Origin of the sequence: Saprospira grandis DSM 2844, assembly GCF_000275825.1 — a bacterium.
GTDB lineage: Bacteria > Bacteroidota > Bacteroidia > Chitinophagales > Saprospiraceae > Saprospira > Saprospira grandis_A.
The window spans coordinates 3790714-3838657 of record NZ_JH719942.1; the positions used below are offsets into that span (position 1 = coordinate 3790714).

16 protein-coding genes and 1 CRISPR repeat array are annotated in these 47944 nt (G+C 44.2%); of the genes, 14 read left to right on the forward strand and 2 right to left on the reverse strand.

The genetic code is table 11. From position 1 onward, the window contains the following. The first annotated feature begins 269 nt into the window (after positions 1-269). Together SAPGRDRAFT_RS16945 and SAPGRDRAFT_RS16950 are read left to right on the forward strand one after the other, a co-directional pair. Positions 270-710, forward strand: coding sequence for a hypothetical protein (locus tag SAPGRDRAFT_RS16945; protein WP_002660534.1), 441 nt, complete (start codon positions 270-272; stop codon positions 708-710). A gap of 57 nt (positions 711-767) precedes the next feature. Further along, positions 768-1703, forward strand: coding sequence for a hypothetical protein (locus SAPGRDRAFT_RS16950; RefSeq protein ID WP_002660536.1), 936 nt, complete (start codon positions 768-770; stop codon positions 1701-1703). 283 nt (positions 1704-1986) lie between these two features. Here SAPGRDRAFT_RS16950 and SAPGRDRAFT_RS16955 read toward each other — a convergent pair whose 3' ends face one another. Then, complete coding sequence (locus SAPGRDRAFT_RS16955) at positions 1987-7599, reverse strand: PKD domain-containing protein (protein WP_002660537.1); 5613 nt, start codon at positions 7597-7599, stop codon at positions 1987-1989. A gap of 361 nt (positions 7600-7960) precedes the next feature. On the opposite strand from SAPGRDRAFT_RS16955, the gene SAPGRDRAFT_RS16960 reads away from it, so the two are divergent. The 10 genes from SAPGRDRAFT_RS16960 (at position 7961) to SAPGRDRAFT_RS17015 (ending at position 20366) form a co-directional block, all read left to right on the forward strand. Then, positions 7961-9244 (forward strand): ATP-dependent DNA helicase, encoded by a 1284-nt coding sequence (locus SAPGRDRAFT_RS16960; RefSeq protein ID WP_002660539.1) that lies wholly within the window; start codon positions 7961-7963, stop codon positions 9242-9244. Positions 9245-9567: 323 nt separating this feature from the next. After that, positions 9568-10068, forward strand: a complete 501-nt coding sequence (locus tag SAPGRDRAFT_RS16970) for a hypothetical protein (protein WP_002660541.1) — start codon at positions 9568-9570, stop codon at positions 10066-10068. Between the two features lie 143 nt (positions 10069-10211). Next, positions 10212-11270, forward strand: coding sequence for a sensor histidine kinase (locus SAPGRDRAFT_RS16975; protein ID WP_002660543.1), 1059 nt, complete (start codon positions 10212-10214; stop codon positions 11268-11270). A 7-nt stretch (positions 11271-11277) separates the two neighbouring features. Further along, the gene (locus SAPGRDRAFT_RS16980) at positions 11278-11982 is read left to right on the forward strand and encodes a LytR/AlgR family response regulator transcription factor (RefSeq protein WP_002660544.1); all 705 of its coding nucleotides are present in this window, start codon (positions 11278-11280) and stop codon (positions 11980-11982) included. Positions 11983-12045: 63 nt separating this feature from the next. Beyond that, positions 12046-14910, forward strand: a complete 2865-nt coding sequence (locus SAPGRDRAFT_RS16985) for a TonB-dependent receptor (protein ID WP_002660546.1) — start codon at positions 12046-12048, stop codon at positions 14908-14910. A 328-nt stretch (positions 14911-15238) separates the two neighbouring features. Then, positions 15239-16039, forward strand: a complete 801-nt coding sequence (locus tag SAPGRDRAFT_RS16995) for a hypothetical protein (protein ID WP_002660548.1) — start codon at positions 15239-15241, stop codon at positions 16037-16039. Positions 16040-16051: 12 nt separating this feature from the next. Next, the gene (locus SAPGRDRAFT_RS17000; protein ID WP_002660550.1) at positions 16052-16687 is read left to right on the forward strand and encodes a hypothetical protein; all 636 of its coding nucleotides are present in this window, start codon (positions 16052-16054) and stop codon (positions 16685-16687) included. Next, positions 16687-16962: a hypothetical protein gene (locus tag SAPGRDRAFT_RS17005; RefSeq protein WP_002660551.1), complete on the forward strand. Its 276-nt coding sequence runs from the start codon at positions 16687-16689 to the stop codon at positions 16960-16962. The genes SAPGRDRAFT_RS17000 and SAPGRDRAFT_RS17005 overlap by 1 nt, the downstream gene beginning before the upstream one ends. Positions 16963-17165: 203 nt before the next feature. Continuing rightward, entirely contained in the window at positions 17166-19697 is a 2532-nt protein-coding gene (locus tag SAPGRDRAFT_RS17010; RefSeq protein ID WP_002660552.1) for a DUF4268 domain-containing protein, read from the forward strand. Between the two features lie 120 nt (positions 19698-19817). After that, complete coding sequence (locus tag SAPGRDRAFT_RS17015; RefSeq protein WP_002660554.1) at positions 19818-20366, forward strand: DUF1573 domain-containing protein; 549 nt, start codon at positions 19818-19820, stop codon at positions 20364-20366. Positions 20367-20443: 77 nt separating this feature from the next. On the opposite strand, the gene SAPGRDRAFT_RS17020 is transcribed toward SAPGRDRAFT_RS17015, so the two are convergent. Next, positions 20444-22057 carry a CTP synthase gene (locus tag SAPGRDRAFT_RS17020; RefSeq protein WP_002660556.1) on the reverse strand — a complete coding sequence of 538 codons (1614 nt, stop codon included), beginning with the start codon at positions 22055-22057 and terminating at the stop codon, positions 20444-20446. A 644-nt stretch (positions 22058-22701) separates the two neighbouring features. Further along, positions 22702-43921: a CRISPR direct-repeat array (repeat unit 36 nt; unit sequence ATACTAAACCCATTGCAGGCGAAGCAGCATTGAAAC). A gap of 1599 nt (positions 43922-45520) precedes the next feature. Between SAPGRDRAFT_RS17020 and SAPGRDRAFT_RS23630 the strand changes: the two genes are divergently transcribed. Further along, the gene (locus SAPGRDRAFT_RS23630; protein WP_253271359.1) at positions 45521-47422 is read left to right on the forward strand and encodes a hypothetical protein; all 1902 of its coding nucleotides are present in this window, start codon (positions 45521-45523) and stop codon (positions 47420-47422) included. A 72-nt stretch (positions 47423-47494) separates the two neighbouring features. After that, entirely contained in the window at positions 47495-47818 is a 324-nt protein-coding gene (locus tag SAPGRDRAFT_RS17030) for a hypothetical protein (protein WP_156001984.1), read from the forward strand. Positions 47819-47944: the final 126 nt, after the last annotated feature.

A 47944-nucleotide genomic window follows, 5' to 3' on the forward strand; every position in this document is an offset into this window, starting at 1 on the left:
GCTGGTTTCAACCTGCAGCCACGGCTAGCAGGCGGCGAAGCCGCCGCAAAGGAGCGAAGCGACTTGGCCTAGGGGCCTGAAAGGGTGCCGCGCAGCGGCAGACCAAGGGCGAAGCCCGCAGGGCCGAGCAAACCTGCGAGCCCTGTAAGGGCCCGGCCGCCAAAGGCGGCAGGCCCCAAAAAAAAGAATAAAGATATTTACTAATACTGCACAGCTATTTTGAGCAAGTAGAAGTTGGAATTATCATTTTAGATATGAAATGAATGTTTATGTATAATGCTATAATAATTATATTTATCTTGGCAGCGAGTAATTTATATGCTCAAGAAGATAGCTGTTGTATCGAAAATTACAAGAAAAATCCTGAACATGCAGAGATGTTTGGGTTTGAGAATAGAGCTGTTTTTATCCTTGAATTAGGCCATCTGCTTAAGTGCGATAAAAAAGTTAAAAAGGAGTTGAGTGAAGATTTGAAGGGGAGGATTAGGTTAAAAGTTTTTTTAAATAAGTCCTTAACAGAAGTAGATTCTGTGCAAGTTCATGGGCTAAGACTTAGTCCGAAAAAGCAAAAACGGCTATTGAGGCAGACAAGGAAAAAAGCAAAAGTTATAAGACACTGTCTAGCTGTTAATTATTATGCAACAGAACCAACCCCTCCATCTATGAATATCACAACAACCAAAAGTATTGTTCTCGTTTTTGCAAAATAACTATTAGGTACTGCAGCGGCTGAAGGCAGCTGATATTTAGGGGCTAAAAAATATGTTATGAAGCTTGTTTACTTGTTGGCAGGAGTTTTTATTTTTAATTCATGTCAATTGTTGAGGTTAGAGAAAAGAGAGGCGACAGCAGAGCCAGTGGAGCAGTTCTATTTTCCGTCTGGTGACAGAAAATGGGGGTTGTATGGATTCCTAGATATAGAGAATTGTTATTCTTTTGAGATAAATGAAGAAGATAGCTTTAGGTTCGTAGTAGATAGTCTTCTATTCAAAGGGCAAAGGTCTGGATCTAAAATCCACTTTGAATTGGGTGACTCTTTAGCTAGTTATTATATCAAGGGGCAGTTTCAGATTCCTACTGAATATGTACTAAAACCTCAAAAAAATAAGACTGGAGAGCGAAGCAATAGCTGGATTATCGAAAGAATTCCATTGCGTATAGGGCATTGGTACTATAGTCGTGATGGAGAAAGATCTTTGTGTTACTATCATAGCACTGAGGTATCGGCAGATTCACTTGCAAAGGATGAGCATTATATTAACTTAGTCGGAAAGTTAGAAAAAACAGCAATATTAGGACTACCGGTAAAATTTAAATGGCCTAAATATCATCTACAAATTGTGGAGGGAGATAGCTTTAATTTAAAAGTGGATACATTTGCTTTTCAAGGTTTCTTGCAAGCTGATACTTTATACTTCGAATTTGGGGAAGAAAACCAAGATGGATACATAAAAGGACAGTTTTGTATATCGTCAAAAAGCTATCCTGCACCAAACTATAGGATACTAGATTTAGCTGAAGACATAAAATTTGATTTAGGAATTCCAGAGCCTAAAAATAAATTTTATTGGAATCCTAAAGAATCAATAAACTATCATACTACTTATGCTTGTCAAAAAGAAAAATGGGCGTTAAGAGTTGGTAAATGGGAGTATTTGGAAAAGGGAGAACGGATTTTTATTGACTATCCAGCTCTGCAGTGATTTAAAGTTATGGGCCGATGGTTTTAACCATCGGCTCATTTTTATTGCGTTTGGTATGGCCGCTTTTGTTGCTGTGGGTTTTAACCCACTGGGATATACATCCATCCTACAGGCGGCGAAGCCGCCGCAAAGGAGCGAAGCGACTTGGCCTAGGGGCCTGAAAGGGTGGCCGCAGGCCAGACCGAGCGGGCGCAGCCTGCGAAGGGCCGAGCAGACTTGCGAGCCCTGCAAGGGCCCGGCCGCCAAAGGCGGCAGGCCCCAAAAAAAGAACATCCCCAAAAAACTAACGAATCAAAGACAGATTGCCTTTGAGGACCTGCCAGGGATCTTCCTCGCTTTGGCCCAAACAACGATAGCGCAAATAATAACCATAGACATCTGGCGGCAACTCTTGGTTCCGAAAACGGCCATCCCAGGCCTCATCCTGTGATTGCGTGTGGAAAACCTGCTCTCCCCAACGATCAAAAACCAGAAGCTCAAACTCCTGAACGACATTGGAGCGCAAGCGAAATACATCATTATGCCCATCGCCATTCGGACTAAAACTATTGGGCAAAAAGACATAGGGCGGTCCACAAATATAGCTTTTGGTATAGACCCAAATGCTGTCCCTTGTCTGGCAACCCATGGCATCTTGGGCCGAAACAATATACAACTGCGCACTATCGGGTTGTGCCAAAGGATCGGCAATATCATCAGCGGATAAACTGGGCTGGGGCTGCCATTGGTAGCTATAATCGCCTTGGCCCAAGACCGTCAACTGGCTTTCTTGGCCCAAAAATACAGTATCTGGACTAGCTTGTAGCTGAATGCTCGGCAATTGTCCAGACACCCGCACCCAAGCCGATAAGCTATCTGTACAAGCATAGGCATTTGTGAGAAAAACCTGATATTCTTGGTCTTGGCTAGGCGACATTTGGACACTAGCCGTTCCCTGTCCAGCCAACAATAAACTATCTGGCGACCAATAATAGCTCAGACTTTGCTGCTGCAAATTGAGGACATCTAACTGAGCCGGGGCATTGGGGCAAGCCAAGGCGGTATCTACTAGCTGCGCCCTAATTCCTCTTTGGTAGAGCCAAAAACTATCCATTTGTGGGCAGCCAAATTCCGTTAGCGTTTGTGCATAAAGCAAGAGACTATCGGCAAAAAGGCTATCTTGATAAAGAGAATCTTGGCCCAAGATAAGGGAGAAATCAGGCTGGGCGCTCCAGCTAAACTGCTGGCCCAAATCAGAGCGGGCGATTAAGCTAAAGGCAGGCGCACATAAATCCTCTTCTCCCAAAAGTTGTAAATTGGGAAGCGGGCGATGGCCCAAAACAACTTCGCCACTATCTATGCAAGTTCCTATCGTTTGCCCCGCCAATAAAATAGGCGATTGGGCCAAAAACTGATAGTTTCCGGCCAAACTGCTCGTTGGATTGGGCAAACTAGGATCACTTAAAGCGGCTGCAGGCGACCAACTATAGCTCCAAGCCGTATCGGCCAGAGGATAAAGCTCCGCAACTTCTCCAGAACAGACCCAAATGCTATCTAAGGCTGACTGCCCCGCCAAAGAAAAATGAATAGGCGCCTGATCCTCTGCCGCACAATTGCCTGGCCCCTGCAAACGAACTTGCAAGAGATAGGTTCCGCTGCTGTCATAGCTGATCTGTCCCGAATCCAAGCTACTCAACTGCCCATTGCCAAAATCCCATTGCCAAACTAGGGGAGATAGCAAGCTGCTATCCGCAGATTGGGCCGAATAAGACAGGCTCAGGTTTTCGCCACAACTATCCAGCAATAACGCCCATTGCAAATCCAAAGGACGGTTTAATACCGCCAAATCAACACTATCTATTGCCTTGCAGCCTAGACTATTTTGCGCCCGAAGATAAAACCTACGTCCCTGATGTAAGTTGATATTCAAGGGATTAGCTTGGCCCAAAATCAATTGGAAATTTGGATCTAAGGCCCAATCATAACGGCTGCTACTGTCATTGCTATAGGCCCAAAGCGAAACATTATTCCCACAAATGACTTGATCCTCAATAAGATTTAATTGCAAACTATCGGCAAAAATATAGAGGCTGTCCGTATACTGGCAGCCCGTCAAGGGGTCGCTAATCAATACGGTATACAATTGATTGCCCGTAGGCGTATAATAAGGACTTGGGCTATTTGGATCGGATAAACCCAAAGCAGGGCTCCATTGATAATTTAGCTGTTGGTTGGCATTGGGCTGCAAAACAAAGCCAGAGGTATCTCCACAAAGTCCTAGGCTATCGGGCAGGGCCAAACCCAAGGCCCGAACGGCCAAACTATCTACAAATATTCCCCCACAGCCATTTTCTAAGGTAACTTCCAGCTGGAAGATATGCGTACTATCGGCTGGACCATAAACAAAGCTAGGATTTGGCCCGCTAGCCGTTTGCCCTGGCCCAAATCGCCAGTTCCAATTAACTATGCTTGCCTGACTGGTATCTGTCGTTAAGTCCTGAAACTGCACCCTTACGGAATCTGTGGGACAAGCTGGATAGCTAGCCTGCGCCTGTACCTGAATGGGGGCCGTTTGATAATGCAATTGGGCCGTATCATAAACGGCACAGCCAAATTGGTCTTGCCCCCGAACATAAAAGGTCAAATTGGAGGGATTGCTGCCGTAGTTGAGCGTAAAACTCGAACTATTGGCCACCAAAATAGAACTGAAGTCGGGCGTTAAGGACCAATCTATATCCGATACATTGTAACTGGCATTGGCCGAAAGCGTAAACTGACTAATGCAAAAGCTAGTATCCTCCACCACCGAAATGCTCAAAGGGGCGCCCTGCGATACCGTCACCGTTTCTGTTCGACTACAAGTATCCCAGCTGTTGTAGGCCGTAATTTGTACCTGATAACTATAAGGAAAACTTGGCGGTTGGGCGATGGGGTTGGCACTATTGGGGGTAGATAAGCCAATGGCGGGGCTCCAACTATAGCTTAGGCCCGTTGCATCGCCTCCGGGGTTTAGGGCCAGGGAATCTTCATTGAAACAAAGCGTCCGGCTATTGGCCCCAGCTAAAGCGGGAATATTAAGGTCTAAAATTTCTGAATAGCTGCCCGTGCAACCATTGGCTAACGTAATATCTAAACGGACCAAGACCGGCCCCGAGCGATTGAAGCTGAAAAGAGGATGCTGCTGATTAGATTGCTGTCCGTTGGAGGTGGTCCACTGCCAACTGACAATCTCCGCCAAAGAGCTATCACTCAAATCTGTAAACTGCAATTGTAAGGGGAAGTTACAGCCCAAACTAGACCAAGTAAATTCCGTATTGGGGCTGCTGTTGATCTGCTGAACAACGGCAAAATCCGTCGCCTGACAACCATAAACATCTGTCGCCTGCACATAATAGGCCCATGGGCTGCTAGGCGGACTGAAACTAATCGGATTGCCCTGCCCCAAAACCGTGAAAAAACTAGGATCCGAGGACCAAATGTAATCTACAGCCGTTGGACTCTCCGCATTTAGGCTAATACTATTCCCACAATATTGCTGGTCCTCCAAACTGACGGTAACCGCAGGCGGAAAGCCTAGAAAAACGCTATCTACTGCCGTACAGCCATTGGCTGCCGTGATAGTTACCCTATAAGTGGTCGGACCGCTCGGACTAGCGCTAGGAGAGGGGCTGCTGGCATCCGATAAACTGCCTGCAGGGCTCCAGCTATAGCTCAAACTGCTATCTCCTCCCGCATTTAAAAGGACCGAACTCTCTCCCTGACAAATCCCTACCGTATCTGGTCCAGACAAAATTGGCAACTGGATCTGTTGAAGCGTATCCTGAATGAGGCCCTGGCAACCCTGCTCAGAAGTGACCCTTAGTTGCACGACATAACTGCCCGATTGGGTATAATTGACCGCAGGATGTTGCTGATTAGACTGCTGCCCATTGCCAAAATCCCAATCCCAAGCCACTATAGGGCCCTGACTGCTGTCTACCGTCTCATCAGTAAATTGTATTTGCATAGGCGGCCCACAATTCGTCATATTATAACTAAAGGCAGCCTGTAAAGGAATATCTTGGCCCTGTAAAATGATGCTATCGACGAGGGTACAGCCCCAAACATCCTTGGCCCGAATATAAACGGGAAAGGCAGGCCCAGGCGGGGGCATGATAATCTGAGCGGGATTGCTGCTGGATTGTAAGGGGATAAATGTAGGTAAGTAGGACCAACTAATATCTGCGGGCACCGAAGTTTGTACCCCCAAGCTAAGGGTATCGGCACAACTGGCGGTATCACTGACCGCCAATAACTGAATGGGCGGCGGAACAATCACCCAAACCGTTTTTATTAACTGACAACTATCGCCGGTGCTGCTATTGGCCGTTACCGTGACCTGATAACTGCTGCTGCCTGTGGGCCGTACCCAAGGACTAGCCGCCTGAGGATCGGAAAAAGCAGCTGCTGGCCCCCATTGATATTGCAGGTTGGGGTCTCCGCCCTGGTTTAATTGTATGCTGTCTTGCCCCGGACAAAGCGGAATGCTGTCCGCCATATTGAGCTGGGCCAATTGGATGTCTATGGTATCGTATAGACTGCGCTCGCAACCATTGAGGGCCCTTAAAGTCAATTGAATGGGGTAGCTGCCCGATTGCGTATAAACGGTAGAGGCAAAAGGCGTTTGGGCGGTATCTCCATGGCCAAAATCCCAGAGCCATTGCCCAATCGCCGAAATACTATCGATGCTGAGGTCGCTCACTTGCAGCTCGATGCTATCACTACAAGGCCCCAACACAAAATCGGCATCCAAAGCAATAGATTCATACTGCAAATAAATTTCTTGCTGGGCCGTATCTGCACAACTGCTGCTCGGATCGCTAATTAAAGTGACGGTATAACGGCCCGTATCGGGGTAAATAAAGACCGGGTTATCTAAGCTGGAGCTACTCTGCAAACTGTCGCCAAAATACCACTGAAAACCAGAACCCAAACTCTGGCTATTGTTCTGAAATTGGACCAATAGATCATTATCGCATTGAATCTCTGGCGCAAAAAAGGCCGAACTCACCAACTCCCCACAAATGCCCACCGCATACTGAAAGTCCCGCCGCATAGTCGATATTAACTGCCCATTTCGATATTCTTCTACTGCTACACCCACCACAAATACCCCCAAAATGGTCGGCGTTCCCTGCAATAACCCCGTCTGCGGATCTATCCGAAGAGAATCTTGGCCCCCCATCATGTTGGTCTCAGAAAAAGCGCCCAGCCAATTGACGGGCGTATAGGGCGGATTATAAGGCGGCTGCGGCATTGGATTGAGCGGAGCCGCCCCATCCAAAGGCGTAGACAACCGATAAACTAAGGAGTCGCCATCCGCATCTGTGGCCGAATGATCAAAGCGCAAAGGCTTGTTGGCACAGACATAAACAGGGGGCCAAGCCCGAAACTCCGGACTGCTATTGCAGCCCTGCAAAGCCGCCTCAGTAATCAAACAATAGTAAGTGGCCCCCGTATTCAAAGGGCTGACAATGTTCACAATGTCTTGGTTCCGACAACAACGCTGATAGACCAATTGATAGCCCCCAGCACGAAAGGGAAGCTGCACCGTATCGCGATAATGGGTCGTATGAATGCAGACATTGGGCGGTACCACCAAACAAGGATCCTGCAGTTCTGGACTCAAAGTATCATTGCTAATTGGCCGCGTCCGTAGGTCAAAAAGAAGCTGGTCATTATCATCAAATACCCCAATAGATGCGGGGTCGTCAAACCAAGGAACGCCCGTATCACAATCTCGAAATACCCGAAGATTGATCTCATAAAGCTCATTGCCCAAACAACGATAAGATAATTCGCCCCCAACAATATGCGTGGCCTTCAGGCTGGCCAATGTCAAGAACAAAAGAAAGAGGATGCTGTAGAGTTTTTTCATTTCTTGCTGTTTTTTTTGGGGCTGCCCACTCGCTTCGCTCGGGTCGGGCTGTTTCGCAGCTCGCTATTCGCTCGGCCCTTCGCCGCTTTCAGCGGCTCGGTCTGGCCCTGCGGGCCACTGCTGTCCATCCCTCAGCCGACGGCCCTTTGGGCCTTTGCGGCGCTTCGCGCCTGCAAAACCGTAAATAAGGACCAATGGCCGCCCTCTAAAATATACTTTATTTAGGCTTTTCCCTAAGGATGAGGGGCCAAGCTCGCTTTGCCTGAGCTCAATAGAGATATTCCCGCTCTTAGCAGGGCCGCCCAAACTTGAATAGCTCCCTAAAGATGCCTATCTTATGGCCCTAAGATAACTAATCATTATGCAGACAGAAGAGATTGACCTAAATGCCGACTTTCAGGCTTGTTTGGAGGATATAGAGGCGGGTACGCCCGCCATGTTTATTACAGGAAAAGCGGGTACGGGAAAATCTACCCTGCTCCGAGAGTTTGTCCGAAGAACCCAGAAAAAAGTAGTGGTGCTGGCGCCTACCGGCATTGCCGCCCTTAATATTGGGGGACAAACGATTCATTCTTTTTTTGGCTTTCCGGCCCGTCCCTTACAAAGGAGTGAAATTAAGCCTAGGAAAAACCACCGCTTATACAAAGCCGTTGATACCATTATTATTGATGAGATTTCTATGGTCCGTGCCGATATGATGGACCAAATAGATTTCTTTATGCGCATCAATGGGAGAGACCGCTACCTTCCCTTTGGGGGCGCTCAGATTATTATGTTTGGCGACCTCTTTCAGCTGCCTCCCGTGATTAGCAGCCCAGAAGTAAGACAACAGCTGCAGGAGCGCTATGAAAGTCCCTACTTTTTTTCGGCTGAGGTCTTTTTTCAGATGGAGATCATCATGGCCGAACTCCGAGAGGTGTATCGGCAGGCCGACCGTCGATTTATTGGCCTTTTGGATGCTGTTCGTCAAAGTACGATGGATTATGATGAATTTATGGAGTTGAATGAGCGGCATATTCCCGACTTTCCGGAGCAATCGGATTTTTATATTACCCTAGCGGCCAGAAATGCCCGGGTAGATGAGGTCAATCGGGCGAGGTTGCGGGTTTTGCAAGGGGAGGAGTACAGCTATATTGCGGAGGTCTCTGGGCAGATGAATGTACAACCGGCCCCCTCGCCGCTACGGCTAAAGTTGGGTGCGCAGGTGGTCTTTTTAAAGAACGACCCCAAAAGGCGCTATGCCAACGGGACCATTGGCAAGGTAGTTTATTTAGATTTTGATGAAATACAGGTACAGGTTTATGGTCCTTTTGGAGATTTGCAAACCATCAAGGTAGAAAAGTTTGAGTGGGAAATGATGACGCATGCGCTCAATGATGCTGGCGAGATTGAGACCAAGGTCAGTGGAAGCTTTACCCAATATCCTTTGCGTTTGGCTTGGGCCATGACTATTCATAAGAGCCAGGGCAAAACCTTTGATCGGGTATTGTTGGATATGCCCAAGGGGGCTTTTGAGTTTGGGCAAACCTATGTGGCCTTGAGTCGCTGCCGTACTTTAGAGGGCTTAGTGCTCAAGCACCCTTTAAAGCCCCAAGATATACGGGTAGACCCTAGGGTGGTAGAATTTTACCAACAACATTTTTAGGTCCAAATTTGCGGATAGCAGGCGGCGAAGCCGCCGCAAAGGAGCGTAGCGACGCGGCTGAGGGATGGACAAGGGTGGCCGAAGGCCAGACCGAGCTTTTTGAGCGCAGCGAAAAAAGCGAAGGGCCGAGCAGAGCTGCGAGCCCTGAAACAGCCCGACCCGAGCGAAGCGAGTGGGCAGCCCCAAAAAAGCAGTCAGAATAGTCTGGGTTTTATTTTTATAAAAGGGAAAAACGGCTGAATTGGAATTTTTTTTGATGAACAAGCGCTGATATAAATAGTATGATTTACCCACTGCTCCTAAAAGGGCCAAAACTCTAGCCTATGCGACTGCTTCCCCTGCTTTTACTTTTTATGCTCCTGCAATTTCCGCTTTGGAGCCAAATGATGATTTCTACTTCTTTGCGAGAAGACCTGCGATATAGTGAAGAAACTGGCGAATGGAAACTGATGTCTTCGGATGAGGAAGAGCTAACTTTTTTTGAATTTAATGCGGAGATGAGCATGTTTAAGCATACTACTCCTAGTATTAGTTCGGCTTATTTGATCAAGGAGGCTCGGCAGGATGAGGAGAATGAAATCTTTGAATTTTCGGTGGTTTCAGATGTGGGCAACCACTATGAAATGGTTTTGGATCCCAATGCCGATGAGGTTCGTTTTTATAAGGATTATGAGGAGGTAAAGATTATGGTACGGCATAAAATCAAGCGAATTTGGTTTGAGAGCGAGGAGGCTGAAGAGGCCCCTGTGATAGAAGAAAATGTATCGCCCAAACGGAATAAAGCGCCTACTTATATAGAAGAAGAGGGGACCAAAAGAAGTTAAATTGACCGCTAATTGCGCCGGTAGTTTCTGAAGAGAAGCTGCCGGTTTTTTTGTTTAAAGTCATCTATAAGAAAGGCGGCTTGGTCTAGATTTGGCCCTAAAAGCGGTAAGATTGTAGATATTTGTGTATAAACATCAAAGTTATGCAAAAAGAAGACTGCTATTTTGACTTTTCTCCGACTTGGCGCAAATTTATTTTTCATTTTCTGCCTTGGCTTATCTTGTTGATCTCTCCTGTTTTATGGATAGATTGGACGCATACGCATATCCCTTGGCAAAAGTTTTTGTTCAAGCACACATTAAACCTAGGGTTTAATGTAGTCGTCTTTTACTTGAACTACTATGTTTGGGTGCCGCAGTTACTCATCAAGCGGAAGTATCGGGCCTTTTTGGGGCGTAACTTGGCGTTTTTGCTGCCGATGTTGTTCTTTTTATACTTTGTTTATAGTCAAATAATAAGTGGATATATGTTGGTCAATGAAGGGCATTTACATAAGCCGCCTATATTTTTGCTGCTATTTGGTGATAGTTTGGCTTTTTCTTTAAGTGTAGGCGTAGCTAGTGCCATTCGGGTAACGCAGCGTTTGCAAAGTGAGAAAGACCGATATCAGGAAATGGAGAACGAGCATTTAAAGTCGGAGTTGCTTTATTTGAAATATCAGTTGCAGCCTCATTTCTTTTTCAACACCTTAAATAACATCTATGCGCTCATTGATTTGGCGCCTAAAATGGCCCAAGAAAATGTGCTTCGTCTTAGCCGCTTGATGCGCTACGTCTTATATCATTCTGATGAAATGGCGGTTCCTTTAGCCGATGAAATACAGTTTTTGCAAAACTATGTCGAGCTAATGCGTCTGCGTTATGCGGAGCATGTACAAATAGAGATGGAGTTTCCGAAAGAAGAGGGTTGGCGAGTACCTCCACTCTTGCTCATTCCGCTTTTGGAAAACGCCTTTAAGCATGGGGTTGATGCCCGGCAGCCTTCTTTTATCCAGTTATCTTTGCAGCTAGATGAACAAGGGCTTTGCTTTGAGGTGAAAAACTCTTTATTTCCCAAAACGGAAACGGATAAAAGTGGTTCGGGTATAGGGTTAGAAAACCTCTGCAAGCGCCTAGATCTTTTTTATCCAGAACAAGACTATCAATTTGAGCAAGGGCCCCAATCCAATTATTTCTTGGCCCGGCTTTGCCTTCCAAAATAATCCACTTATGCAAACCTATTCTGTCCTTGTGGCCGATGATGAGCCATTGGCGCTTTCCTTAGTAGAAAAATACGTTAAGCAAATTCCCTTTTTACAGCTAATTGGCAGCCATAACAATGCTTTGTCGGTTTTAGAGCAACTAGAAGAGGAGTGGGTAGACCTACTCATTCTCGACATTCAGATGCCCAACCTTTCCGGCATGCAGCTGGCCCAACAACTGGCTGGGCAGGGCCATAAAATTATATTCACTACGGCTTTTGAGCAATATGCCATTCAGGGCTATAAGGTTAATGCTGTTGATTATCTGCTCAAGCCCTTTGCCTTTGAAGAGCTGCTCTCGGCGGCCCAAAAGGCCAAGCAGCAACTACAGGCGGTTACGGTAGTGCAAGAAGACTACCTCATTCTCAAGTCCGATTATAAACTTCAACAGATTGCCCTAGATGATATACTCTATATTGAGGGGCTAAAAGATTATGTGCGCATTCATCGAAAATCTACCGATAAAAGTTTGCTCAGTCTGCTGAGCATGAAGAGCTTGCAGGCCCGCTTGCCTCGGCATCGATTTATGCGGGTGCATCGCTCCTATATTGTCAATTTAGACAAGATATCCACCATCGAGAGGGGGCAATTGATTTTTGGCAAACAGCATATTCCCGTTTCAGACAAATACAAAGAGGCTTTTCAAAATTTTATTGATCGCCGATCGGTCTAATTTATAGCCTGGACCTTACTCCATGCTAGACCATCATTTTATCTAGTTCATTAATCCTGTACAATGAAATATTATTTATCGCTGGCTGTATTGATGCTCCTTAGTTGGAGTCTTTCAGCCCAAAGCCAACTCAATGGGCGCATTTTTGATGCGGAAAGTCAAGAACCATTGATTGGCGCCAATGTTATTTTGCAGTCGACCAAAGACAGTACAAAGCAATTTGGCACAAGTACCGACTTAGAGGGCGGCTTTCAATTGGCCCTGCCTCAGGGGCCTTACCAGCTCAAAATTTCTTTTTTGGGCTATGAAAAGTATGAGCAGCCCTTGCTTTTAGACAAAGAGGCAATTGATTTAGATCCGATCTTGCTCCAGGTTTCGGCCCTAGAGGAGGGGGTGGTAGATGTGGTGGGTAAAACGCCTCCCGCAGTGCTCAAAGGCGATACGGTAGAGTTTAACTCTAAGGCCTTTAAAACCAATCCTAATGCTACTGCCGAGGATTTGGTGGAAAAAATGCCGGGTATCGAAATCGAAAACGGAACCGTAAAGGCCCAAGGCGAAACTGTGCAGCAGGTGGTCATTGATGGCAAACCTTTTTTTGGCCAAGATGCCAAAACCACCCTGAAGAACTTACCCGCCGATATGGTGGATAAGGTCCAAGTGTATGACCAAAAGAGCCGTCAAGCCCAATTTTCTGGCTTTGAAGATGGTGAAGAAAGCAAAACGATTAACATTATTTCTAAGCCGGCCTATCGCTCTGGAACTTTTGGCCGCTTTTATGCCGGTATAGGCCATGACGATGGCCAAGAAGCCGATGACGATTGGCGCTATCGCCTAGGTGGGGTCTATAACCGCTTCAATGGCAATGAACGCATCTCGATTTTGGGCCAATTCAATAATATCAATGAGCAGAACTTTAGCTCTGAAGATTTGGCCGGAGTGGCCGCTTCGAGCGGAGGTGGCCGCCGCTGGCGGGGCGGTAGCCTCGGCAACTTCTTGGTCGATGATAATGGCGGAATCAATGAGACCTATGCTGGAGGGATTAACTACAGCAACGAATGGAACAAAAAATGGAAGCTAAACGGAAGCTACTTTTTTAACCAAACCAATAATGTCGGCTTCGATTCTACTTTCCGTAGCTTTATTTCGGAAGAAGAGGCCGGGCAGTATTATCTAGAGTCGCAAAACCAAAATAGTACGAATATCAACCATCGGGCGACCTTTCGGCTAGAGTATGAAATCAATGATCGCAACCAGATTGAAATTGAACCCAATCTGAGTGTGCAAATCAATCAGGGCGAGCAAATAAGCCAGTCCGAAACCTATAATATTGAGCAAACGCTCAACCAAAGCCAAAGCCTCTTTAATAGCGAGCTGACGGCCTACAATTTTCGCAACCGCTTGCTCTATCGCCACCGCTTCAAAAAGAGAGGCAGAACCTTTTCGGTCCGTATCCAACAAGAGCTTAGCGGGCAAAATGGCAACAATCAATTGCAGTCCGAAAATAACTATTATAGCCTCAATCAAGTTGATTCTATTGACCAATCTTCAGATTTGGACGAATACGAACGCAGCTACTCGGCCCGCCTAGAATATAGCGAACCGCTAAACAAGCAAATGCAACTGCAGTTCCGCTACGATCCCTCGATTAGCTACAATGAGGCCGAGCAGTTTACCTTTAATTTTGATGGCCAAGATTATAATTTGCTCGATACCTTTTTGTCTAATGAGGCCGATAGCCGCTATGACCGCCACCGTGCTTCTTTGGGCCTGCGCTACAACAAAAGAGGCTTCCGCTTTTATGTTCGCGCCTCGGCACAATGGGCCCAATTGTCAGCGACTCAGGTCTATCCGCAAAGCTTTGAAAATACCTACAATTTCTTCAATATCTTGCCTTTTGCCGTTATGCGCTACAAGATCTCGAAGACCAAAAATTTACGCATTTTTTATAGAGCTGGAACCGACGAGCCTTCTATTGGCCAATTGCAGGAGGTGGTCGATAATAGCAACCCCATCCAATTGTCTATCGGTAATGCGAAGCTTGGCCAAGAAACCAATCACCGCATTAACTTTCATTATGCCAGCCCCAACCCAAGCAAAAATACCATGTTTTTTGTCGGTTTCAGTGCACAGTATAATAAAGATTATTTGGGCGAAAGTACCTTTATCGCTTATCAAGATACTAGCTTTTTGGGCGTAGATTTGGCCCAAGGGACGCAGCTCACGCAAGATGTCAATTTGGACCGCCAGTATCAGATGGATCTCTTTGCCGATTATAGCTTTCCACTCAATTTTCTTAAGTCAAATTTTGGAATTAAATTTGGCGGCTCTTTCTCCGAAACCCCCAGCCTGATTAACAATCAGCTCAATTATTCTCGACAGCCTTCTGGCCGCTTAGGCTTCAAGCTAAGCTCGAATATTAGCGAGAAAATTGACTTTACTCTGAGTACGGAAGGAAGCGTCAATTACTCGATCAATAGCCTCAATACTAGCTCAAATAACCGCTACTATAACCAAAATACTCGCCTGCGGGCCTATTGGAACCCCTGGAAAACCTTGGTCCTACAAACGGACCTCAGCCACCAACATTATGCAGGCCTTTCCGATGGCTTCAATACTGACTTTTTGCTCTGGAATGCCAGTCTTTCGACGCAGCTTTTCAAGAGCCAAAGAGGAGAGCTTGGCCTTTATGTCTATGATATTTTGGGCCAAAATACTAGCCTGAGCCGAAACTTTACGGCCAGCTATATTGAGGACCAAATTGGGCAGGTGTTGGAGCGCTATTTTATGCTCCGCTTTAGCTACCGTTTTGTGCCCAAAAAAGGAAGCCTCATCGATGAGGAAAAATCTAAGGAAATGATAGAGCGCCATCAACGTCATCGCAACGGTGGTCCTGGTGGTCCCGGTGGTCCTCCTCCTCCCCCCCGTTAGGCTAAAGAAAAGGCGATTGATTAGAAGTCGCTTTTTTGAGGAGTTGGCTGTTTTGGGGCTGCCCACTCGCTTCGCTCGGGTCGGGCCATTTCGCAGCTCGCAGGTCTGCTCGGCCCTGCAGCGGCAAAGCCGCTTTGGTCTGCCGCCTTCGGCGGCCCTGCTACAGCCCCTCAGCCTGCGGGCCTATCGGCCCTGTCCGCCGCAAAAATGGACCAAAAAAAGGCCTTAGCTGCTTCTGCAGCTAGGGCCTTTTGCTTTTCTGGACAAAAAACTGTTATTTAAGAGATATCTTAGTATATTCGGATTCAAAATATCCCCAGTCTACCTTATGGAACCTATACTCAACTTAAATTTTATGCATCCACAATACGGCACGCTAATGAATGCCGAGGTGGATCTTAGTTTCTCTGCTGCCGAAATGATTGAGCAGTTGGAGCTTAGTGGCTTCCTTCCCCGAGGGGGCAGCTACCAACTGGCTTTTGGCGAGCAGCTTTTGCAGGCCGAGCAGCAGTTGCAGCAACTTGGCGATTTGTATGAGGGCAGCATTTTGCGCATTGAGCAAGAAGGGCCCGCCGCCAAGCATTTTATTTATATACAGGACCCCTTGGGCCAAACTTATGCGCCCTTAGCCTTTAATGAGGAGCAATTGCCCCAGCAGGCGCTGCAGCAACTGCTCGAGCAGGGCTTTTTGAGCGAGCTGTCTGGAGATTTAAACCTTTACTTTAAGGGCGAAGCCTTATTTTTGGACCAAAGTTTTGGGGCGCAGGGCTTGGCGGCTGGGGCCTACCTTCAGCTGCGCTCAGTTTCGCAAGCTTCTATAGAGGAAGAGCTCGAAAACTTACAAAAGCGCCTGCAAGAATTAGAAGCGCAGCAAAATCAAAAATTAGATTTGATTATTGAGCAATTGCCGCCGCCTTCGGCTATTCCGATCGATCCCAACTATGCGGTCCGGCCAACGGCAGATCCCTATCAAAGTATAGATAGTTTGTTGTATGCGCTGCGGATGGAAGAGGGCTTGTCCGTACTAGAAAAAGTGCGAATTTGGAGCCCTATTCCCCTTGCTATCTACAGTATTTTGGCTACTGCGGTTGTAGTGGGTCTTCTCTTTCTTATTCTATCATCTATTTAATCCCCTATAGTTATGAACTGGGACGAATTTGTCGAGCAGTTGCCTTTTTATGCCCTTAGTTTTGCGGGCTTATTGGCCTTGGTGGCTATTAGTTGGTTTTGGGCGCGTAGTCGCTTTATGGGCGAACTGGCCAAATACCAAACTGAAATTGCCAAATTGCAATTGGGCCGAAATGATCAACTTTTTGCTTTGGAGGATGCCTGCAAGGCCAAAAACGAGCGTATTCGATTGATATTGAAGGACCTCAAGCAGCAGTTGAGAGAAAAGAACGGAGAAATGGTTCGGGCGCGCCGCAATGAGTTGAGCAATGTCTTTGTGCTGGATTATTGTCCGGCCATGCAGGCCTACTGCCGTTTGGCCCAAGAAATCTTTGAGTTGGACCGAGAGAAGCGCCAACAATTTATCGAAAACCATTTGAATCCCTTTTTGCAATTGGCGGGAGATCTGTTGCAGGTCCTCAACCAAAAGAAATTGACGGATATAGCGGGGCCGGGGGCATTGCCTATTCGCTATCAGTATATGGATTTTGACTTTGCCTTTGATTTTTTGCGGGCGCAGATTCGCTTTCAGGATTTTGACCTCAAGCAGGCGCGGAAGGCCCATTTGGAGCGCTTGGGTTTTGAGCGGGCCGTAAAAATCCACAACTAATGAAGAATACTGCATTTTGGCTGGGCTTATTGTTAGGGATGTTATTGAGTTTATTGGGGGCAGGAGCTTTCTTTTACGTCTACATCTATAGTGAGATAGAAAGTTTGAAGACAGAGACGAGAACCGAGTTTAAGAGTTTTAGGTCCTTTTGGGAGAGTGAATTAAAGGAAGAGGTATTGGATATTAAATCGGCGGCATGGACGCTAGCCGAGGAGAAGTGGAAGGCTTATAAGGCCGAGCAATTGGCCAAGGATAGTTTGGCCGCAGAAAACTAGGATTAGAGGCGGCGGAGCCGCCTACAAAGGCCCGCAGGGCCGTCGGCTGAGGGATGGACAAGGGTGGCCGAAGGCCAGACCGAGCTTTTTGAGCGTAGCGAAAAAAGCGAAGGGCCGAGCAGACCTGCGAGCCCTGAAACAGCCCGACCCGACCGAAGGGAGGGGCAGCCCCAAATAAAAATAACTAAAAACAAGAACCAAGAATGAATGCTAAAGAATTGCAGGTAGTCAGCTTTTTGAAAAAGCGGGACATACAGTTTGTTATTCCTATTTATCAGCGGAATTACGATTGGGGGCAGAAGGAGTGTGCGGATTTATTTAAGGACATAATCGATGTGGTGAGTGATGATCGCAGCTCTCATTTTATAGGGAGTATTGTGTTTATTTACGATGGCTTGTTTAGCAGTAGTGAGATTAGTGAACTGGTGATTATTGATGGTCAGCAGCGTCTGACGACTTTAAATATTTTGTTGGTGGCCTTGTATCGTTTTGCTTTGGAGAGTGGTCAGCAGCGGGAGGCGGATAGAATTTACAATAGTTATTTGTGTAATGAGTATGCGGAAGAGGAGGGGTATAAATTGAAATTGAAGCAAACGGATAAGAATGCGTTTGCTTTTGAGGCGATACTTTTGGGGGAGGAGGATAAGGTAGAGGGGAGCTCTAAGGTCTTAGAAAACTATCGTTTTTTTAGGGGGCTGGTGAATAAAGACAACTTTCAGTGGATCGAGCGGGGTTTGAAGCGTTTAATTTTTGTAGAGATTGCTTTGGAGCGGGGGAAGGATGATCCGCAGCGGATCTTTGAGAGTTTGAACTCTACGGGTTTGGATCTTTCGCAGTCTGATTTGATTCGGAACTACATATTGATGGATTTGGATCCTAAAGAGCAGGGGCGGGTGTATAAGCGGATTTGGTACCCGATAGAGGAGAATGCTAGAAACTGGGGTGAGGATAAACCTATGGTATCGGCTTTTATTCGGGATTACTTGACCTTAAAGAACAAGACGATTCCCAAGAAATCTAAGGTATATCAGACCTTTAAGGAGCAGTATCAGGATAAGCAGGGGGAGGAATACTGGAATGATTTGGAGCAGATAAAGAGCTTATCTTATCATTATCATTTGTTTATCAATCCGAGAGCAGAGCGAGATAAGGATATTCGGCGGGAGTTGGAGTACATCAATCAGTTGGATGTTAATGTAGTATATCCTTTTTTATTGCAGCTTTTTGAGGACAAGGACAATGGGGTAATTTCTACCTTAGATTTGATTGCGATCCTTCAGTTTTTGCAGGCTTATGTCTGGCGTCGGTTTATTATGGGTTTGCCGACTAGTGCTTTGAATAAGATTTTCATGGTTTTGTATGCAGAGGTCGATAGTGAGGACTATCTAAATTCTATTTATCAGGCTATCTTGAAAAAGCGGGGGGCTGGGCGTTTTCCTTTGGATGCGGAATTGAGGCAAGCGTTGAAGGATCGAGATCTTTATCATATAACAGCGAGAAAGAGAAACTATCTTTTTGAGCAGTTAGAAAACTATAACAACAGAGAATATGTAGACACCAGAGATGAGCGCATTAGTGTAGAGCATATTTTTCCGCAGAAGGTTAGTGAAGACTGGCAAAAAGAACTATCTGAGGAGGAGGTCCAAGCCTTTGAGCAGCGTTATTTGCATACGATAGGGAACCTGACCTTATCGGGAAATAATGGGGCTTTGGGGAATAAAACCTTTCGGGCAAAAAAAGAGATGAATGTTCAGGGGAAAGAGCAGGGGTATCGGTATAGTCGTTTGTGGTTAAATAAATACTTGAGTAGTTTATCTTCTTGGGATCTGCATGCCTATCAAGAGCGGACAGTCATTATTACGGAGCGTTTTTTAAAGATATGGCCTTATCCGGAGGTGGAGATTCAGGAGGAGTTTATGGAGCCAGAGCTGAATATCTTGGAGGCGAGTTTGCCTAAGAACAAGAAATTGGCCTATTTCATTTTTGAGGGAGAGAAAATAGAGGAAGGGAAATTTACGCAGTTGTATCTCTATGTTTTGCGAGCGTTATATGAAAAGAATGCGGCCTTGCTTTTGAGTCAGCCAGATCGGCTTAAAGTTAGTGAACGGGCTGAGGATTTTCGGGCGCCACAATTGCTTGTTGCTTCCTATTATGTAGAGACAAATTCAGACAGCAATAGTAAGTTTACTACCCTCAAGAGCTTACTGCCTTTGTTTGGTCTAGAAGATTCTTTATTCCTTAAGTATCAGCAGGCGCAAGAGCTGGGAGAAAAAATAGCAGCGACAAAGAAGGACCGCTTTTTTATGCGGAAGAAATACTGGACGCAACTACTGCCTCAAATAAAGGATACGACTCTTTTTCAGCGGGTATCTCCCTCTAAGGATCATTGGCTAAGTTGTGGTGCGGGCAGGACCAGTGTGTATTATAGCCTAATCATGACAAAAGACGAAGCTCGAATCGAGGTTTCTATTACTGGCGCAGAGAAGACAAGAAACAAGGAGATATTTAGAAAGCTATTTGGGCATAAGGAAGAAATAGAAGCTGTCTTTGGGCAGCCTTTGGTTTGGCAAGAGATGGCCGACAACAAAAAGAGTTGTATTCGTTTTGATTTGAAGGGCGTTAGCTTAGGGCGTGAAGAAGATTGGCCAAAAGCAAATCGTTTCTTTATTGATTACCTGCCCAAAATGGAGGAAGCCTTTAGCCCACACCTTAAGGGAAGTGGCGCAAAGAACTAAACTTTTCGTTCTTAAGTTTCTTTTAAAGATCGGCTTTTCTCATTTTGCGATGAAAGCTGTACTTTTGTTATCCGCAGGATTTGCGGACAGATTACTTTAACCAAAATTTCTCTTTACAAGATGAAAAGATTTGCAGCCCAATTTCTCAGCTTTGCATGTATTGGCTTAATGGCATTTACCTTTATGCAGTGTGGCGGAGGAGTTTCTGCCGCCGAGGTGGAAGCGACCAAAACAGATGTTGCTGTTCAGAATAACAACACAGTAGGACCTACTGGAACGCAACCCACTCAATCCATCCAGGCTCAACAGTCTGGCAACCCTCAGGAAGCCGTAGACCCCGCTTTGGCCACAAGCATGAAATTTGCCGAGGATGCCTTTGATTTTGGCACCCTTAAGCAAGGCGAAAAAGTGACACATACTTTTAAGTTTACCAATGATGGCGACAAGCCGTTGACCATTACCAATGCCAAAGGATCTTGCGGTTGTACTGTGCCTCAGTACCCCAAAGAACCTATTGCTCCAGGTGAATCTGGCAAAATTGAAGTAGAGTTTAACTCTGCAGGCAAGAAAGGTGCACAAACTAAATTTGTGACCCTAACCGCCAACACCAACCCTGCTCAAACTCGTCTGACCATCAAGGCCGATGTAGTAACGACAGAAACAAAATAAGCGATTAAATCGCTAAAAGGAAAGGAGTTGCAGCCTGCGGGCTACAACTCCTTTTTCTATTTTTGGAGCGCTATAAATTAGGCTTCACTTTCCTTATAGGCTAGGGCTGCGCGGATAAAATCGATAAAAATTGGGTGGGGATTTTCTACTCGGCTTTTGTATTCGGGATGAAATTGAACGGCCAAAAACCAGGGGTGGTTTTTGAGTTCTACGGCCTCTACTAGTCCAGTTTCTGGGTTGCGACCAGAGGCAATCAGGCCGGCCTCCTCAAAGGCTTGCAGATAATTATTATTAAACTCATAGCGGTGGCGATGGCGCTCAGAAATCTCTTTTTGGCCATAGATTTGGGCCATTTTGCTGCCTTCTTGGAGCTGGCAGGGGTAGGCGCCTAGGCGCATACTGCCGCCCAAATTCTCAATACTTTCTTGCTCCTCCATCATGGAAATCACGGGCTCGGGCGTTTGGGCCTGCATTTCGGTAGAATTGGCTTGTTGGAGGCCCAAAACATTACGGGCAAACTCAATCACGGCGCATTGCATGCCCAGACAGATGCCCAGAAAAGGAATATTATTTTCTCGCAGATAGCGAATTGCCGTAATTTTTCCCTCCACTCCTCTTTCGCCAAAGCCTGGGGCCACCAGCACGGCAGATAGTCCCTTGAGCTCTTGGGCCACCGTACTTTCATTGATATGGGCCGAGTGAATATGGCGGATATGCACCTTGCATTCATTGCTCACACCAGCATGAATAAAGGCCTCATGAATCGATTTATAGGCATCTTGGAGCTCGATATATTTGCCCACTAGCCCAATTTCGATTTCATGCATAGGGTTTTTAAGTTGGCCCAAAAAACCTTTCCAGCGATCCAGCTTGGGCTCATGTCGGTCTAGCAAGCGAAGCTTTGTCAGAATATTGCTATCCAATTTTTCCTTGAGCATCAGCATGGGCACATCATAAATACTTTTGGCATCGCGAGCCTCAATCACCGAGGGGGCATCGAGGTTGCAAAAGAGGGCCAATTTTCGTTTGATTTCCATACTGAGCGGATGCTCGGTTCGGCAGACCAGAATATCGGGCTGAATACCCGAGCCGAGTAATTCTTTGACCGAATGTTGGGTGGGTTTTGTTTTCAGTTCGCCAGCTGCACGAAGGTAAGGGACCAAAGTGAGGTGGACCGTCAGGCAGTTTTCTCGACCCAGTTCCCAGCGCATTTGCCGCATCGCTTCCACATAGGGCAATGATTCAATATCGCCCACGGTGCCACCAATTTCAACCAAGATAATATCGTAGCTTCCCTGATTGGCCAGGGCCATGATATTGCGTTTAATTTCGTTGGTAATATGGGGCACCACCTGCACCGTTTTGCCCAGATAATCGCCAGCTCTTTCTCGGTTAATCACGCTTTGGTAAATTCTGCCGGTGGTCACATTATTGGCCTGCGAGCTATTTTGGTTGAGGAAGCGTTCATAATGGCCAAGGTCAAGGTCAGTTTCGGCCCCATCTTCGGTCACATAGCATTCGCCATGTTCGTAGGGGTTCAGGGTACCGGGGTCTACATTGATATAGGGGTCAAGTTTGAGGACCGTCACAGAAAAGCCTCTGGCCTGCAGGAGTTTACCCACGGAGGCGGCAATAATTCCTTTCCCCAAAGAGGAGCTCACTCCACCAGTAACAAAGATATATTTGGTCATAATATTTTTCATAGCGTATGGATTTAGACAAGCGGTAATGGGCGCAAAAATAAGCTTTTTTTGCGGGCTCTTTAGCTTATAAAATCAAATTACTGTTAAGGAGTGGGGGAGGGGCCTCCGCTGCGGCTTCGCCTTGCGGCGCTACGTTTCGGGGCTCGCAGGTCTGCTCGGCCCTTCGCTTTTTCGCTTTGCTCAAAAGCTCGGTCTGGCCTTCGGCCACCCCTACACATCGCTAGGCCGAATGGAAGTCCTGCGCTTCGGCCATTCTTTGATAAAAAATTCAGGCTAGTCCAGGCATTTTTTAAAGGCATAGCTGTAGCTATGGGGGAGAAAAATAACGCAGAATAGCAGGAAATTAAAGCAAAGGATAGAAGTGGCAGGGCTTTCATTTGGCCTTTGGCCTGCGGCGGCTTTGCCGCCTGTAGGTCGCGGAAAAAGGGGCTGAAATTAAATTAGGAAGTGTAGGGGAGAAGTTTTATATTGTGGCAGAAATTAGCGTTAAGAGGAGGGCGAATCTAAATCTTAAAACTTTCTTAAAATGAAAAAAAGGTGTTTGGGGGCTTTGCGGTATATTCTGGGGTTACATGCCTCTAATGTCGGTGCTAGCGTTCTTATGGCTTTTTAAATTATATGATAGTTTTGCTATACTAAACCCATTGCAGGCGAAGCAGCATTGAAACAAATGGACGGAACTAGTTATTTTTGGGATTTATATACTAAACCCATTGCAGGCGAAGCAGCATTGAAACAGTGTAAACATTTTACTTATACTTTATATTTTTAATACTAAACCCATTGCAGGCGAAGCAGCATTGAAACTAAAAGCCCCGCTATCAATACAGCTCCTATTATATACTAAACCCATTGCAGGCGAAGCAGCATTGAAACCTCAGCGAGCACCAAGTGCCAGATAGCAAACTGGAATACTAAACCCATTGCAGGCGAAGCAGCATTGAAACCCCGCAGTCGCCTAGCTGGCAAGAGAAACTAAAATACTAAACCCATTGCAGGCGAAGCAGCATTGAAACGACAGAACTACCCCAGATGGGCTATGTACTTTATAAATACTAAACCCATTGCAGGCGAAGCAGCATTGAAACGTCGTTCCGTGTCGGGCTCCAAAAATTTACTCCAATACTAAACCCATTGCAGGCGAAGCAGCATTGAAACGCCTGAAGGCTTTGGTATTTTGTTCTTTTACGTTATACTAAACCCATTGCAGGCGAAGCAGCATTGAAACTCCCAGATCATACTTGAGGTCTAGGTTGTTGTTGCTATACTAAACCCATTGCAGGCGAAGCAGCATTGAAACCTTTTATCAATAAAGAACCTGCAGCCACTAATGCCGATACTAAACCCATTGCAGGCGAAGCAGCATTGAAACCGCCAGCATTGGCCGAAGATGAAAGGCCAGTTTATACTAAACCCATTGCAGGCGAAGCAGCATTGAAACGATCACGGCAGAAGCCAAGAAGATCCGCAAAGCCGCATACTAAACCCATTGCAGGCGAAGCAGCATTGAAACTCGCGAACTGTTGGAAATTCCTGGCCACGATACAAAGATACTAAACCCATTGCAGGCGAAGCAGCATTGAAACATAAAACCAATCTATTACTGGCTAGTAACCCAGAATACTAAACCCATTGCAGGCGAAGCAGCATTGAAACCGTAGATGAAGCCGCAAAGATCATGGCCTCTGTATACTAAACCCATTGCAGGCGAAGCAGCATTGAAACCTTTGTTTATCCAGATTTAAACCTCAACTGGCTGCATACTAAACCCATTGCAGGCGAAGCAGCATTGAAACACTCAGCTCATGAATACCTGTTAAATACTCCTGTATACTAAACCCATTGCAGGCGAAGCAGCATTGAAACTTTTTTGTTGAAGCGAGCATCTATTTTGTACTTCATACTAAACCCATTGCAGGCGAAGCAGCATTGAAACACCAAAAAGCTTTTTTCTAGCTCTTTGACTGTCCAATACTAAACCCATTGCAGGCGAAGCAGCATTGAAACGATTATCAATTTGATAATTATTTAAACCCTTTGGCCGATACTAAACCCATTGCAGGCGAAGCAGCATTGAAACACTGTCGCAGAACTGGCCGCAAATCCGTAAATACGATACTAAACCCATTGCAGGCGAAGCAGCATTGAAACGCTACAAAGCAGCTTATCGCCACTTGCGTAATAAAATACTAAACCCATTGCAGGCGAAGCAGCATTGAAACGTGGGTTAGCCCATTGAACTCCCGGGATTATCTCATACTAAACCCATTGCAGGCGAAGCAGCATTGAAACACCAGCATTTTTTGCGGTTAAGCCATCAATGATTATATACTAAACCCATTGCAGGCGAAGCAGCATTGAAACTCCCTACTGGATTGACGATAATGCGACCAGAAGCATACTAAACCCATTGCAGGCGAAGCAGCATTGAAACTTGTCTGTCGCAATAAAGTAAAAAAGCCCCACAATACTAAACCCATTGCAGGCGAAGCAGCATTGAAACCTCTATGGCCAAGATTTCACGCCTTAGCCCGTTAGATACTAAACCCATTGCAGGCGAAGCAGCATTGAAACCGGGCCCAATTATCCAATAATTTAACGCATATAAAATACTAAACCCATTGCAGGCGAAGCAGCATTGAAACATTAACCCCTGAAGAATTGAACGAAATTATTTTTAATACTAAACCCATTGCAGGCGAAGCAGCATTGAAACCGGAAAAAACACTTTGGAATGGCTTCGCAATATATACTAAACCCATTGCAGGCGAAGCAGCATTGAAACTTTCTATACCTCCACAATAATACATGTAGCTCCAATACTAAACCCATTGCAGGCGAAGCAGCATTGAAACCTTTCGGAGACCTGGACTATACTTTGATCCATGGCTTATACTAAACCCATTGCAGGCGAAGCAGCATTGAAACTCCAATTGTAATATGGCAGGTTTATCGCTTAATTATACTAAACCCATTGCAGGCGAAGCAGCATTGAAACTGAAAAGCCTTTATCAAAGAATAATAAAATATTAATACTAAACCCATTGCAGGCGAAGCAGCATTGAAACTCTACTTACCGTCCAAAAGGTAAAAGGAGAAAGATACTAAACCCATTGCAGGCGAAGCAGCATTGAAACACAGCCGATTGCAGCGTAAATACTACCAGTACGGATACTAAACCCATTGCAGGCGAAGCAGCATTGAAACCTAAGCTCGAACCCGCAATCTAGCTCCTTTCTTTATACTAAACCCATTGCAGGCGAAGCAGCATTGAAACAGGGCACAAAAATACAAGACGAATAGTGTTCTATATACTAAACCCATTGCAGGCGAAGCAGCATTGAAACCTGCATTGAGCCTTACAACGCTGCTTTGCAAGCTATATACTAAACCCATTGCAGGCGAAGCAGCATTGAAACGCCGCCGTAAATAAGTTATTCATAAAGTTCTATTATACTAAACCCATTGCAGGCGAAGCAGCATTGAAACTGTCTTTTTCTTTGCCTACGGGGTGGAGTGAAAATATACTAAACCCATTGCAGGCGAAGCAGCATTGAAACACCCAAGGCACGGGAGGAACAGGAGGCCAATTTGATACTAAACCCATTGCAGGCGAAGCAGCATTGAAACATTCCATTGGTTCCGATTGTTGCAAAATATTGGCATACTAAACCCATTGCAGGCGAAGCAGCATTGAAACACCTTATTAAATTTCAACCATTAAAATAATACATATACTAAACCCATTGCAGGCGAAGCAGCATTGAAACATCCAGTTGCCGAGGTCGGCTGTGGTTTTCCCTAATACTAAACCCATTGCAGGCGAAGCAGCATTGAAACAAAAACAAAGAATTGAAGAAATTGCAAAAAAGATCTATATACTAAACCCATTGCAGGCGAAGCAGCATTGAAACATCCTTAATAAACGTTCTACAGGCTGTGGAGGAATACTAAACCCATTGCAGGCGAAGCAGCATTGAAACCGTAAGCGTGACGAGGCGTACGGTGCATTACTAAAATACTAAACCCATTGCAGGCGAAGCAGCATTGAAACGAGACGACCTAGTTGTTATTTTTATAGGCCATGTATACTAAACCCATTGCAGGCGAAGCAGCATTGAAACCTTTATGCAGAATCTCTAGCAGTAGAAGATTGTGATACTAAACCCATTGCAGGCGAAGCAGCATTGAAACATGACTTATTTTAGTTAGCTTACAAGACATGTGGGAATACTAAACCCATTGCAGGCGAAGCAGCATTGAAACACTTCAATAGCTGCTTGAGTTCGGAAACTGTATATACTAAACCCATTGCAGGCGAAGCAGCATTGAAACCAATAAAAAAGCCCGCTATTTGCGGGCTGTGGATATACTAAACCCATTGCAGGCGAAGCAGCATTGAAACAAGGCAATTTTAAAGTTCGGACACCTGGACTTGTATACTAAACCCATTGCAGGCGAAGCAGCATTGAAACTCAACCCCCCAAAGGTCGAACTGCAATTGCCCTTATACTAAACCCATTGCAGGCGAAGCAGCATTGAAACTTGGACCGCTAACCCGCCTAGGTATGGAGCTAAGCAATACTAAACCCATTGCAGGCGAAGCAGCATTGAAACCTACCAAGCTAGAATGCTAAATAGAGATATTTTATACTAAACCCATTGCAGGCGAAGCAGCATTGAAACTAGGCATAGAATCTAGTATTAGTGGTTATCCAATACTATACTAAACCCATTGCAGGCGAAGCAGCATTGAAACTACTTCGCCAAAGCCAAGGGGACGGGGTTAAATTATACTAAACCCATTGCAGGCGAAGCAGCATTGAAACTAACGATAAATTAGATAAAATCGAAAAGACATTGGAATACTAAACCCATTGCAGGCGAAGCAGCATTGAAACTTTAGCACCAGATAAGAAAGACATCATTTTTTCTGAGGATACTAAACCCATTGCAGGCGAAGCAGCATTGAAACTTTATGGCCCTCATTTTTAAACTCAACAGTAAGAATACTAAACCCATTGCAGGCGAAGCAGCATTGAAACTATCGGTGGGTTGTGCTCAACACACACACCTCCCATACTAAACCCATTGCAGGCGAAGCAGCATTGAAACTTTTTTGTACCCATATATAATAGCGGCCCTCGGTCTGCATACTAAACCCATTGCAGGCGAAGCAGCATTGAAACATCCACACCGCTCAAGTTTGGGTTCTCCTTAATTATACTAAACCCATTGCAGGCGAAGCAGCATTGAAACTTTATCGTGAACTTTAGTTTGTCACTCATTATATGCATACTAAACCCATTGCAGGCGAAGCAGCATTGAAACTTGTCTAAAAGCGAATTAGACAAGCTAAAGCAGGAATACTAAACCCATTGCAGGCGAAGCAGCATTGAAACAGTCTCAAGAGAAGACGCTCCCACAGTCAAAAACACATACTAAACCCATTGCAGGCGAAGCAGCATTGAAACTACCTTTTCCACTATCAATTTCACTGATATAACCAATACTAAACCCATTGCAGGCGAAGCAGCATTGAAACTTTAACGATGTTAAAATAGTCCTATCTCTTCATGATATACTAAACCCATTGCAGGCGAAGCAGCATTGAAACTCCACAGACCTTGTCCATGTGGGTGTCCGATAAGAATACTAAACCCATTGCAGGCGAAGCAGCATTGAAACTTTTGTAGAAGATATTTGCCTCCTCTTCTTCGTAATACTAAACCCATTGCAGGCGAAGCAGCATTGAAACTTTTTTGTAAGTCTCCTTACTAATTAGCCCCATATTTAATACTAAACCCATTGCAGGCGAAGCAGCATTGAAACACAAGCCATTTTCGGCTGCCAATCTTGAACTCAATATACTAAACCCATTGCAGGCGAAGCAGCATTGAAACAGATGCAAGCGAATATCTACTTTCATTGGAACGGATACTAAACCCATTGCAGGCGAAGCAGCATTGAAACTTCGCTGGAAGAGCTTGTAGACCAAAAGTGCGAAAATACTAAACCCATTGCAGGCGAAGCAGCATTGAAACTTTACAGTTAATAAACACTCATAAAAAAAACATTATACTAAACCCATTGCAGGCGAAGCAGCATTGAAACTTTTCGAACATTTGTTCGAACTCTTTTTGATCTAGATACTAAACCCATTGCAGGCGAAGCAGCATTGAAACCGCTGAATATTTTGGCGTAATTTTCCAAGGTGAAATATACTAAACCCATTGCAGGCGAAGCAGCATTGAAACTCCCATAGGTTGGGGAAGGTTTTGGCGAAAACTTCTATACTAAACCCATTGCAGGCGAAGCAGCATTGAAACTGCGCAGGAACCAGCAGTCGTCTATGGCGTCTGCATACTAAACCCATTGCAGGCGAAGCAGCATTGAAACTTCACTCTATTTGATTTTTTGAGAGATTACGAAATACTAAACCCATTGCAGGCGAAGCAGCATTGAAACAAAAGCGAAGCGCTTCAACTCTTCTAAGAGTGAGATACTAAACCCATTGCAGGCGAAGCAGCATTGAAACGCAGGCGATGCAGCGCTTGATCGTATAGACCTGATTATACTAAACCCATTGCAGGCGAAGCAGCATTGAAACTGCCCTTATTCCCCATTCGGGACAAGTAGTTAATGTAATACTAAACCCATTGCAGGCGAAGCAGCATTGAAACCCAACTACGTAAAGATTCCAGTTGCGGAGTTTATACTAAACCCATTGCAGGCGAAGCAGCATTGAAACTAATAATCACCTTAACACAATTAAAAAAACTTAGATACTAAACCCATTGCAGGCGAAGCAGCATTGAAACTAAATCTTCGGGCCAAATAGTATCTAGGTTCTGGATACTAAACCCATTGCAGGCGAAGCAGCATTGAAACTCCTTAGCCAAGGCTTTTAGCGTCTTCATCTTGAATACTAAACCCATTGCAGGCGAAGCAGCATTGAAACATACCAGCCGCCTCAATGAGTAGCGAATTGGCATTGAATACTAAACCCATTGCAGGCGAAGCAGCATTGAAACGAAATCCGACGCCGCCAAGAAAGGCGACGTGCTATACTAAACCCATTGCAGGCGAAGCAGCATTGAAACGTAACATTTTCTTTGATTATATTTTTTTGATTAAAATACTAAACCCATTGCAGGCGAAGCAGCATTGAAACACGTTTCTATTTTCAATACCACTTTGCTTATAAATACTAAACCCATTGCAGGCGAAGCAGCATTGAAACTGTAAACCACCAGTTGCCCTTTTAATCACTTTGATACTAAACCCATTGCAGGCGAAGCAGCATTGAAACAGCCGTTTAAGCCTTTACAGTCTTTAGCCGATTGCATACTAAACCCATTGCAGGCGAAGCAGCATTGAAACCGCAATGGAAGGCCAGAAACTAGAACGGCTAAAGATACTAAACCCATTGCAGGCGAAGCAGCATTGAAACTTTTTACTAAACATAAGAATGTTATTATACTTCTTATACTAAACCCATTGCAGGCGAAGCAGCATTGAAACTTCCACACAAATATTCTGTGTGGAATGTTTTTTTATACTAAACCCATTGCAGGCGAAGCAGCATTGAAACATTTTTTTATGCCTTTCCCGTTTTCGGGAGATTTATACTAAACCCATTGCAGGCGAAGCAGCATTGAAACTTTTGCTACTATTAACGGGCAAAGGCCGTAAAAGCATACTAAACCCATTGCAGGCGAAGCAGCATTGAAACGGGATGGTTGCCACCAAGGGGAGCGCCGCTTTCATACTAAACCCATTGCAGGCGAAGCAGCATTGAAACCATTAGCGGAGCAATACTCCGCCAAAGAAGACCAGCATACTAAACCCATTGCAGGCGAAGCAGCATTGAAACTAAAGAACGGACTAAAGCACCATAGCCCAAAGATATACTAAACCCATTGCAGGCGAAGCAGCATTGAAACATCATCTACATAAACATGTAAAGTTCTATTTTCTCCATATACTAAACCCATTGCAGGCGAAGCAGCATTGAAACTGTACAACCAACTCATTACCAACCGATACAATTTATACTAAACCCATTGCAGGCGAAGCAGCATTGAAACCTTTTTCAGCCCTACGGATAGCCATTAACATTTGATACTAAACCCATTGCAGGCGAAGCAGCATTGAAACAAGACCACAAAGAGGGTTGAAAGTCGATTAGGTTAATACTAAACCCATTGCAGGCGAAGCAGCATTGAAACGAAGAAAAGACATACTACATCGTCCGATTTAATGAATACTAAACCCATTGCAGGCGAAGCAGCATTGAAACAAAAATCAGGGCAAGGTATGCTCTATTTATTATATACTAAACCCATTGCAGGCGAAGCAGCATTGAAACAATTATGAGAAATCAAGTAATTTTCACAGTAATATACTAAACCCATTGCAGGCGAAGCAGCATTGAAACAAATAAGTTAGAGGGAGGGGTGGGAGGTAAATTAATACTAAACCCATTGCAGGCGAAGCAGCATTGAAACGTCCTTTAAGCTTTGGGGCAAGCCCTCAATATTTATACTAAACCCATTGCAGGCGAAGCAGCATTGAAACACATCGCCGCCAATATCTGGAATTAGCGTGAAGTCAAATACTAAACCCATTGCAGGCGAAGCAGCATTGAAACCTCTTCTTTTTTAAAAGTTCTCTTTGTAGGAACTTATACTAAACCCATTGCAGGCGAAGCAGCATTGAAACTATTTCCCTTGAAATCTGGGCCTCTATCTGGGCTTATACTAAACCCATTGCAGGCGAAGCAGCATTGAAACGCTAATGCGATGCAGTCCAAGGAAGATTTGCAAATACTAAACCCATTGCAGGCGAAGCAGCATTGAAACTGTTTGGAGCATACCGCCAAAACCAGATTTGATATTTATACTAAACCCATTGCAGGCGAAGCAGCATTGAAACTACATCGTTAGGGTTAAATAGTTGGTTTTTGGCAAATACTAAACCCATTGCAGGCGAAGCAGCATTGAAACGCCCTTTTAAAGGAGCTTTGAGGCGCTTAGATCTATACTAAACCCATTGCAGGCGAAGCAGCATTGAAACCTGCCAAAACAAAACCAGATACGATATATACAGTATCATACTAAACCCATTGCAGGCGAAGCAGCATTGAAACATGTGCGAGAAGGGTAAGGGAGACAATCTCTCTGAATACTAAACCCATTGCAGGCGAAGCAGCATTGAAACTGTTCATCTGAAGGTAAATATTCGCCCTTCTCATAATACTAAACCCATTGCAGGCGAAGCAGCATTGAAACCTCGAACGGCTGGTTCCAAAGCAGGGATTCTGCTTATACTAAACCCATTGCAGGCGAAGCAGCATTGAAACAAGCTTTTCCAGAAGCAAAATTCCAAATCACTGCTATACTAAACCCATTGCAGGCGAAGCAGCATTGAAACGCCCCTAAAACATTTAAGCCCGTTAATAGTGTAGACAATACTAAACCCATTGCAGGCGAAGCAGCATTGAAACCGCCCCAAAGATTACTTTTATTTTAGACAGCGACAAATACTAAACCCATTGCAGGCGAAGCAGCATTGAAACCGATTTACTTTTGGCACAAGTAGACCTTGTTTAATTATACTAAACCCATTGCAGGCGAAGCAGCATTGAAACAGCCTTGAAAGCAGGCTAAAAGTTACTTTCAGTATACTAAACCCATTGCAGGCGAAGCAGCATTGAAACCTTTTCGCTCATTACTATTATTTTTGTTCTTTTTTTATACTAAACCCATTGCAGGCGAAGCAGCATTGAAACACCCTACAGTACTTGGAGTATACGCTGATGGAGCTATACTAAACCCATTGCAGGCGAAGCAGCATTGAAACACTTAGGCTCTTTTACTAAAGACGAACTATTTAAAATACTAAACCCATTGCAGGCGAAGCAGCATTGAAACTTTTGAATATTTTTTATAAGCTCTTTTAGGTCAATACTAAACCCATTGCAGGCGAAGCAGCATTGAAACGGCGATGCGGGACGGCTTATTCTAAAGGCGAAGATACTAAACCCATTGCAGGCGAAGCAGCATTGAAACGTCAAATTTAATCCTACTATAAGCAGCCCTTACTATACTAAACCCATTGCAGGCGAAGCAGCATTGAAACAGCCATAATAAGCTTGTTTATTTGAGGGCTAACTGCAATACTAAACCCATTGCAGGCGAAGCAGCATTGAAACCAAGGGACTTAGCGTCTTCTTCAGGCAAACCCATATACTAAACCCATTGCAGGCGAAGCAGCATTGAAACAGTCCTTTTTAGCCTTTTTACGCTCAGCTTGTGACGATACTAAACCCATTGCAGGCGAAGCAGCATTGAAACGTTCTTCAGTTAGTAGAAATTCGCCACCTTTGTACTATACTAAACCCATTGCAGGCGAAGCAGCATTGAAACTTGGATAAACTGCAAATTCCGTAAAAAATAGCTTAATACTAAACCCATTGCAGGCGAAGCAGCATTGAAACCTTTGCTGGCGGGCCCAAGGGCTGAAGCTAAGACTATACTAAACCCATTGCAGGCGAAGCAGCATTGAAACTAGATCTATACGCTCGTTATGCGTATTTGAGAAAAGTATACTAAACCCATTGCAGGCGAAGCAGCATTGAAACTTCTCTTTCGCTCTCTGCCAATTCTGCATCAGCAATACTAAACCCATTGCAGGCGAAGCAGCATTGAAACGCCTTAGACACCATGCCTAATCCACTAGATAGCATATACTAAACCCATTGCAGGCGAAGCAGCATTGAAACTCTCTCAGTTGGATAAAAGTGTTAAAGAAGTACTTAATACTAAACCCATTGCAGGCGAAGCAGCATTGAAACCTATTCTAGCAAAGACGTAAGAAAGAGAGAAAAATACTAAACCCATTGCAGGCGAAGCAGCATTGAAACTTCACTTTGGCTATCTACGTAATATGCTTGTTCAATACTAAACCCATTGCAGGCGAAGCAGCATTGAAACAGAAGTACATTGCCTTATATTCCTTTATGCTTTTATACTAAACCCATTGCAGGCGAAGCAGCATTGAAACTCCAAGTAATCTTGGTCGTACATGTATTGGACGAAGTCCAATACTAAACCCATTGCAGGCGAAGCAGCATTGAAACCTATGCCAGCGCACAAAAAAAGCCCCTACCAATATATACTAAACCCATTGCAGGCGAAGCAGCATTGAAACTCCAAGTTGCGGTGCTATTCCTCGAGGGCGTAGACATACTAAACCCATTGCAGGCGAAGCAGCATTGAAACCGCTAAAAAAAGGACAAAAAAAGCCGAACCACCGAATACTAAACCCATTGCAGGCGAAGCAGCATTGAAACTACTTCCTGCTTTTTGAATAGCGCTATTATTATTATACTAAACCCATTGCAGGCGAAGCAGCATTGAAACTTGTTAATTGCTTATAATTGGCTTATTATTTTAAATACTAAACCCATTGCAGGCGAAGCAGCATTGAAACGATTGAGCAAGCCAAAGGACAGCGCAAAGAAGACCTATACTAAACCCATTGCAGGCGAAGCAGCATTGAAACTGCGTGTGCCTGCAATTACAGGGGCTCAAGAACTATACTAAACCCATTGCAGGCGAAGCAGCATTGAAACTCATTGTACCTATTCCACAAACCCCTTCGATATAGGATACTAAACCCATTGCAGGCGAAGCAGCATTGAAACTTAAGTTTTAGTTTGTGGAAGTGCCAAGTGTTTAGAAATACTAAACCCATTGCAGGCGAAGCAGCATTGAAACCTTGATGGATCAATCTGATAACAACCGTAGAGAAATACTAAACCCATTGCAGGCGAAGCAGCATTGAAACGAGAGCTAATTCTACCTGTCTTGGCTTAGTATTTGAATACTAAACCCATTGCAGGCGAAGCAGCATTGAAACACTTGTTTTGTGTTTTTGCTGATTTTAGCCCATAATACTAAACCCATTGCAGGCGAAGCAGCATTGAAACCCTGGGCGAAAGCAAACAGGAGGCGTTGCCTCCAGTATACTAAACCCATTGCAGGCGAAGCAGCATTGAAACTGCAAACCCTCCCCTTCATAATTCACTGAAGGGAAATACTAAACCCATTGCAGGCGAAGCAGCATTGAAACAGCAGGGCACAAAAACACAAGACGAATAGTGTCATACTAAACCCATTGCAGGCGAAGCAGCATTGAAACATTTAGTTATGAATCGTTACAGTGATTTTGATAAGTATACTAAACCCATTGCAGGCGAAGCAGCATTGAAACAGTAATTACAGAGCGTAAGACGGTCAAAAACCCCATATACTAAACCCATTGCAGGCGAAGCAGCATTGAAACGACACTATAACGGGGGTTATAAAGGCTTTTAAAAATACTAAACCCATTGCAGGCGAAGCAGCATTGAAACTGTTTTGAAGTCTCAGCTTTAATTCCGATATTTGTTTTATACTAAACCCATTGCAGGCGAAGCAGCATTGAAACCTTTACTCATGTTTTTCTATTTTTGAATGCTAAATACTAAACCCATTGCAGGCGAAGCAGCATTGAAACGCTCGAATGGCAGAGGACAAAAGGTTAAAAACTAATACTAAACCCATTGCAGGCGAAGCAGCATTGAAACAGCCACAAAGGCGGCAAATCTACTATTAAACTTTAACATACTAAACCCATTGCAGGCGAAGCAGCATTGAAACAGAAGTAAGCTTTCGGGGCTTCGCCAAATCAATATACTAAACCCATTGCAGGCGAAGCAGCATTGAAACAATTGTTTAAATTCTATTGTAGGCGTAAAAATCGATACTAAACCCATTGCAGGCGAAGCAGCATTGAAACTTTCCCAATAAATAACTTCGCTTTTATTCATTCTTTATACTAAACCCATTGCAGGCGAAGCAGCATTGAAACATCGTAGTACATCTCAGAGTCTTCCTGACTCTGGATATACTAAACCCATTGCAGGCGAAGCAGCATTGAAACCTTGCTGGGCTTCGGTAAGTACCACCTCGCCAGTCATACTAAACCCATTGCAGGCGAAGCAGCATTGAAACATGTGCGTCCTTTAGGAGAAGAGTACAATAATTTATACTAAACCCATTGCAGGCGAAGCAGCATTGAAACAATGAAGTAGTTAAAGCTATTAAATTAGCATTATACTAAACCCATTGCAGGCGAAGCAGCATTGAAACATTCTATTGATAGGCTTTGATGATGTAGCCGCTACGATACTAAACCCATTGCAGGCGAAGCAGCATTGAAACAGCTCTCAAAATGAGACTACTTGAAGGTGCTGATAATACTAAACCCATTGCAGGCGAAGCAGCATTGAAACTTGACAGTACTTAGACAGTGTATACTCTACATCGCCTATACTAAACCCATTGCAGGCGAAGCAGCATTGAAACGCTCAAATTGGTACAGACGCTGCAGAAGAAGCTTTTATACTAAACCCATTGCAGGCGAAGCAGCATTGAAACAACACCATCTTGTGCAGCCAAAACAGGGTTCACAATACTAAACCCATTGCAGGCGAAGCAGCATTGAAACACATTAAGCTCCTATGAAGAAGCAATAGAATACATACTAAACCCATTGCAGGCGAAGCAGCATTGAAACATATAAATGCAACAACTGTCCAAAGACTCGATAATACTAAACCCATTGCAGGCGAAGCAGCATTGAAACAAATATCCTTAAACTAATCATAGAAGTCACTAAATACTAAACCCATTGCAGGCGAAGCAGCATTGAAACTAGGTTACCCGCACCAGCCAGCAGGCCAGCAAAGAAATACTAAACCCATTGCAGGCGAAGCAGCATTGAAACAACGGAAAGTTTTGGGTTTACGATGCTACCCAGGGAGATACTAAACCCATTGCAGGCGAAGCAGCATTGAAACAGTAGTAGCCTGAAAGGCCAGGGAAACGGCGAAAATACTAAACCCATTGCAGGCGAAGCAGCATTGAAACTTTAGATGTCTTCCAGAAGCATCTTGCAATTTTTGATACTAAACCCATTGCAGGCGAAGCAGCATTGAAACCTAAAGACCGCAATGGAAAGTGTTGGATATTAGATACTAAACCCATTGCAGGCGAAGCAGCATTGAAACTCCTTTAACCAAAAAGAGAATCCCACTTTCCTCTAATACTAAACCCATTGCAGGCGAAGCAGCATTGAAACTTGTCCACGTAAATCCAAAGCCTTCCAGAAGAATTTATACTAAACCCATTGCAGGCGAAGCAGCATTGAAACTTTTTAAATAGTAATTAAAAAAGTACCCAACCTCCTATACTAAACCCATTGCAGGCGAAGCAGCATTGAAACGAGGTAGAAGAAAAAATAACAGGAGAAGGTTATATACTAAACCCATTGCAGGCGAAGCAGCATTGAAACACTATAGAATTTTTCATGGCTTTTGCTGAAGAGGATACTAAACCCATTGCAGGCGAAGCAGCATTGAAACTGAGATTTTTCAATAAATTCAATAAAATTTTTTATATACTAAACCCATTGCAGGCGAAGCAGCATTGAAACTGTAAATTGAAGAAGCAGTTTCACATAGTTTCTAAATACTAAACCCATTGCAGGCGAAGCAGCATTGAAACAATAACCCACTTATTAAAAAAGTCTATACTTTACTATACTAAACCCATTGCAGGCGAAGCAGCATTGAAACCTGGTACGCTAGCTATTTACTCTGCTGGAGCTAAATACTAAACCCATTGCAGGCGAAGCAGCATTGAAACTCGCATCGGCTATAGATTCTAATAGATGGATGTTATACTAAACCCATTGCAGGCGAAGCAGCATTGAAACAACGAAGAAGTTATACTTCGCCTTAACAACTACTCCATACTAAACCCATTGCAGGCGAAGCAGCATTGAAACTGCAACATAGTTTTTATTTTAGTTGCGAAGAAATATACTAAACCCATTGCAGGCGAAGCAGCATTGAAACTACCAAGAGACGGGTGAATAATTTATATATAGGCATACTAAACCCATTGCAGGCGAAGCAGCATTGAAACTCTAAATAGTCCGCTGTATCTTCTAATAGTTCAATACTAAACCCATTGCAGGCGAAGCAGCATTGAAACTCATTGATTATGCTTATAGGGGTAAGGAAGCTATATACTAAACCCATTGCAGGCGAAGCAGCATTGAAACTTACAAGGGCTCGGCTACCTACACGGTAACTAAGCATACTAAACCCATTGCAGGCGAAGCAGCATTGAAACATGGCGAGACTATTCGTTTTATCCCTATCAAGCGTATACTAAACCCATTGCAGGCGAAGCAGCATTGAAACCAGGATTATTTGTAGTAGCCTCAGTTAGAGGTAAATACTAAACCCATTGCAGGCGAAGCAGCATTGAAACTCCCAGCCTTTAGGCGCTTCAAATGCGCTTTGTTTATACTAAACCCATTGCAGGCGAAGCAGCATTGAAACTCTGCTGATTGATCTACTACCGGAGTAGTATTGGATACTAAACCCATTGCAGGCGAAGCAGCATTGAAACGCCTTGATGGCCTCATATAGATTGAAGAAACTAAATACTAAACCCATTGCAGGCGAAGCAGCATTGAAACTTCGTATTAATTCATTTTCAGAGTTTGAAACTCTGAGAATACTAAACCCATTGCAGGCGAAGCAGCATTGAAACTTTAAACTGTTCTAGGTAAGACATATAGTTTTCTGTATACTAAACCCATTGCAGGCGAAGCAGCATTGAAACTCTGAAAATTATTTCGCATATTTTTCAGAATAAAAATACTAAACCCATTGCAGGCGAAGCAGCATTGAAACGCTTTATGAACAAACCCAGGATCAGTTGTAAGTAATATACTAAACCCATTGCAGGCGAAGCAGCATTGAAACACGCTTAGGGCGTGATCCTTTATCCGTTGCTACTGCTATACTAAACCCATTGCAGGCGAAGCAGCATTGAAACTGTAGAGGTTTGTGCAGATTCTTCGTCTGCAATTGATACTAAACCCATTGCAGGCGAAGCAGCATTGAAACCTTTGGGCTGCTCTCTTGTTCTTGCTCTGGAAAGATACTAAACCCATTGCAGGCGAAGCAGCATTGAAACCCTATTCCTAACTAGTACGCTAACTATCTTTAGCGATACTAAACCCATTGCAGGCGAAGCAGCATTGAAACACATTAAATAGTTTGTTGATGTTTTGAGTAAAATATACTAAACCCATTGCAGGCGAAGCAGCATTGAAACTGTTTTTAATAGAAATGCTTGATCTATCCAGTAATATACTAAACCCATTGCAGGCGAAGCAGCATTGAAACTTTAATAGATATATTCCCTAAAAGGGATTAGTGTATACTAAACCCATTGCAGGCGAAGCAGCATTGAAACTATGATGTGTACGCTTATGTACGCATCATGCTTATACTAAACCCATTGCAGGCGAAGCAGCATTGAAACTATTTCGCATATTTTTCAGAATAAAAATATTATCTATACTAAACCCATTGCAGGCGAAGCAGCATTGAAACATAAGTTTTAAATGAGATCATTTTTTGTTTTTAAAGTTATACTAAACCCATTGCAGGCGAAGCAGCATTGAAACTTCACGGACAGTTTCCTACAGATGCTGAATACATACTAAACCCATTGCAGGCGAAGCAGCATTGAAACAATTATTGCGAACTCGTTGACGAGTTCATTTCAAAATACTAAACCCATTGCAGGCGAAGCAGCATTGAAACCTCAGATCGTAAACCTAACTCCCCACCCTATTGTATACTAAACCCATTGCAGGCGAAGCAGCATTGAAACAATTTCTTCGTTTGCAGAAACTCTAGGTAGTGGTAATACTAAACCCATTGCAGGCGAAGCAGCATTGAAACATATAATGTTGGAAAATCATTTTGAAATTTGTTTTGATACTAAACCCATTGCAGGCGAAGCAGCATTGAAACTTGGAAATGCTAGATTTTATTTTAGCAGCCAAAATACTAAACCCATTGCAGGCGAAGCAGCATTGAAACACCAGAACTGGTGTTGTCACTTCGGAGGCGTAGAATACTAAACCCATTGCAGGCGAAGCAGCATTGAAACTAGGCTTTCCCATGAAGATGTGCTGCATCATTGTTATACTAAACCCATTGCAGGCGAAGCAGCATTGAAACTAAAAGAACTAACTCTCCAATTTTTACATCATTTATACTAAACCCATTGCAGGCGAAGCAGCATTGAAACAGCAGGTATTGTAAGAGTAATTCGGCACTCTCCTATATACTAAACCCATTGCAGGCGAAGCAGCATTGAAACTACAACCAGTACTTCTAAACTAGAAACTTACTTTAAATACTAAACCCATTGCAGGCGAAGCAGCATTGAAACTATTCATGGCATTTATTTTTTTGTCCAAGATGCCCATACTAAACCCATTGCAGGCGAAGCAGCATTGAAACCCTTGATTGAGGGTTATGTGAAACATGCTATGGAATATACTAAACCCATTGCAGGCGAAGCAGCATTGAAACTTTTTGTGCAAAAAATGATAGGACTTTTTTTTGTATACTAAACCCATTGCAGGCGAAGCAGCATTGAAACACGGATGAAGCGGCACTAATAGGAGTAGCTTTGTATACTAAACCCATTGCAGGCGAAGCAGCATTGAAACTCCAAGTGGCGGGGCTTAGCCTTGAAGGCCTCCTCATACTAAACCCATTGCAGGCGAAGCAGCATTGAAACCATTTTTGGAGCCGTGGAGACTTGCTCCGAACAGAATACTAAACCCATTGCAGGCGAAGCAGCATTGAAACTCCAAGTGGCGGGGCTTAGCCTTGAAGGCCTCCTCATACTAAACCCATTGCAGGCGAAGCAGCATTGAAACTTTCTATATTTTTTTTAGAGGCCAAAACCCCCAAAGATACTAAACCCATTGCAGGCGAAGCAGCATTGAAACACCCAGTTAGGGTGCTTTCGAGACTTAATGAGCTCTATACTAAACCCATTGCAGGCGAAGCAGCATTGAAACTACTGTGGTCGTTTTCATAAGATTTTGTTTTTAATACTAAACCCATTGCAGGCGAAGCAGCATTGAAACTGCTTAGCATCGACTTGACGCCGCTGTTTTTCATTATACTAAACCCATTGCAGGCGAAGCAGCATTGAAACTGTATCTCGACAAATGGACCACGAGGGAATACTGATACTAAACCCATTGCAGGCGAAGCAGCATTGAAACGTATTGGTATTGGTATTTAATGCCGCCGAAAGGCATACTAAACCCATTGCAGGCGAAGCAGCATTGAAACTTATGATGGCTTATTCATCGCCTACTATATCTAGATACTAAACCCATTGCAGGCGAAGCAGCATTGAAACATGCCATTGTTTTGTGGATATCATTTATATTCAGAGTATACTAAACCCATTGCAGGCGAAGCAGCATTGAAACAGGATAAATTTGACAAGTTTTTTCTTGTCTGTTTTGTATACTAAACCCATTGCAGGCGAAGCAGCATTGAAACAAACCAAAAGACCTTGACATCAAACTAACACTCTAAATACTAAACCCATTGCAGGCGAAGCAGCATTGAAACATCAACTAGACTTTTACACCCTTGATGATTTTAAAATACTAAACCCATTGCAGGCGAAGCAGCATTGAAACTTCCCAGTATTGGGAGCAATAAGATCTTTACGCTATACTAAACCCATTGCAGGCGAAGCAGCATTGAAACAACGCTTTCCCCCCCTCTATGATCAGGCAGGTCAATACTAAACCCATTGCAGGCGAAGCAGCATTGAAACGTTCTATATTTGAGACATCAGTTTTTTTAATGGTTATACTAAACCCATTGCAGGCGAAGCAGCATTGAAACGCCGACTAATGTCTTTTGTGTTTATTTGTCATGGGATACTAAACCCATTGCAGGCGAAGCAGCATTGAAACAGCCCAACTAAACAGCATAGGAACAACCACTTCAAAATACTAAACCCATTGCAGGCGAAGCAGCATTGAAACAACCCAAGTAGTTGCGATAGGCTGCAAAGTGATTTTATACTAAACCCATTGCAGGCGAAGCAGCATTGAAACTCTCCAGATCGGCCCGAAAGCTTGTAGAATACTACATACTAAACCCATTGCAGGCGAAGCAGCATTGAAACGTCATCTCAGTGTCTTTGACCCCCTCTTGAAGGACAATACTAAACCCATTGCAGGCGAAGCAGCATTGAAACTTTTACGCACTTGTTTTTTGATTTGTTTTTCAAGGCCTATACTAAACCCATTGCAGGCGAAGCAGCATTGAAACAAGAAGACGATGAACGAAAATAAAGGAGTAACTTATACTAAACCCATTGCAGGCGAAGCAGCATTGAAACGCCACAAACCAATCAACCCGATCAGGCGGGACTTATACTAAACCCATTGCAGGCGAAGCAGCATTGAAACGGCTAATAGAACTGATTTTGCTGGTTAATAGGGTGGCTATACTAAACCCATTGCAGGCGAAGCAGCATTGAAACTATTTACTTGAAAATCTTTGCTGGAGATTTTTGTAAATACTAAACCCATTGCAGGCGAAGCAGCATTGAAACCTCCACCAAGGAGATTAGTTCATCTAGATTTCCCGATACTAAACCCATTGCAGGCGAAGCAGCATTGAAACCATTAGCTGGCGTACTAATAACCTAGCATGGTCGAATACTAAACCCATTGCAGGCGAAGCAGCATTGAAACTTGAAAGAATTTGATTTCAATGTAGTGTTTATGACATACTAAACCCATTGCAGGCGAAGCAGCATTGAAACTGCCTTTAAAATCTGACGGAGGCGTTACAAAAGTTTATACTAAACCCATTGCAGGCGAAGCAGCATTGAAACATCACTAAGTTCATTATGGAAGCTGAATCTGAAATACTAAACCCATTGCAGGCGAAGCAGCATTGAAACAGAGGTATGACGTTCGACTATATTATTATTGATATACTAAACCCATTGCAGGCGAAGCAGCATTGAAACAGCGTGATTCAAATTGGTAGCTATCATTTACACCAATACTAAACCCATTGCAGGCGAAGCAGCATTGAAACAGTTTAAGTTAATTTAATTGTAATTGTCTCACTGTATACTAAACCCATTGCAGGCGAAGCAGCATTGAAACTAGCGTCGTATTTAGCATACTCGATAGCATAAAGAAATACTAAACCCATTGCAGGCGAAGCAGCATTGAAACACCGCTTATCCAATTCAGAAGACTTTGAGTTCTCCAATACTAAACCCATTGCAGGCGAAGCAGCATTGAAACGCCGAACTACTGGCTGAACTAAGGGCCAATTTTTATACTAAACCCATTGCAGGCGAAGCAGCATTGAAACCAGTGGCGAAAAGCCCTAAATTTCGCAAGTTTGCGAAATACTAAACCCATTGCAGGCGAAGCAGCATTGAAACCTGTGCTTGAAAGCCTTTGGTTTTCTGTGATAGCATACTAAACCCATTGCAGGCGAAGCAGCATTGAAACGATCCTCAATTATCTCTAGGAGGTCAAATTCAACATACTAAACCCATTGCAGGCGAAGCAGCATTGAAACTTGGAGTGCAGGGCTTCACTAAGAATGCCTAGCCTATACTAAACCCATTGCAGGCGAAGCAGCATTGAAACTTAGGCATCAGCCAGTCAAATGTCTTTAGCCTAATACTAAACCCATTGCAGGCGAAGCAGCATTGAAACTTGAGTGATATAAAATAGAACCCAGCAAGGGTCACATACTAAACCCATTGCAGGCGAAGCAGCATTGAAACCTTTGGTGCAAATCCCATAATCAATTTGGTTTAAGATACTAAACCCATTGCAGGCGAAGCAGCATTGAAACTGCCATCGCCATCGTTAGCGCCTGATGACCGCTCATACTAAACCCATTGCAGGCGAAGCAGCATTGAAACTTTGTTTGGGGCCGTCCTTAGTTTGGTTATAAGGGATACTAAACCCATTGCAGGCGAAGCAGCATTGAAACCTCAATAACTCTGACAAGTATAAACGGGCCGTTGCATACTAAACCCATTGCAGGCGAAGCAGCATTGAAACTCCTCTGTGAGGCTTTCAAAATGGTCGATAGCCATATACTAAACCCATTGCAGGCGAAGCAGCATTGAAACTGGTTACAAGGGTAATTGAGAGAGTGGTCTTACACCATACTAAACCCATTGCAGGCGAAGCAGCATTGAAACGGAAAAAAAATTATCATCAATCCGGCCGCCTTTATACTAAACCCATTGCAGGCGAAGCAGCATTGAAACTCTCCTTCCAGCCCCATTCAGGAAAATCCTGAAGGAATACTAAACCCATTGCAGGCGAAGCAGCATTGAAACGCACTGATGTCAAGGCCACCAGCCTTTTTAACTAATACTAAACCCATTGCAGGCGAAGCAGCATTGAAACTCCGGCATTAAGCCAAAGAGCCTTTTGAGCGCCACATACTAAACCCATTGCAGGCGAAGCAGCATTGAAACTTGCCTAGCCCGCAGGCTATCAGCAGCAAGTGTGTATACTAAACCCATTGCAGGCGAAGCAGCATTGAAACTGTAAAATCTAGTTACTTTGTAATTGGTACAATATACTAAACCCATTGCAGGCGAAGCAGCATTGAAACTCTACCATATAGACAGTAGAATGTGGTAGATGGTAGATACTAAACCCATTGCAGGCGAAGCAGCATTGAAACTCTTGAAAATTCTTTTGTTAAGGTTGTAGCTGAAAAAATACTAAACCCATTGCAGGCGAAGCAGCATTGAAACTGGGCTAAATATGAAGTAGGGTGTTTAAAAACCTTACATACTAAACCCATTGCAGGCGAAGCAGCATTGAAACAGCGAACTGCCCAAATTTAGTGTGCCCGCCTGCAATTCATCGCCTAGGGACAAGCCCCTAGGCTAACCCTATGGAGTCAGCCCTAAAGGGCCTCAACTGCTGACATAGCTAGCCTTGCTCATCTGCTTTTGCAGAGAAGGGCCATATCCAAAGGCCCTCTTTAGAGGGCTGTCTGAAAAAGCTAGCCTAGGGGCTTGTCCCTAGGCAGCAAAAAGGGCGCACACAAGATTTTGAATGCTATCCTTTATTAGTCCCTCAACTTTTTCTGGTTTTTTTTCGGGAGAGGGCGTAGATAAGAAGTTTTTATATGGAAAGGAGGTATTAGGTTTTTCGGTTCTTCGGCTTTTCATTAGTCCCTCAACTTTTTCTTGGGAGTTTTGAAAAAAGGAGAGATAAAGAAAGTGTCTTTTAGTGGCTGGGTAGTTTTGGGCCGAAGCTTAATGGAAAGCTATAAGTAGAAAAAGCGAACAAGGACTTTAGTCCGCTCTTCGCTCAGGCAACAACCCAGGGCTTCAGCCCAGGGCGGTAAGCATAGCAATTGTTTTTACCCCTGATTTTTTGTGCGGACTTGTTTTGCGGCCATGGGCTAAAGCCCATGCTTGCGGGTCTATGCAAACGGGCGGGCTAAAGCCCTTGTTTGCTATAAATGATATGGGCCGATGGTTTCAACCATCGGCTCATATTTATTGGGCTAAGTTTGGTCTCTTTTGTTGCTGTGGGTTTTAACCTACAGGGATGATAAAATACCATTCATCGCTTAGGCTAACCTAATGGAGTCAGCCCTAAAGGGCCTCAAATTATGATTTACGGCCTTGCTCATCTGCTTTTGCAGAGAAGGGCCATATCCAAAGGCCCTCTTTAGAGGGCTGTCTGAAAAAGCTAGCCTAGGGGCTTGTCCCTAGGCAGCCGAGCAGGAAGCCATATGGAGATAATTTTCATTAGTCCCTCAACTTTTTCTTGGGTTTTATGGGAGAGAGAATAGATAAGAAGTTCTTTATATGAAAAGGAGGTATTAGGTTTTTCTGTCCTGCGGCTTTTTATTAGTCCCTCAACTTTTTCTTGGGAGTTTTTGAAAAAGGAAAGATAAAGAAAGCGTCTTTTAGTGGCTAGGCAGTTCTGCAACCATGGGCTGGCTAAAGCCCATGGTTGCGGGTCTATGCAAACGGGCGGGCTAAAGCCCTTGTTTGCTGATGGAGCCTAGTGGAACAGAAAATCCCCTCGAATGAGGGGATGACAATTTTTTAGTTAGCCTAGGGCCTTGGCCCTAGGGGTATTATGAAATTTATGGGGGATAAAAACAAACTACCGAAGAAAAAATAACCCTTGTTCAAAGCGGTAGAGGATTTTAATCCTCTCAGCACTATAGATACAGAATGGGGTTGTTGTATGGCTGCTGGTTCAACCTGCAGCCACAGCTAGCAGGGGCGGAAGCCGCCGCAGGCCTAGGGATGGGCAGCAGTGGCCGTTAGGCCAGACCAAGGCGCTGAAAGCGCCGAAGGGCCGAGCGAAGAGCGAGCTGCGAAACAGCCCGGCCGCCAAAGGCGGCAGGCCCCAAAAACCTATGCTGCTGCGTATCAGTATGATCAGTTGCATCGGATTGTGAGTTCAGAAGGGTATTCTTATGGTGGAACAGATTGGACAAAAAGATGCGCTATAGGAGATTGTGAAGCACAGTCATCATATAGCTATGATGCGAATGGAAATATCTTGAGTTTATCGCGTTATGCAGCGGGTCAGCAGATAGATGATTTAAGCTATCATTATACTTATGATGTTGATCCTGCACAATTGCCAGAGGTTTCTAGCCAAGCTATCGGGCAGTTGTATAACAACCAATTGCAGTATGTGACGGATGGCGTAGGGGCGTCGACGGTGGGCGATTTGACTAGTCAGCCAGGACAGGATGGGGCCGTAGCTTTGTATTCACAGAACTATGTGTATGACGAAATCGGCAATTTGGTTCGAGATAGCTCGGAGCAGATTGAGGAGATAGTTTGGAACGTACAAGGCAAGGTGCAAGAGGTTCGTTTTGAGGCGGGCAAGGCGGGTCCTGATGCCTTGAAGTATGAGTACGACCCCATGGGCAACCGCTTGGCCAAAAAGAAATTGTATGTAGATGGTCCTGTAGATATTCGATCGGAGGGACAGTATTATGTCCGTGACCCGCAGGGGAATGTGCTGGCGGTTTATCAGTTTAATGAAGCGGATATAGCTGTAGTTGGAGATAGAGATAGTCTTTATTTAGAGGAGCTGCATTTATATGGCTCGGCCCGTTTGGGAATCTTGAAAAAAACCTTAGCTTTAAGGTATCGGGATGAGTCGGGGGCCGTTGGCTTGCCTGCTGGGAGCCTGCTCAAAACGGCTTTGGCGCAAAGCAGCTACCAGCAACTAGAGCTGGGCCGCCGCCGCTACGAGCTCTCCAACCATTTAGGCAACGTACTGGCTACGGTCAGCGATAAATCTTTGGGCCAAGACAGCAGCCAAACTGGACAGGCAGATTATTATCTGGCGCAGGTTTCTTCGGCAAGCCTATACTACCCATTTGGATGGGAAATGCCTGGGCGCAAGTTTGTGAGTGGGGAGGTGTATCGTTTTGGGTTTAATGGGCAAGAGGAGGATCCTGATATTGCAGAGGGACATACTACTGCTTTGTATTGGCAATATAATAGTCGCACTACTCGCAGATGGAATTTAGACCCAAGATTTAATGTGTCTTTTTCTCCCTATGTAGCTTTCGAATGTAATCCAATAACCAAAGTAGATATAAAAGGAGATACGGCTATTGTTACGATTACAAATAGTGTAATAGGGAAAACGCAGATGCAAGTAATTAGAAGTGAAGGAGAAAATATTGTTACCGTTGATGTTTACAAAATGACGGTTACGGATACTGAAGACCCATCCTACAAAGGGACATTTGGGGTGACTAGAGATGCTTTTGCAAAAACTGGTGAAACATCGAGTGGTAATGTTATAGCGGAAACTGTAAATTTTGAGCCTAGGGGAGAAAACCAGTATATTTTAGAGCAAGACTATCAAAGTGGCTATCCTCCTGCGCCGTTTCCTAATAATTTTATATCAATGGATGCTCCTGCATATAGGATAAAAACATTAGAAGGGGAGTCAACTTTACCTGCAATGGATAATCCTGCATCCGCATCAATAAATCCCCCACTTAGAAGGAATGCTAATGAAGCATCAGGAGTACTTATTCATGTTGGTGGTGTTTATAGTCGTCGTGGCCGGTTGCCACTTCAAAGGTTTAACAACGTTGCAGGATCAGCAGGCTGCTTTGGCATATGTAATACTTCAAACCCTAATGAACCCAGCAACAATCAAATGACCTTGTTTAATGCCGTTTTACAACAGAGGAAGGGAGATGCACCTATCTTGCTCAATGTGGAACAGAGAAGCTTTAGAGCAAGCACAATAGAAATAAATCCTGAGAATAACGAAGTTGTAAGAGAAGAGATGGAGAGTACAGATGATGTAACTAAATAAAAAAATAAAGTGAAAAAGTTGAACATATTCATAGTGAGATGTAGCGTGAAATTGTTTGTTTTATTGGTAGTGATGAATATTGTATCTTGTCAGAATCATATAGAAGTTAGAATGAAGGGATATGTTGATGGATTTGAGGAATGGAAGTTTGGAAGTGAATTTATTGTTCTTCAGTCTAATTTGAACTCTAACTCGATTCCAGATTCATTGATTTGTGCAGGTAATACCTTTGTTTTATATGGGAAGTTTAACGGCAGGAAAAAGTATAAGTTTAATTATGAGTTTGATGTAAATAGAAGAGTGTATTTATATGATAGCTTTGATATTAAAAAGCCTTTTAATTCTGTAAAATATGATACTGTAAATAAAAAATCAATATACAAAAGGTATGAGTAAGGGTGTAGTGTGCTTCTGTGCTCGTAGCACAGTTCATTTTAGTAGCCCCATCTGTATTGATTGGCATTTGGGGCCTCCCGCCTTCGGCGGGCGCTACGTTCGGCAGCTCGCTGTTCGCTCGGCCCT

Bases quoted from the DNA above. Each gene is read 5' to 3' on its own strand.
- SAPGRDRAFT_RS16970 (WP_002660541.1), top strand. From the start codon at position 9,568: ATGCGACTGCTTCCCCTGCTTTTACTTTTTATGCTCCTGCAATTTCCG.
- SAPGRDRAFT_RS16960 (WP_002660539.1), top strand. From the start codon at position 7,961: ATGCAGACAGAAGAGATTGACCTAAATGCCGACTTTCAGGCTTGTTTG.
- SAPGRDRAFT_RS17020 (WP_002660556.1), bottom strand. From the start codon at position 22,057: ATGACCAAATATATCTTTGTTACTGGTGGAGTGAGCTCCTCTTTGGGG.
- SAPGRDRAFT_RS16980 (WP_002660544.1), top strand. From the start codon at position 11,278: ATGCAAACCTATTCTGTCCTTGTGGCCGATGATGAGCCATTGGCGCTT.
- SAPGRDRAFT_RS16995 (WP_002660548.1), top strand. From the start codon at position 15,239: ATGGAACCTATACTCAACTTAAATTTTATGCATCCACAATACGGCACG.
- SAPGRDRAFT_RS17030 (WP_156001984.1), top strand. From the start codon at position 47,495: ATGAATATTGTATCTTGTCAGAATCATATAGAAGTTAGAATGAAGGGA.
- SAPGRDRAFT_RS16945 (WP_002660534.1), top strand. From the start codon at position 270: ATGTATAATGCTATAATAATTATATTTATCTTGGCAGCGAGTAATTTA.
- SAPGRDRAFT_RS17005 (WP_002660551.1), top strand. From the start codon at position 16,687: ATGAAGAATACTGCATTTTGGCTGGGCTTATTGTTAGGGATGTTATTG.
- SAPGRDRAFT_RS17015 (WP_002660554.1), top strand. From the start codon at position 19,818: ATGAAAAGATTTGCAGCCCAATTTCTCAGCTTTGCATGTATTGGCTTA.
- SAPGRDRAFT_RS17000 (WP_002660550.1), top strand. From the start codon at position 16,052: ATGAACTGGGACGAATTTGTCGAGCAGTTGCCTTTTTATGCCCTTAGT.
- SAPGRDRAFT_RS16955 (WP_002660537.1), bottom strand. From the start codon at position 7,599: ATGAAAAAACTCTACAGCATCCTCTTTCTTTTGTTCTTGACATTGGCC.
- SAPGRDRAFT_RS16950 (WP_002660536.1), top strand. From the start codon at position 768: ATGAAGCTTGTTTACTTGTTGGCAGGAGTTTTTATTTTTAATTCATGT.
- SAPGRDRAFT_RS16975 (WP_002660543.1), top strand. From the start codon at position 10,212: ATGCAAAAAGAAGACTGCTATTTTGACTTTTCTCCGACTTGGCGCAAA.
- SAPGRDRAFT_RS16985 (WP_002660546.1), top strand. From the start codon at position 12,046: ATGAAATATTATTTATCGCTGGCTGTATTGATGCTCCTTAGTTGGAGT.
- SAPGRDRAFT_RS17010 (WP_002660552.1), top strand. From the start codon at position 17,166: ATGAATGCTAAAGAATTGCAGGTAGTCAGCTTTTTGAAAAAGCGGGAC.